The organism is Bradyrhizobium rifense (assembly GCF_008123425.1).
Lineage (GTDB): Bacteria > Pseudomonadota > Alphaproteobacteria > Rhizobiales > Xanthobacteraceae > Bradyrhizobium > Bradyrhizobium rifense.
Map to the genome: position 1 here is coordinate 1 of NZ_VSSS01000009.1, position 54700 is coordinate 54700.

General features: G+C 64.4%; 62 protein-coding genes (1 of these 62 cut by a window edge). 35 read left to right on the forward strand and 27 right to left on the reverse strand.

Annotated features, from left to right (window positions below):
- Window positions 1-22 precede the first annotated feature (22 nt).
- The 5 genes from FXB40_RS04015 to FXB40_RS04035 all read right to left on the reverse strand — a co-directional run bounded on the left by FXB40_RS04015 (window position 23) and on the right by FXB40_RS04035 (window position 4975).
- The gene (locus FXB40_RS04015) at window positions 23-550 is read right to left on the reverse strand and encodes a DUF5682 family protein (RefSeq protein WP_210352123.1); all 528 of its coding nucleotides are present in this window, start codon (window positions 548-550) and stop codon (window positions 23-25) included.
- 76 nt (window positions 551-626) lie between these two features.
- Entirely contained in the window at window positions 627-1703 is a 1077-nt protein-coding gene (locus tag FXB40_RS04020; protein WP_148770915.1) for an ATP-binding protein, read from the reverse strand.
- Complete coding sequence (locus FXB40_RS04025) at window positions 1700-3130, reverse strand: DUF5691 domain-containing protein (protein WP_148770916.1); 1431 nt, start codon at window positions 3128-3130, stop codon at window positions 1700-1702. Before FXB40_RS04025 ends, FXB40_RS04020 begins: the two co-directional genes overlap by 4 nt.
- Entirely contained in the window at window positions 3123-4511 is a 1389-nt protein-coding gene (locus FXB40_RS04030) for an SWIM zinc finger family protein (protein ID WP_148770917.1), read from the reverse strand. Before FXB40_RS04030 ends, FXB40_RS04025 begins: the two co-directional genes overlap by 8 nt.
- 98 nt (window positions 4512-4609) lie before the next feature.
- Complete coding sequence (locus tag FXB40_RS04035; protein WP_148770982.1) at window positions 4610-4975, reverse strand: MmcQ/YjbR family DNA-binding protein; 366 nt, start codon at window positions 4973-4975, stop codon at window positions 4610-4612.
- 69 nt (window positions 4976-5044) lie between these two features.
- Here FXB40_RS04035 and FXB40_RS04040 point away from each other — a divergent pair, with 69 nt between their 5' ends.
- The 6 genes from FXB40_RS04040 (at window position 5045) to FXB40_RS04065 (ending at window position 9965) form a co-directional block, all read left to right on the forward strand.
- Entirely contained in the window at window positions 5045-5596 is a 552-nt protein-coding gene (locus tag FXB40_RS04040; protein WP_148770918.1) for a carboxymuconolactone decarboxylase family protein, read from the forward strand.
- A gap of 110 nt (window positions 5597-5706) precedes the next feature.
- The gene (locus tag FXB40_RS04045) at window positions 5707-6342 is read left to right on the forward strand and encodes a PadR family transcriptional regulator (protein WP_148770919.1); all 636 of its coding nucleotides are present in this window, start codon (window positions 5707-5709) and stop codon (window positions 6340-6342) included.
- Between the two features lie 17 nt (window positions 6343-6359).
- Window positions 6360-7004, forward strand: a complete 645-nt coding sequence (locus FXB40_RS04050; RefSeq protein WP_148770920.1) for an O-methyltransferase — start codon at window positions 6360-6362, stop codon at window positions 7002-7004.
- Between the two features lie 149 nt (window positions 7005-7153).
- Window positions 7154-8818 carry an acetolactate synthase large subunit gene (locus tag FXB40_RS04055; protein WP_148770921.1) on the forward strand — a complete coding sequence of 555 codons (1665 nt, stop codon included), beginning with the start codon at window positions 7154-7156 and terminating at the stop codon, window positions 8816-8818.
- Window positions 8819-8923: 105 nt separating this feature from the next.
- The gene (locus FXB40_RS04060; RefSeq protein ID WP_148770922.1) at window positions 8924-9271 is read left to right on the forward strand and encodes a Lin0512 family protein; all 348 of its coding nucleotides are present in this window, start codon (window positions 8924-8926) and stop codon (window positions 9269-9271) included.
- A gap of 4 nt (window positions 9272-9275) precedes the next feature.
- Window positions 9276-9965 carry a GNAT family N-acetyltransferase gene (locus tag FXB40_RS04065; protein ID WP_148770923.1) on the forward strand — a complete coding sequence of 230 codons (690 nt, stop codon included), beginning with the start codon at window positions 9276-9278 and terminating at the stop codon, window positions 9963-9965.
- Window positions 9966-9997: 32 nt separating this feature from the next.
- Here the strand turns inward: FXB40_RS04065 and FXB40_RS04070 are convergent, their stop codons facing one another.
- Window positions 9998-10567 (reverse strand): hypothetical protein, encoded by a 570-nt coding sequence (locus FXB40_RS04070; protein ID WP_148770924.1) that lies wholly within the window; start codon window positions 10565-10567, stop codon window positions 9998-10000.
- 246 nt (window positions 10568-10813) lie between these two features.
- On the opposite strand from FXB40_RS04070, the gene FXB40_RS04075 reads away from it, so the two are divergent.
- From FXB40_RS04075 to FXB40_RS04100, 6 genes are all read left to right on the forward strand, one after another.
- Window positions 10814-12010, forward strand: a complete 1197-nt coding sequence (locus FXB40_RS04075; protein ID WP_148770925.1) for a serine hydrolase domain-containing protein — start codon at window positions 10814-10816, stop codon at window positions 12008-12010.
- A 95-nt stretch (window positions 12011-12105) separates the two neighbouring features.
- Window positions 12106-12315 (forward strand): YgaP family membrane protein, encoded by a 210-nt coding sequence (locus FXB40_RS04080; RefSeq protein WP_187436655.1) that lies wholly within the window; start codon window positions 12106-12108, stop codon window positions 12313-12315.
- Window positions 12312-12833, forward strand: coding sequence for an RNA polymerase sigma factor (locus FXB40_RS04085; protein ID WP_148770927.1), 522 nt, complete (start codon window positions 12312-12314; stop codon window positions 12831-12833). The genes FXB40_RS04080 and FXB40_RS04085 overlap by 4 nt, the downstream gene beginning before the upstream one ends.
- A gap of 3 nt (window positions 12834-12836) precedes the next feature.
- Window positions 12837-13178, forward strand: coding sequence for a carboxymuconolactone decarboxylase family protein (locus FXB40_RS04090; protein ID WP_148770928.1), 342 nt, complete (start codon window positions 12837-12839; stop codon window positions 13176-13178).
- 31 nt (window positions 13179-13209) lie between these two features.
- Window positions 13210-13875, forward strand: a complete 666-nt coding sequence (locus tag FXB40_RS04095; protein ID WP_148770929.1) for a DUF429 domain-containing protein — start codon at window positions 13210-13212, stop codon at window positions 13873-13875.
- Between the two features lie 63 nt (window positions 13876-13938).
- On the forward strand, window positions 13939-14643 hold the full coding sequence (locus FXB40_RS04100) for a glutathione S-transferase family protein (RefSeq protein WP_148770930.1): 705 nt from the start codon (window positions 13939-13941) through the stop codon (window positions 14641-14643).
- A 2-nt stretch (window positions 14644-14645) separates the two neighbouring features.
- On the opposite strand, the gene FXB40_RS04105 is transcribed toward FXB40_RS04100, so the two are convergent.
- The 3 genes from FXB40_RS04105 to FXB40_RS04115 form a co-directional block, all read right to left on the reverse strand.
- Window positions 14646-15428 (reverse strand): sulfite exporter TauE/SafE family protein, encoded by a 783-nt coding sequence (locus tag FXB40_RS04105; RefSeq protein ID WP_148770931.1) that lies wholly within the window; start codon window positions 15426-15428, stop codon window positions 14646-14648.
- A gap of 3 nt (window positions 15429-15431) precedes the next feature.
- Window positions 15432-16064 carry a TetR/AcrR family transcriptional regulator gene (locus FXB40_RS04110; RefSeq protein ID WP_148770932.1) on the reverse strand — a complete coding sequence of 211 codons (633 nt, stop codon included), beginning with the start codon at window positions 16062-16064 and terminating at the stop codon, window positions 15432-15434.
- Between the two features lie 196 nt (window positions 16065-16260).
- Entirely contained in the window at window positions 16261-16632 is a 372-nt protein-coding gene (locus FXB40_RS04115; protein WP_148770933.1) for a tRNA-binding protein, read from the reverse strand.
- A gap of 107 nt (window positions 16633-16739) precedes the next feature.
- Between FXB40_RS04115 and FXB40_RS04120 the strand changes: the two genes are divergently transcribed.
- Window positions 16740-17105 carry an ArsC family reductase gene (locus FXB40_RS04120; protein WP_148770934.1) on the forward strand — a complete coding sequence of 122 codons (366 nt, stop codon included), beginning with the start codon at window positions 16740-16742 and terminating at the stop codon, window positions 17103-17105.
- On the opposite strand, the gene FXB40_RS04125 is transcribed toward FXB40_RS04120, so the two are convergent.
- The gene (locus FXB40_RS04125; protein WP_187436656.1) at window positions 17102-17752 is read right to left on the reverse strand and encodes a PAS domain-containing protein; all 651 of its coding nucleotides are present in this window, start codon (window positions 17750-17752) and stop codon (window positions 17102-17104) included. The two genes, FXB40_RS04120 and FXB40_RS04125, sit on opposite strands and share 4 nt — an antisense overlap.
- A gap of 338 nt (window positions 17753-18090) precedes the next feature.
- Between FXB40_RS04125 and FXB40_RS04130 the strand changes: the two genes are divergently transcribed.
- From FXB40_RS04130 to FXB40_RS04160, 7 genes are all read left to right on the forward strand, one after another.
- Complete coding sequence (locus FXB40_RS04130) at window positions 18091-18846, forward strand: ABC transporter ATP-binding protein (protein ID WP_027535192.1); 756 nt, start codon at window positions 18091-18093, stop codon at window positions 18844-18846.
- The gene (locus FXB40_RS04135; RefSeq protein WP_148770935.1) at window positions 18839-19585 is read left to right on the forward strand and encodes an ABC transporter ATP-binding protein; all 747 of its coding nucleotides are present in this window, start codon (window positions 18839-18841) and stop codon (window positions 19583-19585) included. The genes FXB40_RS04130 and FXB40_RS04135 overlap by 8 nt, the downstream gene beginning before the upstream one ends.
- 59 nt (window positions 19586-19644) lie before the next feature.
- Window positions 19645-20865, forward strand: a complete 1221-nt coding sequence (locus FXB40_RS04140; RefSeq protein ID WP_148770936.1) for an ABC transporter substrate-binding protein — start codon at window positions 19645-19647, stop codon at window positions 20863-20865.
- Between the two features lie 72 nt (window positions 20866-20937).
- Window positions 20938-21801 carry a branched-chain amino acid ABC transporter permease gene (locus FXB40_RS04145; protein ID WP_148770937.1) on the forward strand — a complete coding sequence of 288 codons (864 nt, stop codon included), beginning with the start codon at window positions 20938-20940 and terminating at the stop codon, window positions 21799-21801.
- A 1-nt stretch (window position 21802) separates the two neighbouring features.
- Complete coding sequence (locus FXB40_RS04150) at window positions 21803-22771, forward strand: branched-chain amino acid ABC transporter permease (protein ID WP_148770938.1); 969 nt, start codon at window positions 21803-21805, stop codon at window positions 22769-22771.
- 156 nt (window positions 22772-22927) lie between these two features.
- A complete protein-coding gene (locus FXB40_RS04155) occupies window positions 22928-23572 on the forward strand; it encodes a DUF47 domain-containing protein (RefSeq protein ID WP_148770939.1) in 645 nt (214 codons plus the stop codon).
- Between the two features lie 15 nt (window positions 23573-23587).
- Entirely contained in the window at window positions 23588-24592 is a 1005-nt protein-coding gene (locus FXB40_RS04160) for an inorganic phosphate transporter (protein ID WP_148770940.1), read from the forward strand.
- Here the strand turns inward: FXB40_RS04160 and sugE are convergent.
- Entirely contained in the window at window positions 24585-24899 is a 315-nt protein-coding gene (sugE, locus tag FXB40_RS04165; protein ID WP_148770941.1) for a quaternary ammonium compound efflux SMR transporter SugE, read from the reverse strand. The genes FXB40_RS04160 and sugE overlap by 8 nt on opposite strands.
- A gap of 175 nt (window positions 24900-25074) precedes the next feature.
- Here sugE and FXB40_RS04170 point away from each other — a divergent pair, with 175 nt between their 5' ends.
- From FXB40_RS04170 to FXB40_RS04205, 8 genes are all read left to right on the forward strand, one after another.
- On the forward strand, window positions 25075-26694 hold the full coding sequence (locus tag FXB40_RS04170; RefSeq protein WP_148770942.1) for a peptide chain release factor 3: 1620 nt from the start codon (window positions 25075-25077) through the stop codon (window positions 26692-26694).
- An 80-nt stretch (window positions 26695-26774) separates the two neighbouring features.
- Window positions 26775-27353: a hypothetical protein gene (locus FXB40_RS04175; RefSeq protein WP_148770943.1), complete on the forward strand. Its 579-nt coding sequence runs from the start codon at window positions 26775-26777 to the stop codon at window positions 27351-27353.
- Window positions 27354-27424: 71 nt separating this feature from the next.
- Entirely contained in the window at window positions 27425-28009 is a 585-nt protein-coding gene (locus tag FXB40_RS04180; protein ID WP_148770944.1) for an NnrU family protein, read from the forward strand.
- Window positions 28010-28082: 73 nt separating this feature from the next.
- The gene (locus tag FXB40_RS04185; protein ID WP_148770945.1) at window positions 28083-29669 is read left to right on the forward strand and encodes a class I adenylate-forming enzyme family protein; all 1587 of its coding nucleotides are present in this window, start codon (window positions 28083-28085) and stop codon (window positions 29667-29669) included.
- Between the two features lie 179 nt (window positions 29670-29848).
- Complete coding sequence (locus FXB40_RS04190) at window positions 29849-30502, forward strand: tetratricopeptide repeat protein (RefSeq protein ID WP_148770946.1); 654 nt, start codon at window positions 29849-29851, stop codon at window positions 30500-30502.
- A gap of 44 nt (window positions 30503-30546) precedes the next feature.
- On the forward strand, window positions 30547-31107 hold the full coding sequence (locus tag FXB40_RS04195; protein ID WP_148770947.1) for a hypothetical protein: 561 nt from the start codon (window positions 30547-30549) through the stop codon (window positions 31105-31107).
- Between the two features lie 50 nt (window positions 31108-31157).
- On the forward strand, window positions 31158-32540 hold the full coding sequence (der, locus tag FXB40_RS04200) for a ribosome biogenesis GTPase Der (RefSeq protein ID WP_148770948.1): 1383 nt from the start codon (window positions 31158-31160) through the stop codon (window positions 32538-32540).
- Window positions 32537-33793 (forward strand): TCR/Tet family MFS transporter, encoded by a 1257-nt coding sequence (locus tag FXB40_RS04205; RefSeq protein WP_148770949.1) that lies wholly within the window; start codon window positions 32537-32539, stop codon window positions 33791-33793. The genes der and FXB40_RS04205 overlap by 4 nt, the downstream gene beginning before the upstream one ends.
- Before the next feature lie 132 nt (window positions 33794-33925).
- Here FXB40_RS04205 and FXB40_RS04210 read toward each other — a convergent pair whose 3' ends face one another.
- The 8 genes from FXB40_RS04210 to FXB40_RS04245 all read right to left on the reverse strand — a co-directional run bounded on the left by FXB40_RS04210 (window position 33926) and on the right by FXB40_RS04245 (window position 42250).
- The gene (locus tag FXB40_RS04210) at window positions 33926-35152 is read right to left on the reverse strand and encodes an ABC transporter substrate-binding protein (protein ID WP_148770950.1); all 1227 of its coding nucleotides are present in this window, start codon (window positions 35150-35152) and stop codon (window positions 33926-33928) included.
- Between the two features lie 166 nt (window positions 35153-35318).
- On the reverse strand, window positions 35319-36464 hold the full coding sequence (locus FXB40_RS04215) for an NHL repeat-containing protein (RefSeq protein WP_148770951.1): 1146 nt from the start codon (window positions 36462-36464) through the stop codon (window positions 35319-35321).
- A 78-nt stretch (window positions 36465-36542) separates the two neighbouring features.
- Entirely contained in the window at window positions 36543-37286 is a 744-nt protein-coding gene (locus tag FXB40_RS04220) for an SDR family NAD(P)-dependent oxidoreductase (RefSeq protein WP_148770952.1), read from the reverse strand.
- 69 nt (window positions 37287-37355) lie between these two features.
- Window positions 37356-37709, reverse strand: a complete 354-nt coding sequence (locus FXB40_RS04225; RefSeq protein ID WP_187436657.1) for an immunity 8 family protein — start codon at window positions 37707-37709, stop codon at window positions 37356-37358.
- Between the two features lie 10 nt (window positions 37710-37719).
- A complete protein-coding gene (gene purF, locus FXB40_RS04230; protein ID WP_148770953.1) occupies window positions 37720-39231 on the reverse strand; it encodes an amidophosphoribosyltransferase in 1512 nt (503 codons plus the stop codon).
- Window positions 39232-39258: 27 nt separating this feature from the next.
- Window positions 39259-39888, reverse strand: a complete 630-nt coding sequence (locus FXB40_RS04235) for a CvpA family protein (protein WP_148770954.1) — start codon at window positions 39886-39888, stop codon at window positions 39259-39261.
- 168 nt (window positions 39889-40056) lie between these two features.
- A complete protein-coding gene (gene radA, locus FXB40_RS04240) occupies window positions 40057-41505 on the reverse strand; it encodes a DNA repair protein RadA (protein ID WP_148770955.1) in 1449 nt (482 codons plus the stop codon).
- A 16-nt stretch (window positions 41506-41521) separates the two neighbouring features.
- Complete coding sequence (locus FXB40_RS04245) at window positions 41522-42250, reverse strand: sulfite exporter TauE/SafE family protein (RefSeq protein ID WP_148770956.1); 729 nt, start codon at window positions 42248-42250, stop codon at window positions 41522-41524.
- Window positions 42251-42435: 185 nt separating this feature from the next.
- Between FXB40_RS04245 and FXB40_RS04250 the strand changes: the two genes are divergently transcribed.
- The 5 genes from FXB40_RS04250 (at window position 42436) to FXB40_RS04270 (ending at window position 44824) form a co-directional block, all read left to right on the forward strand.
- Complete coding sequence (locus tag FXB40_RS04250) at window positions 42436-42744, forward strand: hypothetical protein (RefSeq protein WP_148770957.1); 309 nt, start codon at window positions 42436-42438, stop codon at window positions 42742-42744.
- 160 nt (window positions 42745-42904) lie between these two features.
- Window positions 42905-43084, forward strand: a complete 180-nt coding sequence (locus tag FXB40_RS04255) for a hypothetical protein (RefSeq protein ID WP_148770958.1) — start codon at window positions 42905-42907, stop codon at window positions 43082-43084.
- Window positions 43085-43110: 26 nt separating this feature from the next.
- On the forward strand, window positions 43111-43458 hold the full coding sequence (locus FXB40_RS04260) for a hypothetical protein (RefSeq protein WP_148770959.1): 348 nt from the start codon (window positions 43111-43113) through the stop codon (window positions 43456-43458).
- 84 nt (window positions 43459-43542) lie between these two features.
- The gene (locus FXB40_RS04265; protein WP_148770960.1) at window positions 43543-43911 is read left to right on the forward strand and encodes a GFA family protein; all 369 of its coding nucleotides are present in this window, start codon (window positions 43543-43545) and stop codon (window positions 43909-43911) included.
- 97 nt (window positions 43912-44008) lie between these two features.
- A complete protein-coding gene (locus FXB40_RS04270; RefSeq protein WP_148770961.1) occupies window positions 44009-44824 on the forward strand; it encodes an SGNH/GDSL hydrolase family protein in 816 nt (271 codons plus the stop codon).
- Between the two features lie 149 nt (window positions 44825-44973).
- On the opposite strand, the gene FXB40_RS04275 is transcribed toward FXB40_RS04270, so the two are convergent.
- Entirely contained in the window at window positions 44974-45744 is a 771-nt protein-coding gene (locus FXB40_RS04275; RefSeq protein ID WP_148770962.1) for an exodeoxyribonuclease III, read from the reverse strand.
- Window positions 45745-45785: 41 nt separating this feature from the next.
- On the opposite strand from FXB40_RS04275, the gene FXB40_RS04280 reads away from it, so the two are divergent.
- On the forward strand, window positions 45786-46004 hold the full coding sequence (locus FXB40_RS04280) for a cysteine rich repeat-containing protein (protein ID WP_148770963.1): 219 nt from the start codon (window positions 45786-45788) through the stop codon (window positions 46002-46004).
- A gap of 12 nt (window positions 46005-46016) precedes the next feature.
- Here FXB40_RS04280 and alr read toward each other — a convergent pair whose 3' ends face one another.
- The 3 genes from alr to FXB40_RS04300 form a co-directional block, all read right to left on the reverse strand.
- Window positions 46017-47294, reverse strand: coding sequence for an alanine racemase (gene alr / locus FXB40_RS04285; RefSeq protein WP_187436658.1), 1278 nt, complete (start codon window positions 47292-47294; stop codon window positions 46017-46019).
- A 46-nt stretch (window positions 47295-47340) separates the two neighbouring features.
- Complete coding sequence (locus tag FXB40_RS04290; protein ID WP_148770965.1) at window positions 47341-48852, reverse strand: replicative DNA helicase; 1512 nt, start codon at window positions 48850-48852, stop codon at window positions 47341-47343.
- Between the two features lie 760 nt (window positions 48853-49612).
- Window positions 49613-50863 (reverse strand): cyclopropane fatty acid synthase, encoded by a 1251-nt coding sequence (locus tag FXB40_RS04300; RefSeq protein ID WP_187436659.1) that lies wholly within the window; start codon window positions 50861-50863, stop codon window positions 49613-49615.
- A gap of 269 nt (window positions 50864-51132) precedes the next feature.
- On the opposite strand from FXB40_RS04300, the gene FXB40_RS04305 reads away from it, so the two are divergent.
- On the forward strand, window positions 51133-52212 hold the full coding sequence (locus FXB40_RS04305) for a hypothetical protein (protein ID WP_187436660.1): 1080 nt from the start codon (window positions 51133-51135) through the stop codon (window positions 52210-52212).
- A gap of 155 nt (window positions 52213-52367) precedes the next feature.
- Here the strand turns inward: FXB40_RS04305 and rplI are convergent, their stop codons facing one another.
- The 4 genes from rplI to rpsF form a co-directional block, all read right to left on the reverse strand.
- Window positions 52368-52973 carry a 50S ribosomal protein L9 gene (gene rplI / locus FXB40_RS04310; protein ID WP_148770969.1) on the reverse strand — a complete coding sequence of 202 codons (606 nt, stop codon included), beginning with the start codon at window positions 52971-52973 and terminating at the stop codon, window positions 52368-52370.
- A gap of 48 nt (window positions 52974-53021) precedes the next feature.
- Window positions 53022-53990, reverse strand: a complete 969-nt coding sequence (locus FXB40_RS04315) for a DUF2232 domain-containing protein (protein ID WP_148770970.1) — start codon at window positions 53988-53990, stop codon at window positions 53022-53024.
- A 127-nt stretch (window positions 53991-54117) separates the two neighbouring features.
- The gene (gene rpsR, locus FXB40_RS04320) at window positions 54118-54357 is read right to left on the reverse strand and encodes a 30S ribosomal protein S18 (RefSeq protein ID WP_007592020.1); all 240 of its coding nucleotides are present in this window, start codon (window positions 54355-54357) and stop codon (window positions 54118-54120) included.
- Between the two features lie 5 nt (window positions 54358-54362).
- Window positions 54363-54700, reverse strand: the 3' portion of a protein-coding gene (rpsF, locus tag FXB40_RS04325) for a 30S ribosomal protein S6 (protein WP_148770971.1). Its footprint extends 163 nt past the window's final position; only the last 338 of its 501 coding nucleotides appear in the window; the start codon falls outside the window, past its right edge — the gene reads right to left on this strand; it ends in the stop codon at window positions 54363-54365.

Genomic DNA, 54700 nt, shown 5'->3' on the forward strand with positions numbered 1-54700 from the left:
ACGCGTAAGATCGTCGGCAGCGTCAGATGTGTATAAGAGACATCCGCATATGCGCCTCGCGCACGGCCTCGCGGGCCGACAACGGTTTTTCGTCCGTGCGCAGCGCCGTCATCGCGTCGGCGACCGCCGCGAACACCGGGCCGGTTGCAGGGTTTTCCTCGATGACGTCCGACCACCAGGATTCACCGTCGTCATACCCGGCCGCGGTCGCGAGCGCGCCGATCGGATCGCGGCTGACCGGATCCTCTTCGGACCGCGCTGCACTTTCCTCTGCTATGTCTGCGGCGGAGGCTCCCAACCGGTCCGATGCCGGCAGGTCGATGAAGCGCAAGGCTGCGCCGTGGCGCACGGCCCAGCACGCGGCCTGGTATTCTGGCGAGTAATCGGCAAACGGAAAGAAGCTGGCGTTCGCCGGATTGTCCTCAGCGTAAGTCAGCAGCGCCACCGGCGTCACCATGCCGGGGTCGGCGAGCATCGGCAGCAGGTCGGAGGCATCCGCGGGCCCCTCGATCAGCACCGCGACGGGCTTGAGCGCGTTGAGCGCTTCCACCAGCCGCCGCGCCGATCCGGGCCCATGGTGGCGGATGCCGAACAGTGAGATTTGGCCCGTCATGTCCGCCCCGATCTCAGATCCGATCGGTCAGCGAAGCATAATAGCCTTCGAAGCCGCGCTTCTTCTTCAGCACCGTCTCGAGATATTCACCGAGCACGGCCGTGTCCTGCACCGGATCCTTCACGACCGCACCGATCATGTTGCTGGCGAGCGTTTCCGGCGTCAGCTTGCCGTCGTTGAAGAAGGTCGCCTGGCTGATGCCGCCAATCATCACCGCGATCGCCTCGGCCGTCGAGAGCCCGCCCGAGGGCGATTTCAGTGCGACCTTGCCGTCCTCGGTCGATCCGGAGCGCAACTCGCGGAAGATCGAGACCACCCGGGCCACCTCGTCGGCGACGTTCTTCGGCGCCGGCAAATCGAGGTTCTGCGCCATCTCGCCGACGCGCTTGACGATGATCGCGACTTCCTCCTCGGCGCTGTCGGGCAGCGGCAACACGACGACGTTGAAGCGGCGCTTCAGCGCGGAGGACAATTCGTTGACGCCCTTATCGCGGTTGTTGGCGGTCGCGATGATGTTGAAGCCGCGCTGTGCGTAGACGGCGGTATTGAGCTCCGGGACCGGCATCATCTTCTCGGACAGCACGGTGATCAGCGTATCCTGCACGTCGCTGCCCATCCGCGTCAGCTCCTCGAAGCGGCAGAGCTTGCCGCCTTCCATCGCGCGCATCAGCGGGGTTGCGACCAGCGCCTCGCGGCTCGGCCCATGCGCGAGAAGCTGGGCATAGTTCCAGCCGTAGCGGATCTGGTTCTCGTCGGTCCCCGCCGTGCACTGGATCACCAGTGTGGAGTCACCGGTGATGCCGGCGGCCAGATGCTCGGAGACCCACGACTTGGCGGTGCCGGGCACGCCGAGCAGCAGCAGCGCGCGATCGGTCGCCAGCGTTGCGACTGCGGTTTCGATCAGACGTTTGTCGCCGACATATTTCGGCGTGATCGGGGTCCCGTCGGACGCCTTGCCGCCCATCAGATAGGTCACGACCTGTCGCGGCGCGAGCGCCCAGCCGGGTGGACGATGCCCGTCGCCCGCGGCCAGCGCCTTCAGCTCCGCCGCATAGCTCTGCTCGGCCGGCAACCGCAGTTTTTCGCTCATGGCTTCGCTCCCTTGTCGTCCAACGCGGCGTTGAGCCGCAGCATGTCGAGGCGCGGGTCGCCTTGCAGCAGGCCCGCAGCCGTCAATCGTTCCAGCGACCGTCGCGCGCCTTCGCGCGAGGCGATCAGGCCCAGCGCGTGGAGTTCTGCGACCTGGTCGGAAGGCTTGGCATCGTCGCTTCGGAGTGCCGCCAGCAGTGCCTTGCCTGCCGGCGCGGCCAGCGGATCGTTGAGCCGCGCTGCGGGTCCGGCCATCGCTTGCGTCAGTTCGAACCGGATGCCGTGCGCGTTCATGGCGGCTTCGGCCTGTCTTGCGCGCTCGGCGGGTGCGAGCCGCGGCGCGAGCGCAACGATGAGGCCGGTCGCATCGTGCTCACCGATGGCCTTCGCCGCGTCCGCGACTTGCGCATCGGTTCCGGTTGCCACGATCAGGTTGATCAGCGCCGTGTCGGCGGCCGGATCCACATTCCAGTCCCAGGCGGCGATCAGCTCTTGCGGCGTGATACCGAGCGCGCCCGCAAACGATGCGAGACCGGCGCCATCGAGCAACGCTTTGCGGCATTGCCATTGCGCTGGCGTCTTGGGACGCTCCGCCTCGATGACGCGCGAGCGGCGCAAGATCCCCTTGGTCTTCACCGAGAAAAAGCCGGCGAGCTCGGCGGCATCCTCACCGATCCCGGCACCGTGGCCGAGACGTGCGAGCAGCGAGGCCGCAAGCGCCTTGACCTTGGGCGCACGGTCATCCGCCACGATGGCTTCAAGGAAAGCGATATCGTCATCGGACAGCCGCTCGGACAACAGTGACAGCAGGCGCAATCGTGTGTCGGCGCCTTCGTGACCGAGCTTCGCCTCCAGCACCGCGCGGGCCGCGGAGGGATCGCGCCGTCGCAGCTCGGCCAGTGCGACTTTGCGCGCGGCCGGCCAGAAATCGTCCCAATTGCCGGCGTTGATGTGGTCGTTGGTCTGCTGCCACGCGGCATTGTTGGACGCTGCAATGTCCGCCCAGTCGCGCCACGGTGCGTAGACGTCGGGCGCGTCATCATCGCCGCCCTCGGGCATCCAGTCGGCGGGATGCGTGGTCCAGCCGCGCGCGGCGAGAAAGTCGACGAGCTCGGTCTTGCCCTGCGCCAGCTTCTTCGCCGTGAGGATTCGGCGCGCCAGCGGACGCAACGCCTCGGGCAAGGTCGGCAAGGCGAGTGTGGGAATGTCGGGCAGGATGCGGAGCGTCGATGCCGGCTCAGCCGTCACCGCGATGCCGAGGAACTGGCCCGACAAAGCGAGCAGCCGCAACTCCGCTTCGGCTGGATCCTCGCCAAGCTCGGCGCGCCAGAACGAGGCTGCTGGTGCGGCCGCCGATCCCATGGTCCAGCGCGTCAACACCGTGCCCATCGCATCGTAGATTGCATCGGCAATGAGTGCGTCAGTCATGGCTGCCGATCCGCCCCCACGGGGTCTGTGCGGCGAGGATCGTGAGCCGGTTGCCCGACCAGATCGCGGCGGTGCGCGTGAGATCGGTCCCGCAAAGCAGGCCCTCCGCGTTGCTCGCGACCGGCAATGTGGCGGTGCCATCGCCGGATCGCCACCAGGCATGCCCTGCATCGTCGCGCGCGAACCGCCCCTGCGGCAGCAGCAGCGGAATATCGATCGTCCAAGGTTCGGCCAGCAGCGGCCGTGTCAACGCGTCGGAGAACACCTCGTCGGGCGCGGGCCATTCGAGCGTCAACGTCTCTTCCGCGGCGTCGCGCCGGACGAGCAGGGCGCGAAGCGGCTGTTGCGAGGGATAGAAGACCAGCTCGCCCCGAAAGCGCACGCCCGGTGTGAAGACCGAGCCGCGCCGACCGGCACTTGCCGGGAAGAAGTCGAGCAGCATGGCAAAGCGCGGACCGGCAGCGGCGAGATTGAGCAGCCATGTGGTCTGCGACACCAGCCCGTCGCGGCGCGTCTGCACCTGCTCAGCGAGCACCTCCCATTGGGTATCGACCCGCAGGGCTTGCGGATCGGCCAGGACTGTCTCGCGGGTCTCCGAGGTTGCGACGGCGCGCCTGATCTCGGCATCGCGCGGCGTGGCGCGGAAGGCGCGCGCGAGCAGCACCAGCTTGCCGAGCTCGACGACCGCGCCGCGCGGCCGGTCGCCTGCTTCAAGCGCGAGCAGGCGGGACGGTAGTTCGTCGATACGGCCGGCGAGCACCGCGGCCTTGCCGTCGACCAGCCGCGCCGCGATCCGCCGGCATCGCGCCGTGGCATCGTCGATGAAGCCCGCCAGTCCCAAGCGCAGCTGGTCGCCGATCCATTGTTCGAGTGCATCCAGAGCATCGAGGATGGCGCGCTCCGTCTCTTCGTTTCGTTTGGCGGCTTGGGCCTCGCGCCGCGCCGCATCCTTCGGGTCTTCGGCGGCTTCGGCTTCGAGGGCGCGCGCGGCACGCAAATCTTTCGCGTCACCGGATGGTGCAACGTTCGCAGGCCTGGCCGCGGATGTGCCGCGCCGGCGACCGAGCCAGTCGCTGACCCATGCCGGCGTATCGGCTGGCGCAAACGGCACGATGGCTTCCGCGTTGAGCCACAGCAGGCCGAGCACGTGCTTGCAGGGGAATTTGCGCGACGGGCAGGTGCACTTGTTGCCGAGGTCGCGCAGGTCAGCCATCACGCGGTAGGGGTTGGCGCCGGAGCCCGCGCATTCGCCCCAGATCAGCGCGCCATCCGCGCTGCCGCCGACGCCGGACCATTTGGCCGGCTTGGCAAGACTGGCGGCCGCCTTGAGCGAGGATTGATCGGTAGCGAGTTGCTCGACCGCCTTCAGATCAATCGCCACGCCGATGTCCTAAACCGAATCCAGGATGCGCAGTATATCGGGGGAGGATGAAAGCTCAATGTCACCGCGAGTGGCTGGCCGGCTGCACGTGGTGATCGTTATCTCCGCGCCTCCTCGGGTGAGGCAAGCCCAAGCTCCTTGCGGGCCTTGCGCGTGAGCTTTGCCACGATCAGGGCGTGGGCCTGCGCGAGATATGCCGTCAGTTCCGCATCCGGCAACGCGTCGTTCCTCACCAACTGCACCCATTTGGCCCGCGCGAGATATGGCGCCGGCCGCGCGACACCGTGCTCGATCAGCATCGCGTAGGCCATGTCCGCGGTCTTGAACATGTAGCTTGCGGTGAAGCCGCCGCTCAGCGCGAACATCTTGCCGCCGACCTTGAACACGGAGGTGCCTTCCCACTGCACCACCTTGGTGGCGGCGGGCAGGCGCAGGCAGCGGGCCTCAAAGGTCTTGGGAGTCATGCGATTGCAATAGCGGACATCGGCGCACCTTTGTGGCAGCATGCATGTTCCAACCGAGGATGGAATGCCATGTCGCGCGTGTCGATCAAGACCAGGGACGATCTGCCGGAAACACTGCGGCCGCTGTGGGACAAGATGACGACCTATGGCGCGTTCGAGAACCAGGCCGGTGTGATGGCGCATCGCGCACCGATCTTCAAGCACATGTGGTCGCTGCTGGTCGATCTCGCCAGCGAAGGCATGATCTCGAAGCGTCATCTCGAGCTCGCGCTGGTCACGGTGTCGCTCCTGAACAAATGCGACTATTGCGTCTCGCACCATGCGCCCAAGCTCGCAGTGCAGGGTGTGTCGGAGGAGGGCGCCGCCCGTCTCGTCGACTACAAGGATCATCCTGAACTCGATGAGCTCGACAAGCTCGTCGTCGAATATGCGATTGCGGTTACCAACAACTGGAACAGGACCCGCGACGAGATCTTTGCCCGGCTGCGCGTCTACTTCTCGGAAGCGCAGATCGTCGAGCTGACCTGGCGCATCGCGCTGTGCGGCGCCTTCAATCGCTTCAACGACATCCTCCAGCTCGAGGTCGAGCAGGGCGTTCCCCACAGTGAGGCCGCAGAGTAGCGGCCGGCAGTTGCGGCTCCAGGCCGGCGAGCCGATCACGGACCCGTGATTTGCATCTCGAGTATCGAAAAACATATCGTAAGATATGTTTTGAGAAGGAGACGTAAGATATGTTCGGCAAACACCGAGACAGCAGAGACTTCCACTTTGGCCACTTCGCCCATTTCGCCATGGGCCGGCACGGCGGACGGCATCGCTTCGGCCGTGGCGGGCATGGCTTTTTCGGGCGCGGGGGCGACGACTTTCCGGGCGCACGGCGGCTGTCCTCGCAGGACCTCCAGCTCGTGATCCTGGCGTTGCTCGCCGAAAAGCCCGCGCATGGCTACGAGCTGATCAAGATCATCGAGGAGCGCTCGGAGGGGTTCTACACACCTAGCCCCGGCGTGATCTATCCGGCGCTGACCTATCTGGAAGAGGTCGGTCACGCGAGCGTCGCGCAGGATGGCGGCCGAAAACTCTACAGCATCACGCCGCAGGGTGAGGCCTATCTCGCCGAGCAGCGCGGCACCGCTGATGCGATCCTCCAGGCGCTGTCGCGGATCGGGCGCCGCATGGATGAGGTGCGCGAGGCCTTTGCCGGCGTCAGCGATCTCGATACCGATGCCTCGGACGAGATGCACCGCGCCCGCCACAACCTCAAGCGCGCGCTGCGTTCCAAGCACGGCAGCGATTCCGCCGAGGCGCGTCGCATCGCCGGAATTCTGGAGCGTGCAGCCGCGGAAATCCTCGGCAAGGAAAGCAAGTGACGCAAGGGAAGCAGGACATGACTGATCGGCTGCACAGCCCGATTCAAGATCCGCGTGTCAACGCCGTGATCGCGCGCCTGCAAGGCGCGCGGCAACGGCCCTCCGGCGGCGGCCCGCGGAGCTCGTTCAACACCCGCGATCCTCACGCCTATGCGCAGCAGGGCTTTTCGATCCATCCCGAGCAGGGCGAGCTGATCTACCTGCTGTGCCGCGGCCTGCGTGCCACCCGCGTGGCCGAGTTCGCGACCTCGGTCGGCATGTCGACGCTCTATTTCGCGGCGGCCATTCGCGACAATGGCGGCGGCACCGTGATCGGCTCCGAGATCGTGCCGGCCAAGGTCGAAGCCGCCAAGCGCAATCTCGCTGAGGCCGGATTGGCCGACTATGCCGAGATCCGCGAAGGCGACGCCCGCAAGACGCTGCGCGATCTCGGCGGCCCCGTCGACTTTGTCCTGATCGACGGCTGGCCGGGCGAGGGCGGTCCCTCGCTCGCCCGCGAGGTGATCGAGATCGTCGCGCCGCAGCTGCTCGTCGGCGGCTATGTCATGAACGACAATGCCGAGCCCGACTATCTCGCCTATATCCGCGATCCCAGCAACGGTTTTGTGTCGATGACGCTGCCGCTCAAGGGTGGAACGGAGCTGTCACTGAAGGTGAAGTGATGGCCGCCGCGAGAGCGATGGATGCTGAGAAAATTCGTGCAACCTGAAAAGCCAGCTGCATTGTGAGTTGTGCCTGAACGCCACGCGGTTACGATGCGCGCCGAGTTCCTGCGGTGTGCAGGAGCGGACATCGTCACTGGAGAGGCGGCATGAGCGAACAGGAACGTAAAGTCAAAGGATCGGACCTGTTCGTCGCGGCGCTGGAGAACGAAGGCGTCGACCGGATTTTTGGCGTTCCCGGCGAGGAAAATCTCGACCTCGTCGAATCGCTGCGCACGTCCAAAATCGAGCTGGTCCTGACCCGCCACGAGCAGGCCGCTGCCTTCATGGCCGCCACGCATGGAAGGTTGACCGGCAAGCCCGGCGTCTGCCTCTCCACGCTTGGCCCGGGCGCGCTCAATCTGTCGACCGGCGCGGCCTATGCGCATCTCGGCGGGATGCCGATGATTCTCATCACCGGGCAGAAGCCGATCATGAGCAGCCGGCAGGCGCGCTTCCAGATCGTGGACGTGGTTGCAACCATGAAGCCGCTGACCAAGCTCTCACGGCAGATCATCAGCGCCTCCTCGATTCCGACCGTGGTGCGCGATGCCTTTCGCGTGGCGATGGAGGAGCGGCCGGGTCCGGTGCATCTGGAACTGCCCGAAGACATCGCGGGCGACGAGGTGCCGGCCGTTCCCGTGATCCACATCCACCCGATCGAGATTCCCGTTGCCCACCGCGCCGCGCTCGACCGTGCCGCCGAAATGATCTTGGCCGCACAGCGCCCGCTGGTGATGATGGGGGCTGCGACCAGCCGGCCGCACTCGACCCACGGCATCGCCAGCTTCGTGCGGCGGACCGGCATTCCGTTCTTCACCACGCAGATGGGCAAGGGCACCGTTCCCGGCGGCACCAATCTCTACATGGGCACCGCAGCGCTGTCCGAGCGCGACTATGTTCACGACGCCATCGACGCCGCCGATCTGATTGTGGCGATCGGCCATGACCCGATCGAGAAGCCGCCCTTCATCATGGGGCCAACGGGGCCGAAGGTGATTCACGTCAGCTACACCACGGCGAGTGTCGAGCTGGTCTACTTTCCCGACGCGGAGGTCGTCGGCGACGTCGGCCCGAGCCTCGAGCTTCTGGCCGACCGGCTCGAGGGCAAGCTGCCGCAGGCGGCGGCGCTGCTGCCGTTGCGCGAAGAGATCCTCAGCCACATCGCCGACCGCGCCACTGAGACGCGCTGGCCGCCGACGCCGCAGCGCATCGTGCACGACATCCGCCAGGTCATCCCGGAGAACGGCATCGTCGCGCTCGACAACGGCATGTACAAGATCTGGTTCGCGCGCAACTACCGCACCCGCGTCGCCAACACGCTGCTGCTTGATAATGCGCTGGCGACGATGGGCGCCGGTCTGCCGTCGGCGATGATGGCTGCGATGCTCTATCCCGATCGCCGCGTGCTCGCGGTCGCCGGCGACGGCGGCTTCATGATGAACAGCCAGGAGATGGAGACCGCCGTTCGCCTCAAGCTCAATCTCGTCGTGCTGGTGCTGGAGGATAACGCCTACGGCATGATCCGCTGGAAGCAGGCCGTCGATCACTTTGCTGATTACGGCATGACCTTCGGCAATCCCGACTTTGTGCTGTATGCCAGGGCCTATGGCGCCAAGGGCCACCGCATCGCAAGCATCGACAGCTTCGGCCCGACGTTGGACGCGGCCTTCAAGGAGGGCGGCGTGCATCTGGTCGTGATTCCGATCGACTATTCGGAGAATGTGCGCGTGCTGGTCGACGAGCTGCGGGCGCATGAGAAGGTGAAGGCGTGAGTTGATGGAGCGACGCTGTTCCCACACCGTCGTTGCGAGCCTACTCGTCTCGCGATTCCCGATCGCCGACACTCCCGATCATCCAACCAATCACAGGAATATGAAATGACTCGCGTTCGCTGTATCACCGAGATGGGCATGGGCGTCGACGTTCACGGCAGGGACGCCACCAAGGCGGCGAAGCGGGCGGTGTCGGATGCGATCCGGCATTCGAGCCTCGGTTTCTTCCGGATGATCGACAAGACCGCGAACGACATGTTCGTCGACGTCACCATCGGCGTGCCCAATCCCGAAGCCGTCGACAAGGAGGCGGTTGCCAAGGAGCTTCCCTACGGCACCGTGACCGTTAACGCGGTCAAGGGCGGGCTGGAGATCCCCTCGGCCACGGAGCAGGCCAACGACCCCATCCTCATCGCCAACGCCGCCGTGATCGTCAGCTTCGACAAGGACTAGGCCGGTGTCCGACAGCGATGAGGCGTTGGATCGTCCGATCTGGAGCGCGCTGACGACGAGCCATAAGCATCTGGCCGAAGGCGGCCCGCGGGCGCTGCGCTATCCCGTGGACATGACGCCGTTCGCCGACATGGTCGACATGTCCGCGGCAAGCTTTGCCGCGCTCGGTGATCTCATGTCGCCCTCGCAAGTCGCCGCGCTGTTCACGCCAGAGCCGGTCTATGTTCCCTCGGGCTTCAAGGTCGTGCTGACCGAGACCGGCGAGCAGATGATCGGATCGCCTGCGGACAGTCCGCTTCGCGACGCCGAGATTGTTACACTTGGTCAGGCCGACGTTCCCGCGATGATGGCGCTGACGGCGCTGACCAAGCCCGGGCCGTTCGCGTTGCGAACGCATGAGCTCGGCACGTTCCTCGGCATTCGCGCCGGCAGCGAGCTGGTCGCGATGACGGGCGAGCGCATGAAGCCGGGAAAGTTCGTCGAGATGACTGCGGTCTGCGTGCACCCCGACTATCGTGGGCGCGGCTACGCACAGGCGCTGCTCGCAGCCGTCGCGCGCCAGATCGAGGCGCGCGGCGAGATTCCGTTCCTGCATGTGTTCTCGAACAACAATTCCGCCATTGCGCTCTATCAGCGCCAGGGCATGCACATCCGCCGTCGTCTGCACGTCACGGCGTTGATGAAGCAGGGGTGATGGCCCGGCGATAGTGCGCCGGGCCGCCGATCTTAAGTCGTGTAGTCGACGAGCAGCGCGCTCGATGCGTTGGAGGACGCCGAGTTGCCGCTGGAGCTGTAGGAGCTCGACTGGCTGGTTGCGTTCTGGAGCAGCGAGATCAGCTCCTTCATCAGCTCCGCGGTGGTGGTCGAAGACGAGCTGGACGAGGAATCTGAAGAAGAGGTCGAGTCCGTACTGCTAGTGCTGCTCGTGCTCGATGAGTCGCTGCTGCCATCGGGCGGCGGCGGCGGTCCACCGGCGCCATTGGCACTGCCTGAGAAGGTGTTGGCGAACACGTTTTTCAGCTCACTGGCCTGGTCGCTGGTCAGCTTGCCGCTCGACACCTCGTTCTGGATGAGATCGTCGATCTTGGACTGCATCTCGTCAGCCGAGGGCGGCGACGAGGAGCTCGCGCTCGATGCGCCGCTCTTGAGCGACGAATCGATGTCGTCGAGCGCGGACGAGAGCGCGGACTCATCGCTCGAAGAGATGGTGCCCGCCGAGACTTCCTTGGTGAGCTCGCTCTTGAGGCGATCGAGCGGGGAATAGGAATTGGTGGTCGTTGCAGAGATCGAGGTCATTGGCGGTCATCCTTGATGAAGTCTGGGATACGCTGAACATGACCGTGAGGCTAAAGGTCGCGCGCTTAATGAGGTCTTGCCGCAAGGGTTGCTGGGGTTTTCGTTGTGTTGCTCGCACGGGTGTGAACACGCAGCGAAACAAAAATGCGGGAATTACCGGCGCCGCCCACGCCTCGCGCGAGTGGGCTTCCACAGGGTCGATTCGCTGCTATATCCATCGCAACCAGTTCGGGGAGAGGACTATTTATGGACGCCAGAACAGCAAATAAGGCCCCAGATTTTTCCGCTGTGCGGACGGCGATGCAGCGCTACGTCGATCAGGAGATCGTCCCCGGCGTGTCCTGGGCGGTGCTGCGCGGACGCGAGGTGGTCGACCAGCAATGCGTCGGCTTTGCCGATCGCGAGGCCAAGACCGCGCTTCGGCCCGACCATGTCTTCCGCGCCTTCTCCAACACCAAGATTTTCGTCACCTCCGCGATCATGCTGCTGGTCGAGGAGGGCCGCATCGGGCTCGATGACACGATCGAAAAATTCCTGCCGCAGCTTGGCAATCGCAAGGTGCTGAAGCTGGGCGCTTCGAGCCTCGCCGATGTCGAGCCGGCGAAAAGCCCGATCACGATCCGGCAGCTTCTGACCCACACCTCCGGTCTCAGCTACGGCATCTTCGATCCCGGCACGGTGCTGTTCAAAGGCTACAACGATGCGCGCGTGCTCAATCCGTTGACACCGCTGACCGACATGATCGACAAGCTCGCCGATCTGCCGCTGTCCTATCATCCCGGCACGAGCTGGGAATATTCGGTGGCGACCGACGTGCTCGGCCGCGTGGTCGAAGTCGTCTCGGGCAAATCACTCGACGCTTTCTTCAAGGCGCGAATATTCGATCCGCTCGGCATGACCGATACCGGCTTCTCCGTGCCCGAAGCGCAGCAGGGTAGGTTGGTCGCGCACTATACCGGCGCCGACGTACTTGATCCGACGAAGCCGGGCCTCACCCGCGCCGACAATCTGCCTTATCCGCAGGCCTATCGACGGCCGTTCCCGCGGCTGTCGGGCGGCGGCGGGCTGGTCTCGACCCTGCCGGATATGCTCGCGCTGGTGCGCGCCCTGGTGCTTGGGCCGGAGGCGCTGCTGAAGCCGGAGACGCTGCGGCAGATGATGACCAATCAATTGCCGGAGGGGCAGGTCATCCGCTTCGCCAATCTCGGGCCGATGCCCGGCAAGGGCTTTGGCCTCGGCGGTGCCGTCACCTTCGCGCCGACGCAGTTCGATCCCCCGAATTCCCCCGGCGAATTCCAGTGGGGCGGGCTCGCCGGCACCCATTGGTGGATTTGCCCTGAGGCCAATACCGCCGGCGTCCTGATGGCCCAGCGCCATCTGGGGTTCTGGAATCCGTTCTTCTTCGAGTTCAAGCGCCTGGCCTACCAGGCGGTCGGAGGCTGACCGCGGAAAAATTGCAGGCGCCCGCGAATCCTTTTGCGCGATCGCGCCCTCTTCATGGTCGAGGCAGTCCGCCTCGGCTCGTGTTGGAGGATGTGATGGCATTTTACAGGAAGAATATCGGCGGCCTGCACCAGGCGGTGCGGGTGGCCGCAGGGATCGCCGTGGCGATCGCGGCGTTGGTCTATCTCACGGGTGCGCCGGCTTGGCTGATCGCGCTCGGCGGTGCCGCCTTCGCGGTGACCGGCCTCGTCGGCTATTGCCCGATGTGTGCCATGGCCGGGATTGGCAGGGGAGGCGTGTCGTGAGCGCGGTTGTGATCTCGCCAAACCTGTTCGAGGCGGCGCGGCTCGGCGATCCCCAGGCGATCGCCCGTCTGCTCGAGACGGCACAGCCCGATATCCGCCGCTACGCACGCGCGACCTGCCGTAACTCGGCGGACGCCGAGGACGCGGCGCAGGAAACGCTGTGGATCCTGTTCCGGCATGTCGGCACGATCCGATCACTACTGGCGTTTTCGGCGTGGCTGTTCAGCGTCGTTCGCCGCGAATGCCTGCGGCTCGCGCGCAAGGCGGGCCTCGCGCCGTCGATCGATGAGGGCCAGGCGGAGGCCGCGCTGCTGTCGCGGCCCGAGGCCGATCTGCGGCTCGACGTTGCCGCGGCCTTCGAGGCGCTGCCACTGCACTACCGCGATGTCGCGCTGATGCGCGACGTCAAGGAAATGACCATCGATGAAATTGCCGAAGCGCTCGGTGCAACGCGACAGACCGTGAAAGCGCGCCTGCATCGCGCCCGCGCCCTGATGCGCGAATATCTGACGAGATGAGCCATGACCGATTATCAAACCCCTGTCGATCTGAAAACGATCCCGGCCTTCGTCGCGCTGGCGCCAGTCGAAGCCAACGCATTCCTCGCATTCAACCACGCGGTCGAGCGCAAGGACGGACTGATTCCGCCAAAATATCGCGAGCTAATCTCGCTCGCGGTCGCGCTCACCACGCAATGCGCCTATTGCCTCGACGTGCATACGGCGCAGGCGGCGAAGGCCGGCGCCACGCGCGAGGAGGTGGCGGAAGCCGCCATGATCGCGGCGGCGGTGCGCGCCGGTGGCACGCTCGGCCACGCGCTGCTGGCGCAACGGCTGTTTGAGCAACATCAGAGCACGGGATGAGCGAGCGTTGGTTGGCGGCGGGATCGGACGCGTGAATAACTATCTCGGTCTCGACGGATTTCGCTTCGGTTGGGTTGCCGCGTGGATCGATGATCGCGGCGATCACGGCTTCGACTATTCGCCGGGCCTCACGCGGCTGCTCGCAGTGCCGCATGCGCGCGCGATGATCGACATGCCGATCGGATTGAAGCCGAGCGGCTATCGGAATTGCGACCTGCGCGCGCGTGAAATGGTGGGCCCCGCCGTGTTCCTCGGGGCCCGCCGCGATCTCTGGACATTTCCCGATATGGCCGCAGCCAATCGGCACTATTGGGAGCACGAAGGCAAGGGAAGGGGCGTCTCGGCGCAGCTCTGGAACATCAGGGACAAGATCAGGGAGGTCGACGAGATCATGACGCCGGCGCGGCAGGCGACGATCGGCGAGGCTCATCCGGAACTGATCTTCTGGAATCTCGCAGGGCGAGCCCGGCTTGCGAAGAAGACATCGGCGGAAGGCCACGAGCAGCGCATCACACTGCTGGCGCAGCGCGGCTTCACCAAGCTCCCGAAATGGCTGACGCAGCGCCACGGCACCGGAATCGGCCGTGACGATCTCATCGATGCCTGCGCCTGCGCGGTCGCGGCGCGGGACAGCACGCAGCGCGTCGGCGGGGATGAGATCGATCCGCGTGGTCTGCGGATGGAGATCAATTGTTGAGGCTTGTGTCATACTGCGCCTCACCTAGATTAGATGCGCTTCAACAGCAGATTGTAGGTCCCGATGTCCGATCTCTCCGTCTTTCCGATCACCAAGCGCTGGCCTGCCAAGCATCCGGAGTTGCTTCAGCTTTATTCGCTGCCGACGCCGAACGGCGTCAAGGTTTCGATCATGCTGGAGGAGATCGGGCTGCCCTACGAGGTCCATCTCGTCGACTTCGCCAAGGACGACCAGAAGACGCCTGAATTCCTCTCGCTCAATCCGAACGGCAAGATCCCGGCGATCCTCGATCCCAACGGCCCCGGCGGCAGGCCGCTGCCGCTGTTCGAGTCCGGTGCGATCCTGCAATATCTCGCGGAGAAGACCGGCAAGCTGCTGCCGCAGGACGCCGCGCGGCGCTACCAGACCATCCAGTGGGTGCACTTCCAGATGGGCGGCATCGGGCCGATGTTCGGCCAGGTCGGCTTCTTCCACAAATTCGCCGGCAAGGATTTTGAGGACAAGCGTCCGCGCGACCGCTACGTCAGCGAAGCCAAGCGCCTGCTCGGCGTGATGGAGACGCATCTCGCCGGCCGGCAATGGTTCATGGATGACGACTACACCATTGCCGACATCTCCATGCTTGGCTGGGTACGCAACCTCATCGGCTTTTACGGCGCCGGCGATCTCGTCGAATTCAGCCAGTTCAAATCGGTCGGCTCCTGGCTCGAGCGCGGGCTGGCACGTCCGGCCGTTGAGCGTGGGCTCAACATCCCAAAGCGTCCGTAAAACTAGCTCAGCGCCTTGTAGCTCATGTAGAGCGCCATCAGGGCGACGAGCCCGATCATGGTTCGGCGCAGCACCGCTTTGCTGACGCCGTTCGCCGCGCGGGCGCCGAGATCGGTGCCGATCCAGAGGCCGGCAACGATGCCGATGATGGCCGGCCAGCCGACCATCAGTCCCTTGCTCCAGTAGATCCACGCAGCCGGGATGTTGGTCGGGATGACCGAGAAAATGAGGCTGACGAGCTGCGCCTGATGCTGCGGCACGCGCAGCCCTGCGGCGAGGCTGACCGTGATCGCGAGCCCGCCGCCAATACCCATGAAGCCGGAGGAAAAGCCGGCAAGCACGCCGATGAGGAGCAGGGGGAGCCAGGGCAGTTGGTCGCGATCGCGAGCGTCGCTGTCGCTGTCCTTGCGGTCACGGCGCAGAATCAGCAGCGCGATCAGCGCGACGAGATAGGTGACGTAGGTCCATTGCAAAACCTCGTCGGAGACGGCGGCCGCGGCATAGCCGCCGCCCGCGCCGCCGATGAGAAATCCGACGCCGATCCAGGCAATCCACAGCAATGGGCTGCGGTTGCCGTTCTGCCAGTAGCGGCGCACGCCGGCGAGGCCTGTCGGCGGCACCTGCGTGATCAGCGAGGTTCCTTGCGCGACGTGCTGCTCCGCGCCAAGCAGCAGCACGGTGAAGATGACGAGGCCGCCACCGGGGCTGGTGCCCATGAAGCCCGATGTGAGTCCGCCGATGAGACCGACGCCGGCACCGGCTAGGAGGTCGTGAATTCCGGACATCGCTCACGTCCTCGTTCGTCGCTTGATATCGGGCTTGGTCGTACGAAAGCCGTCGATCACGCCGGTGACGGTCGCCATGCAGGCTGCGACGTCAAAATCCTCGCCCCAGCATTTTTGCAGCACAAAGCCCTGGAAGATCGCGACCAGCACGCGCGCGATCGCATCCGCGCCGAGGTCGCGCTTGATCAGGCCGTCGTGCTGGGCGCGCTCGACCAGGGCCACGATCAGCGCGCGCGGCATGTCGATGCCTTCGACGACGCTGGTGCGGACCCGGCGGTTGCGCAGCGCCTCGGCCCAGCCATGAATGCCGACGCGGCGCCGCGCTTCGCCCGCGGGATCGGTGAGCCATTGTGCATAGACGCGGACCAGCGCGTGCAGTCCCTCGATCGGATCGCCGGAGCCTTGCGCGACCGAGTTGAGCACGGCCTCGCGGCGATGCCGGTCGTCGGCCAGCGCCTCGATCAAATCGTCCTTGCTCTGGAAGTAGAGATAGACCGCGCCGTGGCTCAGGCCCGACCGCTTGACGATGTCGGCCATGCCGGTCTGGTGGAATCCGTCTTCCGAAAAGCAGGCGAGCGCCGCTTCGAGGATCTGCTGACGCCGGTCTTCACGCTTCTTGTCGCTGATCTTGGGCATCCGTCTTGTCCGTAAATAACTGACAGGTCGATCTTTTTTAAGGAATTGCGGGGAGCAGTTTGAACAGAGCCGCATATAATAAAAAACGATCAGTCAGTCATTTTTATCGGCAAAGAAGATTTTGGTCAAGTCCCGGCCGCTGGGCCGATGAAACAGGAGGATGAAGGGGGCCGGCCGGCGAAGGCAATACCTGCCGCTAGAACAGCCGGCCGCCGTTCGGCACCGGCTTGCTTGGCTGCATCAGCACGACCTTGCCGTCGGTGTCGGGAAAGCCGAGCGTCAGCACCTCCGAGACGACAGGTCCGATCTGGCGCGGCGGGAAATTGACGACAGCCGCGACCTGCTGTCCGACCAGCGTCTCGAGCGGGTGGTTCTCGGTGATCTGCGCCGAACTCTTGCGCACGCCGATGGCCGGGCCGAAGTCGATCCACAGCCGCCAGGCCGGCTTGCGCGCCTCGGGAAACGGTTTTGCATCGACGATGGTGCCGACGCGGATATCGACCGCGAGGAACGTGTTGAAGTCGATGGTCGGCGAGGCGATTGCTGTGGGATCGTGGGTGACGTGCATGGTGTGTCCGTTCGGAAGATGTCGAAAGCGTCGTTGGCAATATTGTCGCGCGAAGCGGAGTTTCGTACAACGCCACAGCACGTCACGACGCATACGCGAGGACCGTCTTGCCCAACATCATCTACGGCATCAAGAACTGCGACACCATGAAGAAGGCGCGCACCTGGCTCGACAGCCATGGCGTCACCTACGAGTTCCACGATTACAAGGCTGCCGGCGTCGAGAAGGACAAGCTCATGCAATGGAGCGACAAGCTCGGCTGGGAGACGCTGCTCAATCGCGCCGGCGCCACCTTCAAGAAGCTGCCGGATGCCGACAAGGAAGGCCTGACCGAGAAGAAGGCGCTCGCGCTGATGCTAGCGCAACCATCGATGATCAAGCGGCCGGTGCTGGAGGTTGGCGGCAAGCTCCTGGTGGGCTTCAAGCCGGACATCTACGACAAGGAAGTCGGCGCCAAATCGCGCAAAAGCTAGTTCAGCTCGATGATCTCGGCGGTGACGCTCGGACCGCCGGGCTGATCGGCGAATTCGACGACGTCAGCGGCCGCGATACGTCCGGGCGCGCGGTGAAACAGATCGCGGTTGATTACCATGCGCAGTTTCGGCCGCGGCAGCGCGTCATTTCCGCGCAGCAGATTCTTGATCTCGAAGCCGCCGTCCTCGCAGAAGGTCTTGAGCGATGCGATGACGTGGCTGACCTTGTCGTCGGTCCGGAAAGGCAGCAGCAGCCGTTCATAGGCAACGATGCGGCCGTAGATGTCGTCGACGTCGGCTACGCTGTAGACCGGAAGCCCGCGCGCGACGCATTCGTGATAGACCGGCATCACGTAGGGCGCGAGCCGCGGCCCGACATAGTCCTCCAGCAGAATTCCCTTGCCGGTATGGCCGTAGGCGCGTGAGATCCGCGTGCCCTCGCTCTGAATGGTCAGGCGCGGCGTCGGCGTCGAATTGTCCACCGTGTAGTAGATGAGATCGGACAGCTCTTCCTCGAGCCGCGCGGGCTGATACTCCCAGATCGCCGGCGCAGTCTGCTGGCGCGCATAAAGTCGCAGCCACGTGTTGAGCAGGTCACGCTGCTTGATCGACTTGACGGCGGAGGGAGGGGCGCTGGTGAAATCCAAAACAATATTCCCGGCGGATGAAACCCGTACATGATCGCCGTAGCGGTAAATTTTTTGATGAAGGCTGGCGCGCGGGACCAAAGACCGTTAACGACGGCTTGATGACCGGTGTCTTGCGAACCGGAAGGCCGGCAGGCGACATCACAAAACCTCCAACTAAGGGAGCATAAGACTCCCGGCCGGAGGCCTGACCTGCTCAGCTTTCCGCCTTGCCTAACCCCCGTCACCTCCGGCATATTCCGCGCCCGGAGGCGGCGTTCCGGGAAGGCTCCAAGGCCTCCGGAAAGCCGAAGCAACAAGGACAGCCACGCGTGTCGCGCGGGCAGGGGGAAATCTGTTTGGCCGATGAGTTCATTCTCGAAACGGAAGGCTTGACCAAGGAGTTCGCGGGCTTCTTCGCCGTCCGCGACGTTGCGCTCAAGGTCCGCCGTGGGAGTATTCACGCGTTGATCGGCCCGAACGGCGCTGGCAAGACGACGTGCTTCAATCTTCTGACCAAGTTCCTCAAACCGTCTGCCGGAAAAATCCTGTACAAGGGACAGGACATCACCGCGATGGCGCCGGCCGATGTCGCGCGCCTGGGGCTGGTGCGTTCGTTCCAGATATCGGCGGTATTTCCGCATATGACCGCGCTGGAGAATGTCCGTGTCGCGCTTCAGCGCCAGCACGGCAGCTCCTTTGATTTCTGGCGCTCCAAGTCGGTGCTGAATCAGTTCAACGACCGCGCGCGTGAATTGTTGAACGATGTGGGTCTCAGCGAGTTCGCCAACACGCCTGCGGTCGAGATGGCCTATGGACGCAAGCGCGCGCTCGAGATCGCAACCACGCTCGCGCTCGATCCGGAGATGATGCTGCTGGACGAGCCGATGGCCGGCATGGGCCACGAAGACATCGACAAGATCGCGGCGCTGATCAAGCGCATCTCGGCGAAATACACCATCCTGATGGTCGAGCACAATTTGAGCGTCGTGGCCAATCTCTCCGACATCATCACCGTGCTGACGCGCGGGCAGGTGCTTGCGCAGGGTCACTACAGCGAACTCACCAAGGACGAACGCGTCAAGGAAGCCTACCTGGGAGCCGGTCATGCCTGAGACTGCAATGGCCGAGGCTTCGGCGAAGACCGCAACCGGCGGCAACATCCTCCAGGTGCGCAACCTCGAAGCATGGTACGGCGAGTCCCACATCCTGCACGGGATCAATTTCGACGTGAACGCGGGCGAGGTCGTCACGCTGCTCGGGCGCAACGGCGCCGGCAAGACGACGACGCTGAAGTCGATCATGGGCATCATCGGCAAGCGTGCCGGCTCGATCAAGTTCAACAACCAGGACATTATCCGCGCGACCTCCGACAAGATCGCGCGCATGGGCATCGCGTTCTGCCCGGAGGAGCGTGGAATCTTCTCCAGTCTCGATGTGCGGGAGAACTTGTTGCTGCCACCGGTGGTGCGCCCGGGCGGATTGCCGCTCGAACAGATCTTCGATCTGTTTCCGAACCTGAAGGAGCGGCTCAACAGCCAGGGCACCAAGCTGTCGGGCGGCGAGCAGCAGATGCTCGCGATTGCGCGCATCCTGCGCACCGGCGCCAGCTTCCTGATGCTGGACGAGCCGACCGAAGGTCTTGCGCCTGTTATCATTCAGCAGATCGGTCACACCATTGCGCGGCTGAAGAAGGAAGGTTTCACGATCCTTCTGGTCGAGCAGAACTTCCGGTTCGCATCGACCGTCGCCGACCGCTATTACGTCGTCGAGCACGGCAAGATCATTGACGGATTTTCCAATGCGGAGCTGGCCGCCAACATGGACAAGCTCCACACCTATCTCGGCGTTTAGTACGGCCAAATGTCTGACAAGGGTCGGACGGTCACGAGAAGATTCACGAGGGAAGTAGCATGAAAAAGTCGATTGCATCGTTGTTGCTCGGCACGGCGTTGGCCGTTACCGCCGCTGGCGCAGCCTTCGCGCAGGACAAGGCGGTCAAGATCGGTGCGCTGTCCGATCAGTCCGGTCTCTATGCCGACCTCGGCGGGCCCGGCTCGACGCTCGCAGCCCAGATGGCGGTGGAAGATTCCGGCCTCGCCGCGAAGGGCTGGAAGATCGACATCATCTCGGGCGATCATCAGAACAAGCCGGACATCGGCACCGCGATCGCGCGGCAGTGGTTCGATGTCGACAAGGTCGACATCATCGTCGACGTGCCGAATTCCGGCGTGGCGCTCGCCGTCAACAACGTCGTGAAGGAAAAGAACGGCGTCTACATCAATTCGGGTGCGGCGACCTCCGACCTCACCAACGCGCAGTGCTCGCCCAATACCGTGCACTGGACTTACGACACCTACATGCTGGCCCACACCACGGGCCAGGCGCTGGTGAAGGCCGGTGGTGACACCTGGTTCTTCCTGACCGCGGACTATGCCTTCGGTGCGGCGCTGGAGCGCGACACCACCGCCGTCATCGCCGCCAACGGCGGCAAGGTCGTCGGCGGTGTCAAGCATCCACTCAACACGCCTGACTTCTCGTCCTTCCTGCTCCAGGCCCAGGCCTCCAAGGCCAAGATCATCGGCCTTGCCAATGCCGGCGGCGATACCACCAATACGATCAAGCAGGCCGCCGAATTCGGCATCGTCAAGGGCGGCCAGAAGCTCGCGGCGCTGCTCTTGTTCCTCACCGACGTCAAGGCGATCGGTCTGGAAACCGCGCAGGGCCTGAACTTCACCGAGACCTTCTACTGGGACATGAACGACCAGACCCGGGCGTTCTCCAAGCGGTTCTCGGAAAAGATGAAGAACGGCGCGATGCCGACCATGGTGCAGGCGGGTGTCTATGCGGGCGTGCGCCACTATCTCAAGGCGCTGGACGCGCTCGGCGGCAATCCGCATGACGGCGTCAAGGTCGTCGAAAAGATGAAGTCGATGCCGACGGAAGACGAACTGTTCGGCAAGGGCGAGATCCAGCCCAACGGCCGCACCATCCACAACGCCTATCTGTTCGAGGTGAAGAAGCCCTCCGAGTCCAAGGGACCGTGGGACTTCTACAAGCTTGTCGGCACGGTGCCGGGCGATCAGGCCTTCACGCCGCTCTCCGAGAGCAAGTGCGCGCTGCTTAAGAAGTAAGACCAACAGCCCGCCGGCAACTCACCGGCGGGCGCTACTTTGGGAACGCCGAAGGGACTGGGTGCTGGATCGATGCAGGCTCTCTACGCACAGCTACTGGTGGGACTGATCAACGGCTCGTTCTACGCGCTGCTCAGTCTCGGGCTTGCCGTCATCTTCGGCATGCTCAACATCATCAATTTCGCCCATGGCGCGCTCTACATGATGGGCGCCTTCGTCGCTTATTTCCTGCTGAACCTCGGCGGCATCAGTTACTGGTGGGCGCTGCTGCTGGCGCCGATCATCGTCGGCATCTTCGGCATGATCCTGGAGCGGACCATGCTGCAATGGCTGACCGGGCTCGACCATCTCTACGGCCTGCTGCTGACCTTCGGCATCGCGCTGATCGTGCAGGGCGTATTCCAGAACTATTTCGGCTCGTCCGGCCTGCCTTACTCCATTCCGGACCAGCTCAAGGGCGGCGTGAATCTCGGCTTCATGTTCCTGCCGATCTATCGCGGCTGGGTCGTCATCTTCTCGCTGGTGGTGTGCATCGCCACTTGGTTCCTGATCGAGAAGACGCGGCTTGGTGCTTATCTGCGCGCCGCCACTGAAAATCCAACGCTGGTGCGTGCCTTCGGCATCAACGTGCCGCGCATGATCACGCTGACCTATGGTCTCGGCGTCGGCCTGGCCGCGCTCGCCGGCGTGCTCTCGGCGCCGATCAACCAGGTCCGGCCGCTGATGGGCGCCGACCTCATCATCGTGGTGTTCGCGGTGGTGGTGATCGGCGGCATGGGATCGATCATGGGCTCCATCATCACCGGCTTCGCGCTCGGTGTGATCGAGGGCCTGACCAAATATTTCTACCCCGAGGCCTCCAACACCGTCGTCTTCGTGCTGATGGTGCTGGTGCTCTTGGTGAAGCCAACGGGATTGACAGGAAGGGCAGCCTGATATGACAGCCTTGACGGACGACACGCTGCCGATGACCCCGCGCGCGATGCGTGACGAGATGATCGTCTTCGTAGTGATGGCGCTGCTACTGGCCTCGGTGCCGTTCAGCGGCATCTACCCGTTCTTCGTCATGCAGGCGCTCTGCTTCGCGCTGCTCGCCTGCGCCTTCAATCTTCTGATCGGCTATGGCGGCCTTTTGTCGTTCGGCCATGCGATGTTCATGGGCACCGCCGGCTATTGCAGCGCGCACGCGCTGAAAGTGTGGGCGCTGCCGCCTGAACTCGGCATCCTCGTCGGCATCGTCGCGGCGTTCGGGCTGTCGCTCATCACCGGCTACATCTCGATCCGCCGCCAGGGCATCTATTTCTCGATGATCACGCTGGCACTGTCGCAGCTGCTGTACTTCATCTATCTCCAGGCACCGTTCACCCATGGTGAGGACGGCATCCAGGGCATTCCGCAGGGGCACATGTTCGGCGTGCTCGATCTGTCGAAGCCGACCGTGCTCTACTACGTCGTGCTGGTCGGCTTCCTCGCGGGCTTCCTGCTGATCTATCGCATCATCAACTCGCCGTTCGGCGAGGTCCTGAAGTCGATCCGCGAGAACGAGCCGCGCGCCATCTCGCTCGGCTACCGGACCGACCAGTACAAGTTCCTCGCATTTGTCCTGTCGGGGACGCTGGCAGGCTTTGCCGGCGCGCTGAAAGTGTTCGTGGCGCAGAACGCCTCGCTCACCGACGTGCACTGGTCGATGTCGGGCGAAGTCGTGCTGATGACGCTGGTCGGCGGTCTCGGCACCATTTTCGGTCCCGTGGTCGGCGCCTTCGTCATCATCGCCATGCAGCAATATCTGGCCGGCTTCGGCCAGTGGGTGACGGTGATCCAGGGCTCGATCTTCGTGATCTGCGTGCTCACCTTCCGCCGCGGTTTGGTCGGCGAAGTCGCACATTACCTCCGAAGGTCGCTCTAGATCATTGATATCGCATCAATTCTATTGGTGCGCGAAAGCGGTGGATGATCCGGCTCCGCGGGCGTGAGGTGACACGCGCGCGGATCGAAAATGGTCTATGACGGTTTTGTGACGGTCCGTTCGGGCCGGGCCATGTCCAACCGGTAGACTATCCCCATGATGCGATGGTTTCGCGCTTTCCTTCCGAAGGAAGAACGGTTCTTCGACCTGTTCGACCGCCACGCCCAGACCGTGATCCAGGGCGCGATCGCGCTCCAGGGCGTGCTGAAGGGCGGCGAGGAGACGCCGGTTTATTGCCAGCGCGTCAACCAGTTCGAGAACGATGCCGACAACATCACCCGTGAGGTGCTGACGGCGGTGCGCCGCACCTTCATCACGCCGTTCGACCGCGGCGACATCAAGAACCTCATCACTTCGATGGACGATGCCATCGACCAGATGCAGCAGACGGCCAAAGCCGTGATGCTGTTCGAGGTCCGCACCTTCGAGCCACCAATGCGCGAGATCGGTGCGCTGCTGATCGAATGCGCCAATCTGGTCGGACGTGCGCTGCCGCTGATGCAGTCGATTGGCCCGAACGTGGCGATGCTGACGGCGATCACGGAAGAGCTAACCAAGCTCGAAGGCCGCGTCGACGACCTCCATGACATCGGGCTGAAGGAGTTGTTCCTCAAGCACCGCGACGGCAGTGTGATGGACTTCATCGTCGGCGTCGAAATCTACGACCATCTCGAGAAGGTGGCCGATCGCTTCGACGACGTCGCGAACGAGATCAACAGCATCGTTATTGAACAGGTTTAGGGCAGGGAACGCGCCGTGGATGCTGCGTTGGGTCTTCCCGTCCTGGTCGGATTGATCGCCGTCGCGCTGCTGTTCGATTTCCTGAACGGCCTGCACGACGCTGCCAATTCGATCGCGACCATCGTCTCGACCCGGGTGTTGCGGCCGCAATTCGCGGTGTTTTGGGCTGCGTTCTTCAATTTCGTCGCCTTCATGGTGTTCGGTCTGCACGTTGCCCAGACCATCGGCACCGGCATCATCGATCCCGCGATCGTTGATGCCCAGGTGATCTTCGCGGCGCTTGTCGGCGCCATCGTCTGGAATCTCGTGACCTGGGCGCTCGGCATCCCGTCCTCGTCCTCGCACGCACTGATCGGCGGCCTTGTCGGCGGCGGCATGGCCAAGGCCGGACTATCGGCGGCGGTCTGGAGCGGACTGACCAAGGCGGTCTTGGCGATCGTGCTGTCGCCGCTGGTCGGCTTCCTGCTCGCGATGATGCTGGTCGCCATCGTGTCCTGGCTCTCGGTGCGGTCGACGCCGTTCGCGGTCGACCGCGCCTTCCGCATCCTGCAGTTTGCCTCCGCCTCGCTCTATTCGCTCGGCCACGGCGGCAATGATGCGCAGAAAACCATGGGCATCATCGCCGTGCTGCTCTATTCGCAGGGTCATCTCGGTGGCGAGTTCACCGTGCCGTTCTGGGTGGTGCTGTCCTGCCAGGCTGCGATGGCGCTGGGTACGCTGATGGGCGGCTGGCGCATCGTCCGCACCATGGGCCTGCGCATCACCAAGCTGACGCCGATGCAGGGCTTTTGCGCCGAGACCGGAGGTGCTGCGACCCTGTTCATAGCCACCTTCCTCGGCGTTCCCGTCTCGACCACCCACACCATCACCGGCGCGATTGTCGGCGTCGGTGCCGCCCGCCGCGTTTCGGCGGTGCGCTGGAACGTGGCGAGCTCGATCGTCTATGCCTGGGTGATCACGATCCCGGCCTCGGCCATCGTTGCGGCGCTGAGCTGGTGGGCGGTCCAGATCTTCAAGTAACGAGCTTCAGCCCGACAATGCCGGCCACAATCAGCCCGATGCTGGCGAGGCGGAGCGCGGTGGCGGTTTCGCCGAACAGAATGATCCCGAGTGCAGCGGTGCCCACCGCGCCGATACCGGTCCACACCGCGTAGGCGGTTCCAATCGGGAGCGATTTGAGGGCAACGCCGAGCAGGATGACACTGCCCGCCATGGCCGCGAGCGTCAAAACGGACGGAACGAGCTTCGAAAAGCCTTCGGTGTATTTCAGGCCGATTGCCCAGCCGACTTCCAGCAGACCGGCGACGAACAGGATGCTCCAGGCCATGACGCCCCTCCATTCAAGGCAGGGTCGTCCCCGCAGGCTGATATGCTGATGAGCAGGAAGGTCGTCCTCCCGCAAAGATCTGTCTGACCCAAGCCGATATGGGGCTGGCCGAAGGGCTCCGCAATCACCACATGAGGCTTGATCAGGCCCATTTTCCCTGCCAAACGCTCCCGCAATGTCCGACATCGCCACCACAGCCGAATCGCCGGCCCGTTCCCCGCTTGCCGCAGAAGTGTCGCGGCGGCGCACTTTTGCGATCATTTCGCACCCGGACGCCGGCAAGACCACGCTGACCGAGAAGTTGCTGCTGTTCGGCGGCGCCATCAATCTGGCCGGCCAGGTCAAGGCCAAGGGCGAACGGCGCAACACCCGCTCGGACTGGATGAAGATCGAACGCGAGCGCGGCATCTCGGTGGTGACCTCGGTCATGACCTTCGAGTTTGAAGGCCTCGTCTTCAACCTCCTGGACACGCCGGGCCACGAAGACTTTTCGGAAGACACCTATCGGACGCTGACGGCGGTCGATTCCGCCGTGATGGTGATCGACGCGGCCAAGGGCATCGAGGCGCGGACCCGAAAGCTGTTCGAGGTGTGCCGCCTGCGCGACATCCCGATCATCACGTTCATCAACAAGATGGACCGAGAGAGCCGCGACGTTTTCGAGCTGCTCGACGAGATCGAGAAGACGCTGGCGCTCGACACCACGCCAATGACCTGGCCGGTCGGCCGCGGCCGCGACTTCCTCGGCACCTATGACGTCGCCAATGGCGGCGTGCGTCTGCTCGAAGGCGGCGGTGCCAAGACGGGCGCGGCGCAGCAGATCGAGATCGCCGAGCTCGGCAAGCTCAACGCCAATCTCGACGTCTCGGCGGTAAAGGACGAGCTCGAGCTCGTCACCGAGGCCTCAAAGCCATTCGAGCTTGACGCGTTTCGCGAGGGCCATCTGACGCCGGTCTATTTCGGCAGCGCGCTACGCAATTTCGGCGTCGGCGATCTCTTGGAAGGCCTCGGCAAGTTCGCGCCCGAACCGCGGGCCCAGGACAGCGATCAGCGCAAGGTCGAGGCCACCGATCCGCGCATGAGCGCCTTCGTGTTCAAGATCCAGGCCAACATGGATCCGAACCATCGCGACCGCATCGCGTTTGCGCGGCTCTGCTCGGGCAAGCTCAGCCGTGGCATGAAGGCGAAGCTGGTGCGCACCGGCAAGAGCATGCCGCTGTCGAGCCCGCAATTCTTCTTTGCCCAGGACCGTTCGGTCGCGGACGAGGCCTTTGCCGGCGACGTCGTCGGCATTCCCAATCACGGCACGCTACGCATCGGCGATACCTTGACCGAGGGCGAGGATTTCAACTTCGTTGGCGTGCCGAGCTTCGCGCCTGAAATCGTCCGCCGGGTCCGTCTCACCGACGCGATGAAGGCGAAGAAGCTGAAGGAAGCGCTTCAGCAGATGTCGGAAGAGGGCGTCGTGCAGGTGTTTCGTCCGCGCGACGGCGCACCGGCGCTGGTCGGCGTGGTCGGTGCGCTGCAGCTCGACGTGCTCAAGGCGCGGCTCGAGGCGGAATATTCGCTGCCGGTCGAGTTCGAGGTCAGCGAGTTCCAACTGGCGCGCTGGGTCGCATCGGGGGATCGCAAGAAGCTCGATAGCTTCCTCGCCGCCAACACCTCGAGCATCGCCGACGATGTCGATGGCGATCCCGTGTACCTCGCCCGGAACGAGTTCTATCTCGGCTACACCAGGGAACGCGCCGAGGGCATCGAGTTCACCAACGTCAAGGACGTGAAGAAGAAGGGGTAGGGCGCAGCCCGGCCGCTTGAGCGCGAGCATGTGAACGCTCGCGGGCTTGACGGAATCTCTGGCGATGCCACGTTCTGCTGATGTGGCGCGGCATCCTTGTCCTGATCCTGCTAACGATATCAATGGTCGCCGCTGACGCGCAGCGTCGGCAGATCAATCCGATCCCGTTTTCGCACGAGCCGTGCAGCGTGCTCGACGGCCGGCCCTGCACGCCGTCCTTTTGCAGCGTGCTCGAGCATGGCCCTTGCATTCCCGAGATGGACTATCCCTACGGGGAGAACCTCCAGCTCACGATCGAGAGCGTCCCGTCAGACGCCGACCGCGCCAAATACCAGAAGCCGGATCACGATCTCGATACGATCGGCGACCTCTTCGCCGAGCTGCGAACCTGCTGGTCGCCGCCATCGGACAATGCGCGAAACGGGATGCAGATGTCGGTGCGCTTCAGCTTCAACAAGACCGGCGGCCTGATCGGCCCGCCGCGCCTGACGTACTCCACCGCAGGCGTTCCGGCCGATACAAGGACGACCTATCTGAACGCGATCAATTCCTCACTGAATGCCTGCCTCCCGCTGAAATTCACCAACGGCCTTGGCGGTGCCCTGGCCGGGCGTCCGATCGCGATCCGCTACGTCGATAACCGCGAGACTGGCAAGTAGCGCATCAGTTGCGACCGGCGGCCAATCGATGATACGCCATAGGCGGGGGCGCTGGTTGAGGGGAGGATGTCGTGGGTCTGCTGGTCATGATCCTGGGGCTGGTGCTGTTTTTCGCCGCCCATGTTTTCACAACGAAACGGGACGCACGCGCGCAGGCGATCGCGCGGCTGGGCGAGGGGACCTACAAGATCCTCTATTCGGTTGTCTCACTCGCGGGGCTGGCGCTGATCGTCTGGGGCTTTAGCCATTATCGCGCGACCGGCTGGATCGATGTCTGGTACCCGCCGAAAGCGATGAAGCACGTCACGGTGGCGCTGATGCTGCCTGCCGTCATCCTGGTGGTCGCGTCATATTTGCGCGGGCGCATCTATGCGACGCTGAAGCATCCGATGCTCGCCGGCATCAAGCTGTGGGCGGCGGCGCATCTGCTCGCCAATGGCGATCTCGGCTCCATCATCCTGTTCGGCTCGTTTCTGGGCTGGGGGGTCTATGACCGCATTTCGCTCAAGCATCGCACCGATAGCGGCGGCCCGCCGATTCCAGTGGGCGGCGTCACCAACGATCTGATTGCGATTGCGGTCGGCATCGTCGCTTATCTGGCGCTGGCGTTTGCATTCCATCCTGTCGTGATCGGTGTTCCCGTCATGGGCGGCTAGCCGATCAGCGCAAGACAGCACCCGCGTACGCATGCGCGGAAGGTGACAAAAGCAACAAGCCGAGGGCCCTCCGATGGACTGGTCGCAATCTCAGATTCCGCCGATGCGGTTCGAGGCGCGTTTTGGCGATCGGGTGGTCCCGGCCTTCACCGATCGGCCCTCGAGCTTGTGGGCGATGATCGCGGAGGCCGCCGCGCGCAACGGCGACGGCGAAGCGCTGATCTGCGGCAATGTCCGGCTGAGCTGGCGGCAGGCGATGGATCAGGCGGCGCGGATTGCATCGGGCTTTCGCAAGCTGGGGCTGCGACGCGGTGACCGCGTTGCCATCCTGCTCGGTAACCGCATCGAATTTCCGCTGCTGCTGTTTGCCGCCGCACATGAGGGGCTGGTCACCGTGCCGCTCAGCACGCGCCAGCAGAAGCCGGAGATCGCCTATGTTCTCACCGATTGCGGCGCCAGGATACTGATCCACGAAGCGGCGCTCGCCGAGCGGTTGCCCGATGCGCGGGATGTTCCCGAGGTGGTTCATCGCATCGCAACCGATGATGACGCGCAGCTGTCACGCTTCGCCGTACTTGCCGACAACCCAACAGCCCCGACACCCGTCGAAGTCAGCGAGGAGGATACCGCGATGATCCTCTACACCTCGGGCACGACAGGCAAGCCGAAGGGCGCGATGCTCGCCCATTGCAACATCGTGCATTCCTCGATGGTGTTCGTGTCCTGCCTGCAATTGACGGCGGCCGACCGCTCCATCGCAGCCGTGCCGCTCGGCCACGTCACCGGCGTCGTCGCCAACATCACGACCATGATCCGCTGCGGCGGCGCGCTGATCATCATGCCGGAGTTCAAGGCCGCGGAATATCTCAAGCTCGCCACGCGCGAGCGCGTCACCTACACGGTGATGGTGCCTGCGATGTACAATCTCTGCCTGCTCCAGCCGGATTTCGACAGCTATGATCTCTCGAGCTGGCGCATCGGTGGCTTCGGTGGCGCGCCGATGCCGGTTGCGACCATCGAGAAGCTCGAGGCGGCGATTCCGGGCCTGAAGCTTGCGAACTGCTACGGCTCGACCGAGACGACGTCGCCGTCCACCATCATGCCGGGCGAACTGACGGCGAGCCATATCGACAGCGTCGGTCTGCCGTGTCCCGGTGCGCGGATCATCGCGATGGGGGCGGACGGGCGCGAGCTGCCGCATGGCGAGATCGGCGAGCTCTGGATTCAGAGCGCCTCCGTCATCAAGGGTTACTGGAACAACCCGAAGGCCACCGCCGAAAGTTTCACCAGCGGATTCTGGCACTCCGGCGATCTCGGCTCGGTCGATGCGCAAGGGTTCGTCCGCGTGTTCGACCGGCAGAAGGACATGATCAACCGCGGCGGCCTGAAGATCTATTCCGCCGAGGTCGAATCCGTGCTCGCCGGTCATCCCGCCGTGGTCGAGAGCGCGATTATCGCAAAACCTTGCCCGGTGCTCGGTGAGCGCGTCCACGCCGTGGTGGTGACGCGCATGCAGGCCGGGAGCGACGATCTGCGGGCCTGGTGCGCCGAACGTTTGTCCGATTACAAGGTGCCGGAGACGATGACGATCACGGCCGACCCGCTGCCGCGCAACGCCAATGGCAAGGTGCTGAAGCGGCAGTTGCGGGAGCTCTGGTAGGGACCTGAGCGGGGCGCGCCTCGCCCCCGGGCTATCCCGGACCGCGCGTTAACGCCTTGATCGGGCTTGCTTTGCCTTGCCTCCGCCATATCGATAGGTTATCGCCGCCGCACGTGGGGACGGGTTTTAGACGCGCACGATCTGGCGCGCGCTCCCGGCCGGGCATGGGATTGGCATAAGTGTCTGAATTATTTGACGAAGTCGACGAGGAAGTACGTCGCGAACAGTTCAAGAAGCTGTGGGACAAATATTCGCTCTACTTCATCGCCCTGATGGTGCTGATCGTGGCGGCCGTGGGCGGCTGGCGCGGCTACCAGTATCTGGAGGCCAAGAAGGCAGCCGAGGCCGGCGCGACCTTCGAGAAGGCCGTTGAGCTGTCGGAGCAGGGCAAGCACGCGGAGGCCGAGACGGCCTTTGCCGATCTCGCTGGCAAGGCTCCATCTGGCTACCGCACCCTGGCGCGGCTTCGTGCCGCGGCGGAGGCATCGGCCCGCGATCCCAAGGCTGCAGCCAAGATGTATGACGACATCGCCGCTGACAGCGGCGTCGGCAGCGAATGGAGGGATCTTGCCAAGATTCGCGCCGCCGGCCTTCTGGTGGACAGCGCGAGCTATGCCGATATCCGGCAGCGGCTGGAAACCTCTGCCGAGCCCAAATCGACCTTCCGCCACAGCGCCCGCGAAATGCTGGCGCTGTCGGCCTGGCGCAACAACGACATGACCGCGGCCCGCAAATGGGTCGATGCGATCGCCGAGGACGGCGAAACGCCGCCGGGCCTGCGCTCGCGCGCCGAAGCGCTTCAGGCCCTGCTGCCGCCCGTCGCCAAAAGCTGACGGCCAAGTAAGCTAAGCCAAGTGAGCTGAGACGAGATACTGATATGCGCCGCACGCCCCGCTTGATCGCTGCCGCCGTCCTTATCGCCTTCACGGGCGTCCTGGGCGGCTGCTCCAGCTTCGATCCGAGCGATCTGCTCGACTTCCTCGATACCAAGAAGAAGCTGCCGGGCGATCGCAAGCCGGTGTTCCCCGAGGGCGTGCCGGGTCTGGAGCAGGGCGTGCCGAAGGACATGTACAAAGGCGCGCAGCAGCAACAGGATCCGAACGGGCCTGCCGTCGCGGCACTGCCGGCCGAGCCGCCGCCCGCTGAGCCGGCGAAATCGTCGAAATCCGCCAAGGGCAAGAAGACCAGGCAGCCGGCCGCGACCGCAGCCGCACCGGCTGAAGCGCCGGCCGGTGAGGTCGACGGCGAAGCCCAGCCCGAGGCGGCGCCGGCACAGGCAGCTCCGCCGCCCAAGCAGAAGATCGTTCGCAAGCGCACCACCGCTCCGCCGCCGGATCAATCTGCGCAGCAGCCGGCGCAATCGGCGCAGACCACCCAGCAACAGCAGACGCAGGGGGCTTTCCCGGCGCCGATGCCCAGCGGCAGTTTCTCGCGCTGATATTTTTCACCGATTTGACAGGCGCTACCTCGACGGCGCACGAATGACCAATGTCCTTTACGATCGCCATCATCGGCCGACCCAATGTCGGCAAGTCGACGCTGTTCAACCGCCTGGTGGGACAGAAGCTCGCGCTTGTTGATGATCTGCCCGGCGTCACCCGCGACCGCCGCGAAGGCGAGGCCAGGCTCGGCGATCTCGAATTCACCATCATCGACACGGCCGGCCTCGACGAAGGCGCCAAGGGCTCGCTGACGGCGCGGATGCAGGAGCAGACCGAGGCGGCGATCGCGCAGGCCGATGCACTGTTCTTCGTGATCGATGCCCGAATCGGCCTCACACCCACTGACCGCGCCTTCGCCGATTTCGCCCGCAAGGCCAACAAGCCGGTGCTGCTGGTCGCCAACAAGAGCGAAGGCAAGCACGGCGATGCCGGCGCGATGGAGTCCTTTGCGCTCGGCCTCGGCGATCCCATCCAGATCTCGGCCGAGCACGGCGAGGGCATGGGCGAGCTGTACGACGAGCTCGCCAAGCTGATGCCGGCGCCTGTCGACGAAGATGAGGCCGAGGACGACGAGCCACTCTCCGAGGAGGAGGCCGCGACGCGTCCGATCCGGGTTGCCATCGTCGGCCGTCCCAATGCCGGCAAGTCGACCATGATCAACCATCTGCTCGGCGAGGAGCGCCTGCTGACGAGCCCGGAAGCCGGCACCACGCGCGATTCGATCGCGGTCGAGATCAACTGGAAGGGCCGCGAATTTCGCGTGTTCGATACCGCAGGTCTCCGCCGGCGCTCGCGCATCGAGGAGAAGCTGGAAAAGCTCTCGGTTGCGGATGCGCTGCGCGCGGTGCGCTTTGCCGAAGTCGTCGTGATGATGATGGATGCGCAGAACCGTTTCGAGGAACAGGATCTGCGGATCGCCGACCTGATCGAGCGCGAGGGACGCGCCGTCGTGCTCGCGGTCAACAAATGGGATCTGATGGAGACCAAGGGCGGCGGCGCGATCTCGACGTTGCGCCGCGACGCCGACCATTGGCTGCCGCAGGTCAAGGGCGTGCCGATCGTTGCCGTCTCCGGCCTGATGGGCGAAGGCATCGATCGCCTGATGCAGGCGATCCAGGACGCTTACGCGCTCTGGAACAAGCGCGTCTCGACTGCGGCATTGAACCGCTGGTTCGAGGAGGCGGTCCAGGCCAATCCGCCGCCCGCGGTGTCCGGCCGCCGGCTGAAGCTGAACTACATCACGCAGACCAAAGCGCGCCCGCCGAGCTTCGTGCTGTTCTGCTCGCGCGCGGACGCAGTTCCGCAGTCTTACTTGCGCTACCTCATCAACTCGATGCGTGAGGCCTTCGACCTGCCTGGTACGCCAGTGCGCATCACCTTGCGCGAGAAGGCCAATCCCTTCGCGCACAAGCGCAAGCGGCCGTCGTGACCGGAGAGGCCGGCGAGGCGATAGCGCAAGGCGCTGCGCCTGTCCGGCGCGGTGCGGTCGCCTTCATCTTCGTCACCATCCTGCTCGACATGCTTGCGCTCGGCGTGATCATGCCGATCCTGCCCAAGCTGATCGAGAGTTTTGTCGGCAACGACACGGCGCATGCAGCCCGCATCTTCGGCCTGTTCGGCACTGCCTGGGCGCTGATGCAATTCGTATTCTCGCCGCTACTCGGCGCGCTGTCGGACCGCTTCGGGCGCCGGCCGGTGGTGCTGCTGTCGAATTTCGGACTCGCCGCCGACTACGTGCTGATGGCGCTCGCGCCATCGCTGAATTGGCTGTTCGTCGGCCGCGTGATTTCCGGCATCACCTCGGCCAGCATCTCGACCGCGTTCGCCTATATCGCCGACATCACGCCGCCGGAGCGGCGCGCGGCGGTGTTCGGCAAAATTGGTGCGGCGTTCGGCGCCGGCTTCATCCTCGGCCCGGCGCTGGGCGGCCTGCTCGGCGATATCGATCCGCGATTGCCGTTCTGGGCGTCGGCGGGTTTGAGCTTTGCCAATGCGCTCTATGGCCTGTTGATCCTGCCGGAATCACTGGCGCGGGAGAAGCGCGCGCCGTTCCGCTGGACCAGCGCCAATCCGGTCGGAGCGGTGCATCTGTTGCGCTCCAACGCGGGGCTGGCGGCGCTATCGGTGGTTAACTTCATCGCACAGGTCGCCCATGTCGTGCTGCCGTCGACCTTCGTGCTCTACGCGACCTATCGTTATGGCTGGGATTCCAAGACCGTCGGACTGACGCTCGCGATGGTCGGTGTCTGCGCCATGGTGGTGCAGGGGCTCGCCATCGGCCCGATCGTGCGCGTCCTCGGCGAGCGTGGCACGCTGCTGCTGGGATTGTGCTGCGGGGCCGTCGGCTTTGCGATCTTCGGCAGCGCGCCGACCGGACTGCTGTTCTGGCTCGGCATTCCCGTGATGTCGCTATGGGGAATTGCGGGCGCCGCGCTCCAGGCGTTGATGACGCGGCTGGTCGCGCCGGATCAGCAGGGCCAGTTGCAGGGCGCGACCTCGAGCGTACAGAGCGTGGCTCAGCTCGTGGGCCCGTTCCTATTCACGCTGACGTTCTCATATTTCATCGGCGGCAGCGCGCCGCTGCATCTGCCCGGTGCACCGTTTCTGCTTGCTGCGGCACTGATGGTGCTGTGCGTTGCCATCGCCGTTCGGGCCCTGGCTGCGACGAAGACGGTCTCGTAGGTTGGGCAAAGCGACTTGTCCGCCGTAGCTCGAAGAGCGAAGGCGGAAGCGTGTCCACCGCTTCCTCGCTTGCGGCGAGATGGTGGGCACTGCGCTTTCGCGCCTTTGCCCACCCTGGCAGTATCGGCTCTCTTACTTCTTCACCAGCGGACACTCGCTGTCCTTGAGCGGCTTGGCCGCGTCTTCCGCCGGGATGGTCGCCACCAGCTTGTAATAGTCCCACGCGCCCTTCGACTCCTCGGGCTTCTTCACCTCGAACAGATAGGCCGGGATGATGCGCCGGCCGTCCTCGCGCAGCGGGCCCTTGCCGAACAGCGGATCGTCGGTCGGGATTTCCTTCATCTTGGCGACGACCTTGGCGCCGTCATGCGGATTGCCGCCGAGCGCTTCGAGCGCCTTCAGATAATGCAACACGGCCGCATAATTGCCGGCCTGGGTCATCGATGGCATCGCCTTGTTGGCTGCTTTCTCCTGGAAGCGCTTCGACCAGGCACGCGTGTTGTCGTTCAGGTCCCAGTAGAAGGATTCGGTGAAGGTCAGGCCGTGGGCGGTCTTAAGGCCCAGCGAATGCACGTCATTGATGAACAGCAGGAGCGCCGCGAGCTTCTGGCCGCCCTCGACGATGCCGAACTCGGCCGCCTGCTTGATCGAGTTGGTGGTGTCGCCGCCGGCATTCGCGAGTCCGACGATCTTGGCCTTCGAGTTCTGCGCCTGGAGCAGGAAGGACGAGAAGTCCGACGTGTTGAGCGGATGCTTGACGCCGCCCAACACCTTGCCGCCGTTCGCGGTGACGACCGCGCTGGTGTCACGCTCCAGCGCAGCGCCGAAGGCGTAGTCGGCGGTCAGGAAGAACCAGGTGTCGCCGCCCGCCTTGGTCAGCGCCTTGCCGGTGCCGGTGGCGAGCATGTAGGTGTCGTAGCTGTAGGAGATGGTGTTGGCGTTGCAGGCCTTGCCGGTGAGGTCGGCGCTGGCGCCGCCATTGTTAAGCAGGACGGCGTTCTTTTCCTTGACGAGGTTGCTGACGGCCAGCGCCACGCCGGAGTTCGGCGTATCGGCGATCGCGTCGACCTTCTGGGTGTCGATCCACTGGCGCGCGATGTTGACGCCGACATCAGGCTTGTTCTGGTGATCGCCGCTGAGAACCTCGATCTTCCAGCCCTTCGCCAGCAGGCCGGAATCCTCGACCGCCATCTTGACTGCCATCACCGCGTTGGGGCCGCCGATATCGGCGTAAAGGCTCGACATGTCGTTGAGCACGCCGATCGTGGCAGTCTTGTCCTGGGCATAGGCGGATGTGGCAAAACCGAAAGCGGCGCAGGCAAGAAGGGCCGCAGAGCGGCGCGCGAACGTCGTCGTCATAAAGGGTTTCCTCCATTGTCAAATATGCGGACGGCTCTCTTGCGGAGCCTTGTTCCGCCGGACTCCGTAGCCGGTCCCAAGGGCGGCGGCAATGCGCCTAAAGCCGGATGACGCTGCGTCGTAGCGTCATCCGTCGGTTAACTTTTGGGCAAAATGCGTTGAGGCGCTATTTGAGCGCGTCCGAGGTCAACCTGAATTTCTGGATGCGCTTGCCCTCGACCTCGCCGGTATAGACGTTGCCCTTGGCGTCGACGGCCATGGCGTGAAGCAGGGCGAACTGACCTGCGTTGCGGCCAGTGTGGCCGAAGGTGCCGACCACGCTGCCGTCCTCGCGCTTGATGACGCGGATCTCATTGTTGGTGCCGTCGGCGTTCAACAGGTAAGTCTGTTTCGGATCCGGCCACAGCGCCAGATCGAACACCGCGCCGTCGCCACGGCTGTCCTTCTCGTAGATCCACTCCTTCACGAAGGTGCCGTCCTTCCTGAACACCTCGATGCGGTCCTGGCTGCGGTCGCAGACATAGACGAGGCCGTCATTGGCAATCTTGATGCAATGGACGGGATTGCCGAACTGCTCCTGCGATGCTGCGCTCGGATCGTAGGGCGGTTGCTTGTCGTCGTTCGGGATCTTGCCGTGCCCGCCCCAATGCCGCTTGTAGGCGAGCGTGGTGGCGTCGAACACGATGACGCGGCGATTGCCGTAGCCGTCGGCGATGTAGAGCTCGTTGGCGTCCTTGTCGATCGCGATCTCGGCGGGCCGGCCGAGCTGCGTGGTGTCGTTGCTGTTGGTGCGCGGTGCGATCTTGCCGATCTGGCCGAGATATTTGCCGTCGAGCGTGAATTTCAGGATCGCGCTGTCGTTGTCGGCATTGCCGCCGATCCAGACAAAGCCGCGCTCGTCGACCTCGATGCCATGCTCGCGGCCGACCCATTCATAGCCGTCGCCGGGCCCACCCCAGGACCGCAGTAGATTGCCGTCGACGTCGAATTCCAGCACGGGCGGCGCGGGCACGCAGCATTTTGCCCGCGGTGGGTTGAGAGTCGCGGCCTTCTCGCCGTCGATCAGCGAGCGCGGACGGTGGATCACCCAGATGTGCCCTTGCCAGTCCACGGTGATCCCGCCGATCTGGCCGATGATCCAGTTGTTCGGGAGCTGTTTTGGCCAGGAGGCATCGACCGCGAAGGTCGGAACGTCACCGGCTTTGGCAACGTTCGGAAGCGCGAATGCGATCGCTGCAATCAGGATGAAGAAAGCTTGAGAGACGCGTACGAGCGAACGGTTGAAGTGTGCGCGATCCTGCCATGGCGCCATGGCAACCTCCCTTTTTTGGCTTGCGGCTTGCTGCCGCTTGAGCGCGGGCAGTCAATCGCGGGGAGGCGCTTAAGTCAATCAGGCCGGCGAGCGGAAGCTCATCAGGCTGCGGGTCTTGTAGTCGTAGAATTTGCCGGTCTCGGTCCAGTCGGGCGCGCACATAGGCACGATGAATGCGGCGACCTGCTCGGGCGTTTCGAGCGTGGCGGGATCTTCGCCCGGCATCAGGGTTGCGCGCATGCGCGTGCGGATCGGGCCCGGGTTGAACAGGTTGACGCGGAGTGTCGTGTTCGCGGTCTCCTGCGCCCAGGCACGCGCCAGAGTCTCCAGTGCGGCCTTGGAGGCGGCGTAGGGGCTGACATAGGCAGTCGCCTTGTTGGCGGCGCCCGAGGTGATGAACACGGCGCGGCCGGCGTCGGACTGCTTCAGCAGCGGCTCCATGCAGCGGATCAGCTGGAAGTTCGCGGAGACGTTGACGGCCATGACGTCGTTGAACGTCTTGAGCTCGATATGCCCGACCGGCGAGGAGGGGCCAAGCACGCCGGCATTGCCGACGAGAATGTCGAGCTTGCCATAGCGCTCGTGCAGGCCGGCGCCGAGGCGCGCGATGCCGTCGGAATCAGTGAGGTTGAGCGGGACCAGTGTAGCGCTGTTGCCGCCTGCTTTGCGGATCTCGTCGTCGAGCTCCTCGAGCCCGCCCTGCGTGCGTGCAGTGGCAACGATATGTGCTCCGGCCTTCGCCAGCGCGAGTGCCGTGGCAAAACCGATGCCGCGCGAGGCGCCGGTGACGAGAGCGATGCGTTTGGCGCGGGGCTTTGTCATAGCCGCGTTTTACAGGCGTGGATGGCCGGGGCAAGCCCGACCGAGACAAAATCCGACCGCGTATCGGGGTCAGAGTGTGTAGTTCTCGAACTCCCAAGAGCCGAGGAGGCCAACTTTTTCGGCAACCTCTTTCCAGCTGTTGCCCATGCATCTTTGGCAATAGCCGCGCACGTATCGCTCGAGCGCAGGGTAGTCGTACTCCTTGACGAACAGGAAGTGTCTTCCCGGAACATGAGCGTCTTTCATGTTGTCCGCGAACCACTCCGGTGTGCACAAAGTGAATCCAAAGGATTCCTCGCCCGGCCCGCCAGCCGGGCCGACCATTGCGCAGATGTAAATGCCGAATGGCCCATCAGGCTGAAATGCTTCCAGCGATGGCGTGTCGCTGCATGACAGCTGCCTGAGATTGGCGACGACGACCACGTTCGTGCCGTCAGCTCGCCTCCGCCAGCAGCGACAGCTGCCGTGGCTGCGGCTCGGTCTGGGTCTGGTCGGTGAGGTGGGTCGGATAGGCGCCGGTGAAGCAATGATCCGAGAATTTCGGATTGGCCGGGTCGCGGCCGGGCTCGCCCATGGCGCGGTACATGCCGTCGATCGATAGGAAGGCGAGCGAGTCGGCGCCGATGATCTCGCGCATCTCCTCCAGCGAATGCGTCGCGGCCAGGAGGCCGCCGCGATCGGGCAGGTCGATGCCGTAATAATCGGGATAGAGGATCGGCGGGGAGGCGAGGCGGAAATGCACTTCCTTGGCGCCGGCATCGCGCATCATGCGCACGATCTTCTTCGAGGTGGTGCCGCGTACCAGCGAGTCGTCGATCAGGATGATGCGCTTGCCTTCGATCGCGGCGCGGTTGGCCGAATGCTTCATGCGCACGCCGGACTCGCGGATCGCCTGCGTCGGCTGGATGAAGGTGCGGCCGACATAATGGTTGCGGATGATGCCAAGCTCGAACGGCACGCCGGAATGCTGGCTGTAGCCGACCGCTGCGGGCACGCCGGAATCCGGCACCGGCACCACGACGTCGACCGGCACATGGCTCTCCTTGGCGAGCTGGGCGCCGAAGGCCTTGCGCACTTCATAGACGGAACGTCCGTGGACGATGGAATCCGGACGGGAGAAGTAGATGTATTCGAAGATGCAGGGCCGCGGCGCGATCGGCGGGAACGGCTTGTGGATGTCCTGGCCGCTCTCGTCGAACACGATGACTTCGCCGGGTTCGATGTCGCGCACGAAGCGCGCGCCGATGATGTCGAGCGCGCAGGTCTCCGACGTCAGGATCGGGCAGCCGTCGAGGTCTCCGAGCACCAGCGGGCGGATGCCGCGCGGGTCGCGCGCGCCGACCAGCTTCTTGTTGGTGAGTGAGACCAGCGCGTAGGCGCCTTCGATCTCGCGCAGCGCATCGATATAGCGCTCGATGAAGCGGGCGCGTCTGGAGCGGGCGACCAGATGCAGGATCACCTCGGTGTCGGTGGTCGACTGCATCATCGCGCCGTGCTTCACGAGCTCGCGGCGCAGCGTCAGGCCGTTGGTGAGGTTGCCGTTGTGGGCGACCGCGAGGCCGCCGGCATTGAGCTCCGCGAACAGCGGCTGCACGTTGCGCAGGATGGTCGCGCCGGTCGTGGAATAGCGGACATGGCCGACCGCCATGTTGCCGGGCAGGCGGTCGATCACCTCGCGGCGGGAGAAGGTGTCGCCGACGAGGCCGAGGCGGCGTTCGCTGTGGAAGCGGCTACCGTCGTAGGAGACGATGCCGGCGGCTTCCTGGCCGCGGTGCTGAAGGGCGTGAAGACCGAGTGCGGTGATGGCGGCGGCATCAGGGTGGCCGTAGATGCCGAACACACCGCATTCCTCGCGGAGCGTATCGCCCTCCAGGTCGTCCTGAAGCTCTAGTGCGGCCGGGCCGGTATCGAGATCAAGTTGGGCGTCCTGGTCAGGGTGTCGCATCTCGTCCGCGCCTCTCTGTTGGCTCAATCAACGCGCCGCAGGTTTCTCGATCAGCTTCTTGAGGCTGTCACGAGCAGGTTTGCTGTATCCGTCACCAGTGCCCGAAGGCTGCTGTTCGGTATCAGCTTGATCATCATCTGGTTTGTTTTTCTTGAATCTCTTCAAGATGGTGTTCTCGGGGTCATCCGGCAAGAGGGACATCAGCCAATCCCCGGTTCCCTGGAGCACCACGCGCGATTTTGCCCCCGAAACCCAGTCCGGGCGCTGCTTGTCCGGCACGAGCCAGGTGAAGAACAGGAAGGCCACCACGACGATCAAGAGCCCGCGAGCCAGCCCGAACAGGAACCCAAGGGTGCGATCCAGCGCGCCAATGCGCGAATCCAGGATCATGTCGGAGATCCGGACTGTGATCACGGAGACCACGACCAAGGTACCGACGAACACGCCAGCGACCACGACTACGCTCGCGATGGTGTCGTTGTTGAAATAGGTCTTCGCGGTCGGCAGCAGCTTGGAGAACGAGTACAGCGTCACGATCGCCGCCGTGCCCCAGGCTGCGATCGAGAGGATTTCGCGCATGAAGCCGCGGACCATGGCAAGCAGGCCCGAGATCAGCATCACACCGAGCAGGATCAGGTCGAGGAGTGTAACTGGCATCGGCTGGTCTGGTCCGCTCGTACTCTCAAAGGGTGCTCAGCGAATCGGTGTTTGGCCGCCGCCCTAACTGAAGGCCAGACGGCGCTCCCGGCAAGGCCGCAACAACGCAATCCCATGCTGCTTTTGTGACGGCTGTATAGCTGTGGGGACGCTTGACGTCACCTCCAGCTACCCCTCTCCACGGCGGAATCTTGCCGGTGTGGCATTTTTCTCCGCAGGCGGGTTCGAGTCGCCACGGCGGGAGCCCTTGGCGGCGATTTCAGCGACCAATGTCGTCAGGCTGTTGACCGCGTTCAGGGTCAGTCCAGCGTCACCGCTGGCATCACCGCCCCGGGCCGATTCGGGCAGCACGGCGCGCTTGAAGCCGAGCTTGACCGCTTCCTTGAGCCGGGCCGGGGTCTGCGCCACCGGGCGGATGACGCCGGAGAGCGAAATCTCGCCGAAATAGACCGCATCGGTGGGTAACTGCGCGTTAACCAGGGAGGAAACCAGCGCCGCCGCGGCCGCCATATCGGCTGCCGGCTCATGGATGCGCAGGCCGCCCGCGACGTTCAGATAGACGTCGTGGCCGGAGAGCTTAACCCCGCAATGAGCTTCCAGCACCGCCAGCACCATCGAAAGCCGGCTCTGATCCCAGCCGACCACGGCGCGGCGCGGGGTGCCGAGCGAGGTCGGGGCCACCAGCGCCTGCAATTCGACCAGAACCGGCCGCGTGCCCTCGATGCCCGCGAAGACTGCGGTGCCTGGTGTGCCGAGGTCACGCTCGGACAGGAACAGCTCGGACGGGTTGGTGACCTCGCGCAGGCCGAGCCCGGTCATCTCGAACACGCCGATCTCGTCGGTCGGGCCGAAGCGGTTTTTGACGGCGCGCAGGATTCGGAATTGCTGCGAGCCTTCGCCCTCGAACGACATCACGGCATCGACCATGTGCTCGACGACGCGAGGGCCGGCGATCTGGCCGTCCTTGGTGACGTGGCCGACCAGGATGATGGCCGCGCCCGTCTTCTTGGCGAACCGAATGAGGGCCTGCGCCGAGGCGCGCACCTGGGTCACCGTGCCGGGCGCCGATTCCACCGTGTCGGTCCACATGGTCTGGATCGAATCGATCACGATGAGCCGGGGGACGGCGCCTTCCGACAGCGTCGAGACGATGTCCTCGACCGAGGTCTCGGCTGCGAGCTGCACGGGCGCATCCGACAGCCCGAGCCGTTCGGCGCGCAGCCGCACCTGGGCGATGGCTTCTTCGCCGGAGATGTAGACGATGCGGTGGCCGGCACGCGCCATCAGACTGGTCGCCTGCGTCAGCAACGTCGATTTGCCGATGCCGGGATCGCCGCCGACGAGCAGCACCGAGCCGCGGACGAAGCCGCCGCCGGTGACGCGGTCGAGCTCGGTCATGCCCGAGGACAGGCGCGGCGCGTCAGGGCTTTTTCCCGCGAGGCTCTCCAGCGCAAACGTCCGGCCCTTGCGCTTGGAGCGGATCGAGACCGGCACGCTGCCGGTCGCGTCTTCCTCGGCCAGCGTATTCCACTCGCCGCAGGACTCGCACTTGCCCTGCCAGCGGTTATAGGCCGCGCCGCAGTTCTGGCAGACAAAGGAAAGCGTGTTCTTGGCCATGGGGATGAATCGGTGCTCAGGGGGATTGCAGAGCGTTCCATAGCATGGAGAGCCCCGCCGCGACCATGATCGCGTCCATCACCATACGGAACATCTCTGGCTTCAGGTGCAGCACGAAGCGCTTCGCGATGAAAGCGCCGGCCATCAGTGAGGAGCCTGCGACCAGGCCCTTGATGAAGACATCCTGCGTCAGCGCGCCAAAACGCTCGAAGGTCACGGATTTCGCAAAGTAGATGCCGAGCGAGGCGGCGGCTTCGGTCGCGAGAAAGGCGCCTTTGGAGAGGCCGTAGAACAGGAACAGCGGCACGCTGAGCGGTCCGGTCGAGACCACGATGCCGGTGAGATAGCCGATGATCGCGCCGCCGATCGCGAGATGCCAGAGATTGGCCTTGAGGTCGTGCCGCGCCAGCCAGTGTCGCACCGGCACCATCGCGATCAGGAAGATGCCGATGGTGAGATCGACGGCGTGCGAGGGCAGGGCGAGCAGCGTCCGTGCGCCCAGCACCGCGGCCGGAATGCCGGTGACCGAATAGGCCAGGCAGGCCCGCCAGTCGACCTCGCGCCACCACGCTAGAATGCGCGAAAGGTTTGCCATGACGGAAGCGACCGCCATGATCGGCACGGCCTCCTTCGGCCCATAGGCATAGACCAGCACCGGCATCAGCATGATCGACGAGCCCGTGCCGACGATGCCGGAAATGGTGCCTGCGATCAGGCCGACGCTGAGGACGAAGAGAAAGGCCAAGGGCGGGGCTCCGGGAATCGGCAAAGTTTAGCCGGAGGAGGGGCAGAGCGCGAATGGGGATGCCGGCCGGTCCGTAGTTAACCGCCGGTGTCACGCCCGTCACCAATCCGACCAGTTCCCCGGCCTGATCCTTAGAATTTGAAGCGTATTGATCGGAGCGTCGCTCAAAGAATTTGAGGTCCGTGATGCCCGACCACCATTCATTCTCCGTGCTCGACCGTCATGCTGTGCTCAGCGGATCCGACAACGGCTTTCCCTGGTACGCCGGCGCGATGCTTGCGGTCGAAGCGAGCGAAGTGGTTCGCCTCCGCTGCGAGAAGCTCAGCCATGGCGATGAGGCTGCCGGGCATGAGGCCGTGCTGATGGTCAGCGAGAAGGTCGCCGCCGCTTTAGAGGCATTTGCGAGCCTGCTCTCGGGCGCAACGCCGGCTGCGGTCGTTCAGCGCTATCGCGAGCACGTGGCCGCCAACGCCAAGCGCCTGTCCGCGAATTGAGACTTCGCGCAGCCCCCGGGGCTCACCCGTCATCATGAACCCGCCGCGCGGTGGGGGCGACAGACGGTGGATGATGATGCCGGGCTAGCGCCTGCAGCTACCCCACGTCCGTTCCGCCGACAGACGCGTGCGCCTGGCACCCACATTGTCGGAGGCCATTTTGAGCGACAGCAGGCGGCTGGACTGGGCGGCCCGGACCATTGCGTTCCTGGCGGTGATTGTTGTCCTCGCGGGAGGGCTGTTATTGCTCAATGCGCCGAACCGCGAACGGCGGACTGTGATTGCGACGAGTTGCAGGGAATTCGCGGCCGATGCCGGCAGGGCGATACCGCCGTCCTGAGCGCGTCATTTGCGCCCGGCGATCACGTGCATTTGGCGATCGATTTCAAGGGCGTCGGTTATGTCTGGGAGCTGACCGGCGCGTTGGCCACGGCCAAAAAGGACGTGACCGGCTCCGGCTCGTTCACCACCGTCACCAAGTCCAAATCGACATCCACCGCAGCCGCATCCAGCACGTCGATCATTTCGCATGGCGAGATCAGCGGCTTTGCCACGTTGGATGTGGAGAGCGACATCACGGCAGCCGGGGATGGCGGGATCGTGATCACCAACAGCTTGCCGCCGGTGGCGCTGCCAAGGATCGCGAGCGCAAGCTGCGAGGCCTCGAAAGGGCATGCTCAATTGTCAGCCCATGCGGTGGCGAGCCCAAAGTGAGCAACGCTGCTGATCCCGCTGCTGACAGCATGTTGGCAGCAGGGCCGGGCTATGACCACCTCCTGACAAAACGGAGAGCGGGTCATGCCGATCGAGGCAAGCTGTCATTGCGGTGAGACGGTGTTCGAGGTGACAGAGGCGCCTTCGAGCGTGACGCGCTGCACCTGTTCGCTCTGCGCCAAGCGCGGCGCGCTGTGGGCCTATTACCCGCCGGCGCAGTTTCGTCTGCTGTCGCCCGTCGACAATGTCGCGACCTATCTCTGGGCGAGCCGCACGGTCAAACATCACCATTGCGCGAATTGCGGCTGCGGCACCTTTTCGGAGTCGCCGGAGTGGTCGACCGGCAAGCCCGATTTCGACAATCCCAAGGTCGCGGTGAATGCGCGCCTGTTCGACGATTTCGATCTGGAGGCCGTGCCGGTCAACACGATTGACGGTAAGAATTTGTGGTAAGCACGCAGCCTCGCGCATATCTGCTTGCACACCCGTCCCCTTGAGCCGGCGTGGGAAAGCTGATTTGTTTCCGGCCCAAGAAAAAGGGGAGGAAGCCATGGTGCGTCTTTTTGCGCGAGTCGTGCTCGCAATGTGTCTGGCCGTTGCAGCCGGTTTCAATGTGCAAGCGCAGACCAAGCCGAAGGTCACAACGCTCGGACCGGACTTTCCCAAGGCCACGCTGTTCGTCGGCAACAGCTTCTTCTACTACAACAACGGCATGCCCGGGCATCTCTCCTTCATGGAGCGGGCCGCGGATGATGCCAACAAGGCGGCCTATCGCAACACTATGGCCACGATCGGCGGTTCCGGCCTCGACTGGCACGACATGGACAATCTGCTGCGGCCGGGCGGCTTGGGCGCCTATTCCTTCGACGACCAGAACGTTGTCGTCTTCAACAAGCCGGGCAGGCAGTTCGACACGGTCGTCATGATGGATTGCAGCCAGTGTCCGATTCATCCGCAGCTGAAGGACGCCTTCACCACCTTCGCCAAGAAGGACAGCGAGATCGTACGCGCTCATGACATGCGGCCGGTGCTGTTCATGTCCTGGGCCTATCTCGACAAGCCGGAAATGACGGAAGGGCTGGCCGAGGCCTATACGATCGCCGGCAACGCGAATAATGCGCTCGTTATTCCCGCGGGTCTCGCCTTCGCGCGCGTCCGCAAGCTGCAGCCCGAGCTCAATCTCTATGCGCCGGACAAGCGGCACCCGAGCCCCGCCGGCACCTATCTCGCGGCCTGTGTCACGCTGGCCGCGCTGACCGGCCGCTCGCCGGTTGGCAATTCCTACACGATGGGGATCGATCCGGAGACGGTGCAATTGCTGCAGAAGGCGGCATGGGACACGGTGCAGGATTATTACGGGCGGTGATTGAACCGGGCCGCCAATCGGGTGGGCAAAGGCGCGCTTGCGCCGTGCCCACGACCTGTCTCCGTAGGCGAATTTGGTGGGCACGCTTCCGCCTTCGCTCTTCGAGCTATGGCGGACAAGTCGCTTTGCCCACCCTACGAGACCATCGTTTATTTCAGCACCACCCAGGCCGGCGCATGATCGCTCGCACTATCCTCGCCACGAACCGTCTTGTCGACGCCGGCCTTTGCCAGGCGTGAGACGAGGGCAGGGCTGAGCAGCAGATGGTCGAGCCTGAGGCCCGCATCGCGGGGCCAGCGATTCCGCTTGTAATCCCAGAACGTGTAGATGCGCTCGTCTCCGTGCAGCTCGCGGATCGCATCGCACCAGCCTTGCTCGACGAGCGAGGCGAACGCCGCACGGCTTTTCGGCTGGATCAGCGCATCCTTGTCCCATGAGCGCGTCGGATAGATGTCGATCGCCGTCGGCGCGACGTTGTAGTCGCCGGCGAGCACCACGGGAATATCCTGCTTGATGAAGGTTTTGGCGTGGCGTTTCAGCCGCGCAAGCCAGTCCAGCTTGTAGTCGAACTTCGGCCCAGGCTGCGGATTGCCGTTCGGCAAGTAGATGCTGGTGACGATGACGCCGCGTACGGCGGCCTCGATGTAGCGCGCCTCGTGGTCCTCGGGCCGTCCCGGCAGCCGGTCGCGCGTCAGCACCGGCTCGGCGTTGCGGGCGAGGATGGCGACGCCGTTCCAGGTCTTCTGTCCGCGCCAGACTGCGCCATAGCCGGCCTTTTCGATTGCCGCTGCCGGAAATTCGCCATCACTTGCCTTCAACTCCTGGAGTGCGACGACATCCGGCTTGGCCGCGCGCATCCATGCGAGCAGATTGGGCAGGCGGCGGTTGATGTTGTTGATGTTGAATGTCGCAATCTTCATGTAGAGCTGATCGCCTCGCACGTCCCGACACCGGAGATACAATGTCCAAGTTGAGCTTTGCCGCTATCGCATTCGTCGTCGCACTCTCCGGGGCCACTTCCGCACAATCGGCCGATCCGCGCGGCGCATGCAAGGCGGACTACGACAAATTCTGCGCCGGCATCGCGCCTGGCGGCGGCATCGTCGCGTGCTTGAACGGCAAGCGTGACCAACTCAGCGCGACCTGCAAGGCGGCGCTCGACAGCAGGAAGAAGAAGTAAGCGGCTGACAGCTCAGCCCGGCAGTGGCGGCGGGCTTGTCGGCTGCTCGACCGGCGGCGGGGAGGGCGGCTGTTCGGCTGCCTGCGCGGGCTCCGGCTTTGCCAGCGGCTCCACGACATTGCCGCCCTTGTAGACGCGGGCGTAGCGGTGGCCGAGGCTGGTCAGCACCTCATAGCCGATCGTGCCGAAATGATGAGCCAACTCGTCGACGGTGATGCCATCGCCGAGCAACGTCACCATGTGGCCGCGACGCGCCGCGTTCGGCGGAAGGTCGGTGATGTCGATCGCGATCAGGTCCATCGAGATGCGGCCCGCCACCGGACAGCGCTTGCTGGCAACGATCACCTCGGCGCCGCGGGTGCCGTCATTGGAACTGGCCGCGCGGAAATAACCATCGGCATAGCCGACCGCTATGATCGCGAGCTTGGTCGGTCGTCGCGCCGTCCAGGTGCCGCCATAGCCGACGCTTTCGCCGCGCTCGATGGTGCGGATCTGCACGATGCGTGCCTTGAGATCGACCACGGGCTGCATCGGATTGTCGGCCTCCGGCGTCGGATTGACGCCGTAGAGCGCGGCGCCCGGCCGAACCAGGTCGAACTGGAAGGGCGCACCAAGGAAAATGCCTGACGAATTCGCAAGCGCCGCCGGCACGCCGGAGAATTCGCTGGCGATGCTGCGGAAGGCCCCAAGCTGCTTGGCATTGACGGGGCTGTTGAGCTGCTCGGCCGAGACCAGATGGCTCATCACCAGCGTGATGCCGTGATCGCCGGCATTGATGCGGGGGATGATGGCCTGCGCTTCCGCAAGCGTCAGCCCGAGCCGGTTCATGCCGGTGTCGATGTGGATCGCGGCGCCACCGGACCAGCCGGTACGGCGGCAGAACACGTCCCATTCGGCGAGCTCGTTGAGGTCGCCGATCACGGGACGGCAGTTGATCTTGGCGTAGTGCTCGCCGGTGTTCTGGAAATACCCGCCGAGCACATAGATCGTGGCGTCCGGCACCGCCGCGCGGGCGGTGCGTGCCTCCTCGATGGTGGCGACGAAGAAGGTCTTGCAGCCGGCCTTGTTCAGCGCATGCGCGACCTGCGCGGTGCCACAGCCATAGGCGTCGGCCTTGATCACCGCCGAGCACTCGGCCGGCACGGCGGTCTTCTCGAGCTTGCGCCAGTTGGCGATGATGGCGTCGAGATCGACGGTGAGCACGCCGCCGTGGGCTGCGAGCGCGGCAGCTTGATTGGCCTCCGCGGAGAGAAGGCCGGATTGCGGGATCATGTTCGGGTCGGACGCCATTGCCATGGCGCCGTTTTACGCAAGTGGCAGGCTTGGTTCAAGGAACTCAGTAATCGTTGCCGCTGCGCGCCGGCATCTGACTGTCAGGCGCGAGGTCGCCGAACCGCGTGACCGAGGCTTCGAACGCCAAATCGACAGTGCCTGTCGGGCCGTGGCGCTGCTTGCCGATGATGACTTCGGCCTTGCCGTACGCAAGGTCCATGTCCAGGCGCCATTTCTCGTGCTCGGGCGTGCCCGGGCGCGGCTCCTTCATCGCGAGGTAATATTCCTCGCGGTAAACGAACAGCACGACGTCGGCGTCCTGCTCGATTGATCCGGATTCACGCAAGTCGGAGAGCTGCGGTCGCTTGTCCTCGCGGGATTCGACCTGACGCGAGAGCTGCGACAGCGCGATCACGGGGACGTTGAGCTCCTTCGCGAGCGCCTTCAGGCTCGTCGTGATCTCCGTGATTTCCTGCACGCGGCTGTCGCTGGCGCGCTTGCCTGAGCCGGAGAGCAGCTGGATGTAGTCGATCACGAGCAGATCGAGGCCCTTCTGGCGCTTCAGCCGGCGCGCGCGCGCCATCAGCTGCGCGATCGACAGGCCGCCGGTCGCGTCGACGTAGAAAGGCAGCGACTGCAGCTCGATCGAGACCTCCCGGATCTTGTCGAAATCGGCTTCCGAGATGCCGCCGCGGCGGATGTGGGAGGAGGGAATGCCGGTGCGCTCGGCCACGATACGCGTGGCGAGCTGGTCGGCCGACATTTCGCAGGAGAAGAAGCCGATCACGCCGCCATTGGCAGCCTTCATGGTGCCGTCGGCCTGGAGCTCGGCGACATACGCCTTGGCGACGTTGTAGGCGATGTTGGTCGCCAGCGACGTCTTGCCCATGCCGGGGCGTCCGGCCACGATGATGAGGTCGGAGTGCTGCAGGCCGCCCATCTTGGTGTCGAGGTCGCGCATACCCGTGGAGATGCCGGACAGCTTTCCGTCACGCTGGAACGCCTTTGCCGCGAGATCGACCGCGACCGCCAACGCCTGCGAGAATTTCTGGAAGCCGCCGTCATAACGGCCGGACTCGGCGAGTTCATAGAGGCGGCGCTCGGCATCCTCGATCTGCGCCCGCGGCGCGAAATCGACCGGCGCGTCATAGGCGACATTGACCATGTCTTCGCCGATCCCGATGAGGTCGCGACGCAGCGCAAGATCGTAGATGGTGCGCCCATAGTCCTGGGCGTTGATGATGGTGGTCGCCTCAGCCGCGAGCCGCGCCAGATATTGGCCGATGGTCATGCCGCCGACGTCGGTGTCGGCGGGCAGGAACGTCTTCAGCGTGACGGGCGTGGCGATCTTGCCCATCCGGATCAGGCTGCCGGCGGTCTCATAGATGGTCTGGTGCAGCGGCTCGAAATAGTGCTTCGGCTCCAGGAAGTCGGAGACACGATAGAAGGCGTCGTTGTTGACCAGAATCGCGCCCAGAAGGCTCTGTTCCGCCTCGATATTGTGCGGCGCGCTCCGATAGGCCGGAGTTCCGGCTTCGGGCGCGAGTTTGAGGACGTTCGAATCAGTCAGGGCCATGATCGAGCGATAGCAATTTTCTGGGGCGGATGCGGGGCCGGGATAAAGCGCCGACGCAGCCCGAAGCGGAAGCAAAAGCTCGTCGCTATCAACCGATCATTAAAAATGGTGGATGATTAGCGGTCGCAGCATGCGCCGCGCTTGACGGACTTTTGCGGAACTCGCCGGCGCTGGAAGTGGCCGCGACCGCACCACGGAAAAATCCGGATGCCGTGAACCTTATGGATTGAGGCGCAGACGTATCAAAGAGCGCGCGAAATGACGCACGCTGGCCGCTTTCGGCGCCGGTTTCAGACCAGCAGGAGGTAGACCAGCGCAACCAGGGCCGCGCCGACGCCGGTGGCGATCAGGGCGTAATCGGTGCGGAGGTCGTCCTGCACGTCGAATGAGGTTTGGGTCTCTTTGCTCATGGCGACGATCTAGGCCAGGACCGACCAGACTTATGTGAAGCAGATCACATCGCCCCGGATTCTTTCGGGGTACCCCGGAACAGGAATGGCGGATGGGGGATTGACTCCCGTAACCTGCCACCAGGGAGACGAAGCAAGCGATGCGGCCAGAACGGCAGCGACAGGTTTGGCAAAGCGAGGCTGGCAGCCGGATTTGGCTGTCCGGGCTGATCGTGGCCATGGAGCATGCCGCGCGGCCCGAGCAGCGGCGTCTGCCTGTCGCACCTGAGACCCTCGCGGCATTGCGAGCCCAGCTAGCGTTACCGGCGTCTTTCCGGATCCCGCCGATTTCGACCCTGCGTCATTAGAACTCATTCACCAGCAAGCTTCAGCTTCGGCTTGGCGCCACCCTCGAGGGCGCGCAGCCGGGCGTCTTCGTGCGCGATATAGTCGCGGATCATCGGGACCACGCCCTGGCGCTTGGTGAGCTGGAGCTGGAAGTTCATCATGCCCTGCTTGCGGAACGTCATCTCGCAGGCGGCGAGGTAAAACTCCCACATCAGCGCGAAGCGCTCGTCATAGAGCTGCACGGCTTCCTCGCGTCGGGCCAAGAAACGTTCCCGCCAGGCCTTCAGCGTCTCGGCGTAGTGCAGGCGCAGGATCTCGACGTCGCAGACCAATAGCCCGGCGTTCTCGAGCGCGGGGAGCACTTCCGACAACGACGGGATGTAGCCGCCCGGGAAGATGTATTTGGCGATCCAGGGATTGGTCGAATCCGGCCCCTGCGAGCGGCCGATCGAGTGCAGCAGCATGACGCCGTCATCGCTAAGCAGTTCGGCGCAGCGCTTGAAGTAAGTGTCGTAGAATCTGGCTCCGACATGCTCGAACATGCCGACCGAGACGATGCGGTCGAATGGGCCATCGATGTCGCGATAGTCCTGGAGCAGGAAGCGCGCCTGTCGCGTCAGGCCTTTTTCGGCGGCGCGCGCATTCGCAACCTGCAACTGCTCCGTCGACAGCGTCACGCCGGTCACGTCGGCGCCCGCGATCTCGGCAAGATAGAGGCCGAGCCCGCCCCAGCCTGAGCCGATGTCGAGCACACGTTGGCCACGACTGACCAGCAGCTTTGCGGTGACGTGCCGCTTCTTGGCGAGCTGCGCGTCGTCGAGCGTCGTTTCCGGCGTCTCGAAATAGGCGCAGCTATATTGCTTGTCGGCGTCGAGGAAGAGCGAATAGAGCCGCGCATCGAGATCGTAGTGATGCGCGACATTGCTGCGCGCGCGTGCCCGCGGATTGAATTGCTTCAGGTGCCGGACGAGATAGCGCAGGTGCCACCAGGGCTTTGCCCAGTGCGGCAACAGGTCGGCTTGATCGAGCAGGATCGCGAGGGCATCTGCTATGCTGCCGCGCTCGACGACGAACTCGCCGTTCATATAGGCCTCGCCAAGCCCGAGCTCGGGATTGATGAGGACTCTCCGTTGTGCGTCGGCTGTGACGAAGCGGACTTCGACCGGCTCGCCGGAGCCGTCGCCGACGGCGAACTTCATTCCGCCCGCCGTGGTCACCGTCATCGACCCGCGGCGGATGAATTGGGACAAGAACTTGCGCAACAAGCGGTCCATCGACACACACCTCTCGAGCGAACCCGAAAAGAAGCGAACAAACCCGGCCGTCACACGTGGGACTATAATGGTTCCCATGCGTTCGCATGTAAATCTAGGCAGCCTATTCCCGGACCGCTAATGCGTTGTGTTCAAACCCGATATTCGAAAAACGCGTAATCACATGCTTGATGAGTGCGCTTCCATTCGCAGCGCAATCGGCTAAAAGGTGACCGCCGCCGCGCCCCGACGCCGGCCGTATCTGTCGGATTTCAATGGAGATGATGGGAATGTCGAGCCGAGCGCTCAGCCTCGCCACGGTGCTGTTTCTGATCGGCTTCGGCGCCTCCGATGCCGTTCTGGCGCAGGCGACGAACCTCGAGGCCGGCAAGGCCCCATCCCAGATCTTCGCGCAGACCTGCAATGCCTGCCACAAGAGCCCGCGGGGGCTGTTGAAAACGGTATCACCGGGCTCGCTGCCGGGTTTCCTGCGTCAGCACTACACCACCAGCCCGGACATGGCCGGCGTGCTGGCCTCCTATCTCGTCTCCAATGGCGCCACCGACGCCCGCTATCAGTCCAAGGACGGTGGCAAGGACGGCAAGGACAAGAAGGACGGCGCCAAGGAGAAGGACGCCAACACGAATCCTGGGCAGTCGCCTGAGCACCAGGGCCGCCGCCAGCGCTCGCAGGAGGCCGCCAAGCCGGAGGGCGAGGGCGGCGCTGCTAACCCGGCGCCTGAAGGCCGCCAGAAGCGGACGGCTCGGCCAGGCGAGGAGGGTGCCAAGGAAGGCGCAAAGGAAGGCGCAAAGGAAGGCGCAAAGGAAGGCGCAAAGCCTGAGGCTTCCACCGAGCAACCGCCCGAGGGCCGCAAGGGCAAGCGCATGAGCAAGCGCGGCAAGCCGGAGACGAACGACGCAGCCGCGCCGAAGGTTGAGCCCAAGGTCGACTCCACAACTGAGCCCCAATCCGAACCCAAGACTGAACCAAAGAGCGAGAGCGCCAAGGTCGATTCCGGTCGCGACGAGTCCAAGCCCGACAGCGCCAAGCCGGCCGAGAAGCCGGCAGAGGTCAAGCCGGCAGAGGTCAAGCCGGAGAGCGCCAAGGTCGAGCCGCACGCCAGCGAGACGCCGGCTCTGCGCCCCGATCCGGTGCCGCAGGTGACACCGGCCCCGCCGGCAGTCGCCAAGCCGGTTGAACCGGCTGCGCCCAAGCCTGCGGAAGCGGCCGTCTCCAAACCCGCCGAGCCTGCGCCCAGCTCCGAACCGGCGGCCAAGCCGGCCGAGCCGGCGCCGTTTGCGCCCGCCGCGGCGCCATCACCTGCACCTGCCGAGTCCTCCGGTCCGCCGGCGCCGCCGATCTCGCGCTAAGTCGATAATCCCGTCGATCTGCGAAGGCCGCGCCAAGCGCGGCCTTCGCGTCGTCTTGACCGCCATTAGAGCAACGTCAGAGCAACGTCGCGCCCAAAACGAAAAGCCCGGCTGCCTGAGGCAGCCGGGCTTCGTACCTTGCGCGAATGCGAGGCTTACTTCTCGGTCTCTTCCGCAGCCGGGGCCGGCTCGGCGTCGTCGTGCTGCGCTTCCGGATCGAAGAACTCGCCGGCGGCGGCGATCGCCTCGGCGGCCGCATCGCGGTCCTCGTTGCGGGTCGAGATGTCCTCGCCGCGGTTGATGCGCTCGGCCTCGTCCTGGCTGCGCGCAACCGTGACGGAGACTTCAACCTCGACCTCGGGATGAACGGCGACGGTGATGGTGTGCTTGCCGATGGTCTTGATCGGCGCGTCGAGCTGCACCTGCGGACGGTCGAGCGAAACGCCATCGGCTTCGAACGCGACAACCACGTCACGCACCGTGACCGAGCCGAACAGCTGGCCGGCTTCGGACGCCTGACGGATCACGATGATGTTCTTGCCCTGGATCTTCTCGGCGATCTTGGACGCTTCGCCCTTGGACGCGAGGTTGCGAGCTTCGAGATCGGCCTTCATGCCGTCGTACTTGGCACGGTTGTCGGCGGTGGCGCGCAGCGCCTTGCCGCGCTTGAGCAGGAAATTGCGGGCATAGCCGTCGCGAACCTTCACGACTTCGCCCATCTGGCCAAGCTTGCTCACGCGTTCCAGCAAAATGACTTCCATATTCGTTCTCCTTTGAAGTGCTCTGGGTTTTCAGTTTTCGGGTTGGACTTAAGTTGTCGGCAATGGCGGCGGTTGCCGGTTGCGCAGGTAGCGCTCGCGGAAGCCGAACACGGCGTCAGCAAGCCCAAGGGCGGTCAGCAGGATGAGGCTCACGCTGAACATGAAGACGATGGCGTAGGCGGTGGCGAGCCAGATTCCGCGATTGGCGAGGTCGCGCGTGACGGTGTGCAGAACGGCAAAGCCGACCAGCGCATAGGCCATCATCAAGACGGTCGTGACGACGACGGCGAGAATGCCGGTCATTCCGCTGAAGAAGCTGAACGCGAGCGCGACACAGAGTGCCACCAGCGTCATCGGCGGCAAGCTCGTGCTGCTGAGGTCCGGCCAGGGCCGATGCAGCCGACCTGAAACAGCCGCGACCTTGGCGGCAAGCCAGAGATTCAAGGTGAGCGTCGCCATCTGCGATGCGGCGACCAGAACCGGAATGACCGCGACCATCAGGCCGACGCGGGGATCGCTCTCGGTAACGGTCGTCTCGCTCACCAGTGAAAGAATTTTGGCGAAGCCGCGGCGCATCGCATCGCTGATGGCCGACGCATCGCTTCCCAGCGAATACAGCGATCCCGCGGTCAGCAGCGTCGCCAGCGCCGCAATCCAGAGCAGGATACGTCCAAGCGGATACCATTCGACCTGGGGCGGAGCCGCATCCGAGGCCGCGATGCCGCTAGCCACGGGTCTTCCCAGCATGGCGAGATGGCCAAGCCACCAGGCCGGCAGCGCGAATGCGAAACCATAACCTAGAGCGAGGGGCGGGCTGAGTGCGCCCGCGATGACGAGCGTCGCGACGAGGCCACCAAGTGCACCGCAGAGCGGTCCCCAGGCGATCGCGGCGAGCATGAGCGGCAGCGGAGCGAGGTAAACCAGGACAAGCGAGATCAGCGCGCCCGACGCCATCGAGGCGAACATCAGGGCCGACGCAGCGCCGGCGATCAGGGCTATCAGTCCAAATACCATCATCAGCTGTCCCGCTCCCTTCGAGCGGTTAGAGGCGCTTTGCCCCAACCATCGGCGACCGGACGACCGGAAGCCTTATGAGTTCAGAAAGTCGCGACCGGCGGCGTGATCGTCGCCGGTCGAATTCGCCTTAGCGAATGACGTAGGGCAGCAGGCCCAGGAACCGTGCGCGCTTGATGGCGCGGGCGAGCTCACGCTGCTTCTTCGCGGACACCGCGGTGATGCGGCTCGGCACGATCTTGCCGCGCTCGGAGACGTAACGCATCAGCAGCTTGGAGTCCTTGTAGTCGATCTTCGGAGCATTAGCGCCCGTGAACGGGCAGCTCTTGCGACGACGGAAAAACGGACGGCGTGCACCAGCTTCAGCCATTGGTCTTACTCCCCATCCGTCGTGGTTTCAGCTTCGTCGCGCGGACGGCGCGGGCCGCGATCGCCGCGGAAGCCGCCACCATCACGATCGCCACCACGGAAACCGCCTTCGCGGTCGCCACGGAAGCCACCTTCGCGCTCACCACGGAAGCCGCCGCCACGGTCGTCACGCTCGCGATCGCGATCAGCCTTGCGCATCATCGCAGACGGACCTTCCTCGAGCTCTTCGACGCGGACGCTGAGATAGCGGATCACGTCTTCGCTGATACGCTCCTGGCGCTCGATCTCGGCGATCGCCGCGGAGGGCGCGTCGATGTTGAGCAGCACGAAGTGCGCCTTGCGGT

What these genes read in the sequence shown, in the direction of transcription:
- FXB40_RS04170 (WP_148770942.1), top strand. Translation starts at nt 25,075, where the DNA reads ATGTCCGACATCGCCACCACAGCCGAATCGCCGGCCCGTTCCCCGCTT.
- FXB40_RS04265 (WP_148770960.1), top strand. Translation starts at nt 43,543, where the DNA reads ATGCCGATCGAGGCAAGCTGTCATTGCGGTGAGACGGTGTTCGAGGTG.
- FXB40_RS04215 (WP_148770951.1), bottom strand. Translation starts at nt 36,464, where the DNA reads ATGGCGCCATGGCAGGATCGCGCACACTTCAACCGTTCGCTCGTACGC.
- FXB40_RS04315 (WP_148770970.1), bottom strand. Translation starts at nt 53,990, where the DNA reads ATGATGGTATTTGGACTGATAGCCCTGATCGCCGGCGCTGCGTCGGCC.
- purF (WP_148770953.1), bottom strand. Translation starts at nt 39,231, where the DNA reads ATGCGACACCCTGACCAGGACGCCCAACTTGATCTCGATACCGGCCCG.
- FXB40_RS04025 (WP_148770916.1), bottom strand. Translation starts at nt 3,130, where the DNA reads ATGACTGACGCACTCATTGCCGATGCAATCTACGATGCGATGGGCACG.
- FXB40_RS04090 (WP_148770928.1), top strand. Translation starts at nt 12,837, where the DNA reads ATGACCGATTATCAAACCCCTGTCGATCTGAAAACGATCCCGGCCTTC.
- FXB40_RS04150 (WP_148770938.1), top strand. Translation starts at nt 21,803, where the DNA reads ATGACAGCCTTGACGGACGACACGCTGCCGATGACCCCGCGCGCGATG.
- rpsR (WP_007592020.1), bottom strand. Translation starts at nt 54,357, where the DNA reads ATGGCTGAAGCTGGTGCACGCCGTCCGTTTTTCCGTCGTCGCAAGAGC.
- FXB40_RS04250 (WP_148770957.1), top strand. Translation starts at nt 42,436, where the DNA reads ATGCCCGACCACCATTCATTCTCCGTGCTCGACCGTCATGCTGTGCTC.
- FXB40_RS04305 (WP_187436660.1), top strand. Translation starts at nt 51,133, where the DNA reads ATGTCGAGCCGAGCGCTCAGCCTCGCCACGGTGCTGTTTCTGATCGGC.
- FXB40_RS04290 (WP_148770965.1), bottom strand. Translation starts at nt 48,852, where the DNA reads ATGGCCCTGACTGATTCGAACGTCCTCAAACTCGCGCCCGAAGCCGGA.
- FXB40_RS04105 (WP_148770931.1), bottom strand. Translation starts at nt 15,428, where the DNA reads ATGTCCGGAATTCACGACCTCCTAGCCGGTGCCGGCGTCGGTCTCATC.
- FXB40_RS04220 (WP_148770952.1), bottom strand. Translation starts at nt 37,286, where the DNA reads ATGACAAAGCCCCGCGCCAAACGCATCGCTCTCGTCACCGGCGCCTCG.
- FXB40_RS04155 (WP_148770939.1), top strand. Translation starts at nt 22,928, where the DNA reads ATGATGCGATGGTTTCGCGCTTTCCTTCCGAAGGAAGAACGGTTCTTC.
- FXB40_RS04110 (WP_148770932.1), bottom strand. Translation starts at nt 16,064, where the DNA reads ATGCCCAAGATCAGCGACAAGAAGCGTGAAGACCGGCGTCAGCAGATC.
- FXB40_RS04100 (WP_148770930.1), top strand. Translation starts at nt 13,939, where the DNA reads ATGTCCGATCTCTCCGTCTTTCCGATCACCAAGCGCTGGCCTGCCAAG.
- FXB40_RS04210 (WP_148770950.1), bottom strand. Translation starts at nt 35,152, where the DNA reads ATGACGACGACGTTCGCGCGCCGCTCTGCGGCCCTTCTTGCCTGCGCC.
- FXB40_RS04270 (WP_148770961.1), top strand. Translation starts at nt 44,009, where the DNA reads ATGGTGCGTCTTTTTGCGCGAGTCGTGCTCGCAATGTGTCTGGCCGTT.
- FXB40_RS04035 (WP_148770982.1), bottom strand. Translation starts at nt 4,975, where the DNA reads ATGACTCCCAAGACCTTTGAGGCCCGCTGCCTGCGCCTGCCCGCCGCC.
- FXB40_RS04075 (WP_148770925.1), top strand. Translation starts at nt 10,814, where the DNA reads ATGGACGCCAGAACAGCAAATAAGGCCCCAGATTTTTCCGCTGTGCGG.
- FXB40_RS04235 (WP_148770954.1), bottom strand. Translation starts at nt 39,888, where the DNA reads ATGCCAGTTACACTCCTCGACCTGATCCTGCTCGGTGTGATGCTGATC.
- FXB40_RS04195 (WP_148770947.1), top strand. Translation starts at nt 30,547, where the DNA reads ATGCGCCGCACGCCCCGCTTGATCGCTGCCGCCGTCCTTATCGCCTTC.
- FXB40_RS04280 (WP_148770963.1), top strand. Translation starts at nt 45,786, where the DNA reads ATGTCCAAGTTGAGCTTTGCCGCTATCGCATTCGTCGTCGCACTCTCC.
- sugE (WP_148770941.1), bottom strand. Translation starts at nt 24,899, where the DNA reads ATGGCCTGGAGCATCCTGTTCGTCGCCGGTCTGCTGGAAGTCGGCTGG.
- FXB40_RS04185 (WP_148770945.1), top strand. Translation starts at nt 28,083, where the DNA reads ATGGACTGGTCGCAATCTCAGATTCCGCCGATGCGGTTCGAGGCGCGT.
- FXB40_RS04115 (WP_148770933.1), bottom strand. Translation starts at nt 16,632, where the DNA reads ATGCACGTCACCCACGATCCCACAGCAATCGCCTCGCCGACCATCGAC.
- alr (WP_187436658.1), bottom strand. Translation starts at nt 47,294, where the DNA reads ATGGCGTCCGACCCGAACATGATCCCGCAATCCGGCCTTCTCTCCGCG.
- FXB40_RS04055 (WP_148770921.1), top strand. Translation starts at nt 7,154, where the DNA reads ATGAGCGAACAGGAACGTAAAGTCAAAGGATCGGACCTGTTCGTCGCG.
- FXB40_RS04080 (WP_187436655.1), top strand. Translation starts at nt 12,106, where the DNA reads ATGGCATTTTACAGGAAGAATATCGGCGGCCTGCACCAGGCGGTGCGG.
- der (WP_148770948.1), top strand. Translation starts at nt 31,158, where the DNA reads ATGTCCTTTACGATCGCCATCATCGGCCGACCCAATGTCGGCAAGTCG.
- FXB40_RS04070 (WP_148770924.1), bottom strand. Translation starts at nt 10,567, where the DNA reads ATGACCTCGATCTCTGCAACGACCACCAATTCCTATTCCCCGCTCGAT.
- FXB40_RS04175 (WP_148770943.1), top strand. Translation starts at nt 26,775, where the DNA reads ATGTGGCGCGGCATCCTTGTCCTGATCCTGCTAACGATATCAATGGTC.
- FXB40_RS04135 (WP_148770935.1), top strand. Translation starts at nt 18,839, where the DNA reads ATGCCTGAGACTGCAATGGCCGAGGCTTCGGCGAAGACCGCAACCGGC.
- radA (WP_148770955.1), bottom strand. Translation starts at nt 41,505, where the DNA reads ATGGCCAAGAACACGCTTTCCTTTGTCTGCCAGAACTGCGGCGCGGCC.
- FXB40_RS04145 (WP_148770937.1), top strand. Translation starts at nt 20,938, where the DNA reads ATGCAGGCTCTCTACGCACAGCTACTGGTGGGACTGATCAACGGCTCG.
- FXB40_RS04140 (WP_148770936.1), top strand. Translation starts at nt 19,645, where the DNA reads ATGAAAAAGTCGATTGCATCGTTGTTGCTCGGCACGGCGTTGGCCGTT.
- FXB40_RS04050 (WP_148770920.1), top strand. Translation starts at nt 6,360, where the DNA reads ATGACTGATCGGCTGCACAGCCCGATTCAAGATCCGCGTGTCAACGCC.
- FXB40_RS04040 (WP_148770918.1), top strand. Translation starts at nt 5,045, where the DNA reads ATGTCGCGCGTGTCGATCAAGACCAGGGACGATCTGCCGGAAACACTG.
- rplI (WP_148770969.1), bottom strand. Translation starts at nt 52,973, where the DNA reads ATGGAAGTCATTTTGCTGGAACGCGTGAGCAAGCTTGGCCAGATGGGC.
- FXB40_RS04020 (WP_148770915.1), bottom strand. Translation starts at nt 1,703, where the DNA reads ATGAGCGAAAAACTGCGGTTGCCGGCCGAGCAGAGCTATGCGGCGGAG.
- FXB40_RS04275 (WP_148770962.1), bottom strand. Translation starts at nt 45,744, where the DNA reads ATGAAGATTGCGACATTCAACATCAACAACATCAACCGCCGCCTGCCC.
- FXB40_RS04060 (WP_148770922.1), top strand. Translation starts at nt 8,924, where the DNA reads ATGACTCGCGTTCGCTGTATCACCGAGATGGGCATGGGCGTCGACGTT.
- FXB40_RS04300 (WP_187436659.1), bottom strand. Translation starts at nt 50,863, where the DNA reads ATGGACCGCTTGTTGCGCAAGTTCTTGTCCCAATTCATCCGCCGCGGG.
- FXB40_RS04045 (WP_148770919.1), top strand. Translation starts at nt 5,707, where the DNA reads ATGTTCGGCAAACACCGAGACAGCAGAGACTTCCACTTTGGCCACTTC.